At 40.0% G+C, this 56,970-nt stretch carries 67 protein-coding genes (1 of these 67 only partly in view); 51 read left to right on the plus strand and 16 right to left on the minus strand.

Translation table 11 applies throughout. The features are described 5' to 3' along the window. Positions 1-97 precede the first annotated feature (97 nt). From JGH11_RS02485 to JGH11_RS02505, 5 genes are all read left to right on the plus strand, one after another. Positions 98-2,263: an SUMF1/EgtB/PvdO family nonheme iron enzyme gene (locus tag JGH11_RS02485; RefSeq protein WP_201109987.1), complete on the plus strand. Its 2,166-nt coding sequence runs from the start codon at positions 98-100 to the stop codon at positions 2,261-2,263. A 54-nt stretch (positions 2,264-2,317) separates the two neighbouring features. Then, complete coding sequence (gene gldL, locus JGH11_RS02490; protein ID WP_201109988.1) at positions 2,318-3,232, plus strand: gliding motility protein GldL; 915 nt, start codon at positions 2,318-2,320, stop codon at positions 3,230-3,232. A gap of 46 nt (positions 3,233-3,278) precedes the next feature. Next, the gene (gldM, locus tag JGH11_RS02495; protein ID WP_201109989.1) at positions 3,279-4,850 is read left to right on the plus strand and encodes a gliding motility protein GldM; all 1,572 of its coding nucleotides are present in this window, start codon (positions 3,279-3,281) and stop codon (positions 4,848-4,850) included. Between the two features lie 20 nt (positions 4,851-4,870). Next, complete coding sequence (gene gldN, locus JGH11_RS02500; RefSeq protein ID WP_201109990.1) at positions 4,871-5,737, plus strand: gliding motility protein GldN; 867 nt, start codon at positions 4,871-4,873, stop codon at positions 5,735-5,737. Between the two features lie 172 nt (positions 5,738-5,909). Continuing rightward, the gene (locus JGH11_RS02505) at positions 5,910-6,488 is read left to right on the plus strand and encodes an outer membrane beta-barrel protein (protein WP_201109991.1); all 579 of its coding nucleotides are present in this window, start codon (positions 5,910-5,912) and stop codon (positions 6,486-6,488) included. 68 nt (positions 6,489-6,556) lie between these two features. Here JGH11_RS02505 and JGH11_RS02510 read toward each other — a convergent pair whose 3' ends face one another. The 4 genes from JGH11_RS02510 to asnB form a co-directional block, all read right to left on the minus strand. Beyond that, on the minus strand, positions 6,557-8,734 hold the full coding sequence (locus JGH11_RS02510; RefSeq protein ID WP_201109992.1) for a glutamine synthetase III: 2,178 nt from the start codon (positions 8,732-8,734) through the stop codon (positions 6,557-6,559). A gap of 32 nt (positions 8,735-8,766) precedes the next feature. After that, complete coding sequence (locus tag JGH11_RS02515) at positions 8,767-9,999, minus strand: LL-diaminopimelate aminotransferase (protein WP_201109993.1); 1,233 nt, start codon at positions 9,997-9,999, stop codon at positions 8,767-8,769. A 65-nt stretch (positions 10,000-10,064) separates the two neighbouring features. Next, on the minus strand, positions 10,065-10,907 hold the full coding sequence (dapF, locus tag JGH11_RS02520; protein ID WP_201109994.1) for a diaminopimelate epimerase: 843 nt from the start codon (positions 10,905-10,907) through the stop codon (positions 10,065-10,067). Between the two features lie 424 nt (positions 10,908-11,331). Next, entirely contained in the window at positions 11,332-13,002 is a 1,671-nt protein-coding gene (asnB, locus tag JGH11_RS02525; RefSeq protein ID WP_201109995.1) for an asparagine synthase B, read from the minus strand. 247 nt (positions 13,003-13,249) lie between these two features. Between asnB and JGH11_RS02530 the strand changes: the two genes are divergently transcribed. The 6 genes from JGH11_RS02530 to pdxH all read left to right on the plus strand — a co-directional run bounded on the left by JGH11_RS02530 (position 13,250) and on the right by pdxH (position 16,326). Beyond that, the gene (locus JGH11_RS02530) at positions 13,250-13,762 is read left to right on the plus strand and encodes a hypothetical protein (RefSeq protein ID WP_201109996.1); all 513 of its coding nucleotides are present in this window, start codon (positions 13,250-13,252) and stop codon (positions 13,760-13,762) included. Between the two features lie 127 nt (positions 13,763-13,889). Further along, positions 13,890-14,201 (plus strand): 50S ribosomal protein L21, encoded by a 312-nt coding sequence (rplU, locus tag JGH11_RS02535; RefSeq protein WP_201109997.1) that lies wholly within the window; start codon positions 13,890-13,892, stop codon positions 14,199-14,201. A gap of 19 nt (positions 14,202-14,220) precedes the next feature. Further along, positions 14,221-14,484 carry a 50S ribosomal protein L27 gene (gene rpmA, locus JGH11_RS02540; protein ID WP_201109998.1) on the plus strand — a complete coding sequence of 88 codons (264 nt, stop codon included), beginning with the start codon at positions 14,221-14,223 and terminating at the stop codon, positions 14,482-14,484. Between the two features lie 219 nt (positions 14,485-14,703). After that, positions 14,704-15,204 carry a flavodoxin gene (locus JGH11_RS02545; protein WP_201109999.1) on the plus strand — a complete coding sequence of 167 codons (501 nt, stop codon included), beginning with the start codon at positions 14,704-14,706 and terminating at the stop codon, positions 15,202-15,204. Between the two features lie 12 nt (positions 15,205-15,216). Further along, a complete protein-coding gene (locus JGH11_RS02550) occupies positions 15,217-15,558 on the plus strand; it encodes a DUF2023 family protein (protein WP_201110000.1) in 342 nt (113 codons plus the stop codon). Between the two features lie 129 nt (positions 15,559-15,687). After that, a complete protein-coding gene (pdxH, locus tag JGH11_RS02555; RefSeq protein ID WP_201110001.1) occupies positions 15,688-16,326 on the plus strand; it encodes a pyridoxamine 5'-phosphate oxidase in 639 nt (212 codons plus the stop codon). A 100-nt stretch (positions 16,327-16,426) separates the two neighbouring features. On the opposite strand, the gene JGH11_RS02560 is transcribed toward pdxH, so the two are convergent. Beyond that, positions 16,427-17,449 (minus strand): DUF4349 domain-containing protein, encoded by a 1,023-nt coding sequence (locus JGH11_RS02560; protein WP_201110002.1) that lies wholly within the window; start codon positions 17,447-17,449, stop codon positions 16,427-16,429. Positions 17,450-17,558: 109 nt separating this feature from the next. Here JGH11_RS02560 and ybaK point away from each other — a divergent pair, with 109 nt between their 5' ends. The 9 genes from ybaK to JGH11_RS02605 all read left to right on the plus strand — a co-directional run bounded on the left by ybaK (position 17,559) and on the right by JGH11_RS02605 (position 28,549). Beyond that, entirely contained in the window at positions 17,559-18,038 is a 480-nt protein-coding gene (ybaK, locus tag JGH11_RS02565) for a Cys-tRNA(Pro) deacylase (protein WP_201110003.1), read from the plus strand. 200 nt (positions 18,039-18,238) lie between these two features. Next, entirely contained in the window at positions 18,239-18,469 is a 231-nt protein-coding gene (locus JGH11_RS02570; protein WP_201110004.1) for a 4Fe-4S dicluster domain-containing protein, read from the plus strand. A gap of 73 nt (positions 18,470-18,542) precedes the next feature. Next, the gene (locus JGH11_RS02575) at positions 18,543-19,625 is read left to right on the plus strand and encodes a 3-methyl-2-oxobutanoate dehydrogenase subunit VorB (protein ID WP_201110005.1); all 1,083 of its coding nucleotides are present in this window, start codon (positions 18,543-18,545) and stop codon (positions 19,623-19,625) included. Between the two features lie 39 nt (positions 19,626-19,664). Beyond that, positions 19,665-20,423 (plus strand): thiamine pyrophosphate-dependent enzyme, encoded by a 759-nt coding sequence (locus tag JGH11_RS02580; RefSeq protein ID WP_201110006.1) that lies wholly within the window; start codon positions 19,665-19,667, stop codon positions 20,421-20,423. A gap of 11 nt (positions 20,424-20,434) precedes the next feature. Beyond that, positions 20,435-20,989, plus strand: coding sequence for a 2-oxoacid:acceptor oxidoreductase family protein (locus JGH11_RS02585; protein ID WP_201110007.1), 555 nt, complete (start codon positions 20,435-20,437; stop codon positions 20,987-20,989). A gap of 311 nt (positions 20,990-21,300) precedes the next feature. Further along, positions 21,301-25,818, plus strand: coding sequence for a glutamate synthase large subunit (gltB, locus tag JGH11_RS02590; protein ID WP_201110008.1), 4,518 nt, complete (start codon positions 21,301-21,303; stop codon positions 25,816-25,818). Between the two features lie 13 nt (positions 25,819-25,831). Beyond that, the gene (locus tag JGH11_RS02595) at positions 25,832-27,256 is read left to right on the plus strand and encodes a glutamate synthase subunit beta (protein ID WP_201110009.1); all 1,425 of its coding nucleotides are present in this window, start codon (positions 25,832-25,834) and stop codon (positions 27,254-27,256) included. A gap of 155 nt (positions 27,257-27,411) precedes the next feature. Further along, a complete protein-coding gene (locus tag JGH11_RS02600; RefSeq protein WP_201110010.1) occupies positions 27,412-27,903 on the plus strand; it encodes a calycin-like domain-containing protein in 492 nt (163 codons plus the stop codon). Positions 27,904-28,006: 103 nt separating this feature from the next. Further along, positions 28,007-28,549 (plus strand): C40 family peptidase, encoded by a 543-nt coding sequence (locus tag JGH11_RS02605; RefSeq protein ID WP_201110011.1) that lies wholly within the window; start codon positions 28,007-28,009, stop codon positions 28,547-28,549. A gap of 609 nt (positions 28,550-29,158) precedes the next feature. Here JGH11_RS02605 and JGH11_RS02610 read toward each other — a convergent pair. Continuing rightward, positions 29,159-29,827: a helix-turn-helix transcriptional regulator gene (locus JGH11_RS02610; RefSeq protein ID WP_201110012.1), complete on the minus strand. Its 669-nt coding sequence runs from the start codon at positions 29,825-29,827 to the stop codon at positions 29,159-29,161. An 83-nt stretch (positions 29,828-29,910) separates the two neighbouring features. Between JGH11_RS02610 and JGH11_RS02615 the strand changes: the two genes are divergently transcribed. From JGH11_RS02615 to JGH11_RS02685, 16 genes are all read left to right on the plus strand, one after another. Then, complete coding sequence (locus JGH11_RS02615) at positions 29,911-30,102, plus strand: hypothetical protein (protein WP_201110013.1); 192 nt, start codon at positions 29,911-29,913, stop codon at positions 30,100-30,102. A 5-nt stretch (positions 30,103-30,107) separates the two neighbouring features. Continuing rightward, positions 30,108-30,473, plus strand: coding sequence for a hypothetical protein (locus tag JGH11_RS02620; RefSeq protein ID WP_201110014.1), 366 nt, complete (start codon positions 30,108-30,110; stop codon positions 30,471-30,473). Beyond that, the gene (locus JGH11_RS02625) at positions 30,470-30,670 is read left to right on the plus strand and encodes a hypothetical protein (RefSeq protein ID WP_201110015.1); all 201 of its coding nucleotides are present in this window, start codon (positions 30,470-30,472) and stop codon (positions 30,668-30,670) included. The genes JGH11_RS02620 and JGH11_RS02625 overlap by 4 nt, the downstream gene beginning before the upstream one ends. 55 nt (positions 30,671-30,725) lie before the next feature. After that, positions 30,726-32,855 carry a kinase gene (locus JGH11_RS02630; protein WP_201110016.1) on the plus strand — a complete coding sequence of 710 codons (2,130 nt, stop codon included), beginning with the start codon at positions 30,726-30,728 and terminating at the stop codon, positions 32,853-32,855. Between the two features lie 42 nt (positions 32,856-32,897). Then, positions 32,898-33,785, plus strand: a complete 888-nt coding sequence (locus tag JGH11_RS02635; RefSeq protein WP_201110017.1) for an AAA family ATPase — start codon at positions 32,898-32,900, stop codon at positions 33,783-33,785. 29 nt (positions 33,786-33,814) lie between these two features. Continuing rightward, positions 33,815-34,459, plus strand: coding sequence for an ATP-dependent serine protease (locus JGH11_RS02640; protein WP_201110018.1), 645 nt, complete (start codon positions 33,815-33,817; stop codon positions 34,457-34,459). A gap of 15 nt (positions 34,460-34,474) precedes the next feature. Then, positions 34,475-34,933, plus strand: coding sequence for a hypothetical protein (locus tag JGH11_RS02645; RefSeq protein ID WP_201110019.1), 459 nt, complete (start codon positions 34,475-34,477; stop codon positions 34,931-34,933). 189 nt (positions 34,934-35,122) lie between these two features. Next, a complete protein-coding gene (locus tag JGH11_RS02650; RefSeq protein WP_201110020.1) occupies positions 35,123-35,641 on the plus strand; it encodes a host-nuclease inhibitor Gam family protein in 519 nt (172 codons plus the stop codon). Continuing rightward, the gene (locus JGH11_RS02655; protein ID WP_201110021.1) at positions 35,638-36,096 is read left to right on the plus strand and encodes a hypothetical protein; all 459 of its coding nucleotides are present in this window, start codon (positions 35,638-35,640) and stop codon (positions 36,094-36,096) included. Before JGH11_RS02650 ends, JGH11_RS02655 begins: the two co-directional genes overlap by 4 nt. A 329-nt stretch (positions 36,097-36,425) precedes the next feature. Continuing rightward, positions 36,426-36,584 (plus strand): hypothetical protein, encoded by a 159-nt coding sequence (locus JGH11_RS02660; protein WP_201110022.1) that lies wholly within the window; start codon positions 36,426-36,428, stop codon positions 36,582-36,584. Between the two features lie 101 nt (positions 36,585-36,685). After that, complete coding sequence (locus tag JGH11_RS02665; RefSeq protein WP_201110023.1) at positions 36,686-36,832, plus strand: hypothetical protein; 147 nt, start codon at positions 36,686-36,688, stop codon at positions 36,830-36,832. Next, positions 36,829-36,957 carry a hypothetical protein gene (locus tag JGH11_RS20440; protein ID WP_255561538.1) on the plus strand — a complete coding sequence of 43 codons (129 nt, stop codon included), beginning with the start codon at positions 36,829-36,831 and terminating at the stop codon, positions 36,955-36,957. Before JGH11_RS02665 ends, JGH11_RS20440 begins: the two co-directional genes overlap by 4 nt. After that, a complete protein-coding gene (locus JGH11_RS02670; RefSeq protein WP_201110024.1) occupies positions 36,954-37,286 on the plus strand; it encodes a hypothetical protein in 333 nt (110 codons plus the stop codon). Before JGH11_RS20440 ends, JGH11_RS02670 begins: the two co-directional genes overlap by 4 nt. Beyond that, the gene (locus JGH11_RS02675) at positions 37,273-37,494 is read left to right on the plus strand and encodes a hypothetical protein (protein ID WP_201110025.1); all 222 of its coding nucleotides are present in this window, start codon (positions 37,273-37,275) and stop codon (positions 37,492-37,494) included. Before JGH11_RS02670 ends, JGH11_RS02675 begins: the two co-directional genes overlap by 14 nt. 76 nt (positions 37,495-37,570) lie before the next feature. After that, complete coding sequence (locus JGH11_RS02680) at positions 37,571-37,825, plus strand: hypothetical protein (protein WP_201110026.1); 255 nt, start codon at positions 37,571-37,573, stop codon at positions 37,823-37,825. Between the two features lie 109 nt (positions 37,826-37,934). Further along, on the plus strand, positions 37,935-38,990 hold the full coding sequence (locus tag JGH11_RS02685; RefSeq protein WP_201110027.1) for a hypothetical protein: 1,056 nt from the start codon (positions 37,935-37,937) through the stop codon (positions 38,988-38,990). Positions 38,991-39,032: 42 nt separating this feature from the next. Here JGH11_RS02685 and JGH11_RS02690 read toward each other — a convergent pair whose 3' ends face one another. From JGH11_RS02690 to JGH11_RS02735, 10 genes are all read right to left on the minus strand, one after another. After that, complete coding sequence (locus tag JGH11_RS02690; protein ID WP_201110028.1) at positions 39,033-39,503, minus strand: hypothetical protein; 471 nt, start codon at positions 39,501-39,503, stop codon at positions 39,033-39,035. Continuing rightward, positions 39,496-39,720 carry a hypothetical protein gene (locus JGH11_RS02695; RefSeq protein ID WP_201110063.1) on the minus strand — a complete coding sequence of 75 codons (225 nt, stop codon included), beginning with the start codon at positions 39,718-39,720 and terminating at the stop codon, positions 39,496-39,498. The genes JGH11_RS02690 and JGH11_RS02695 overlap by 8 nt, the downstream gene beginning before the upstream one ends. Before the next feature lie 74 nt (positions 39,721-39,794). Further along, positions 39,795-40,130 carry a hypothetical protein gene (locus JGH11_RS02700; protein ID WP_201110029.1) on the minus strand — a complete coding sequence of 112 codons (336 nt, stop codon included), beginning with the start codon at positions 40,128-40,130 and terminating at the stop codon, positions 39,795-39,797. A gap of 118 nt (positions 40,131-40,248) precedes the next feature. Further along, entirely contained in the window at positions 40,249-40,749 is a 501-nt protein-coding gene (locus tag JGH11_RS02705) for a hypothetical protein (protein WP_201110030.1), read from the minus strand. Further along, the gene (locus JGH11_RS02710) at positions 40,749-41,237 is read right to left on the minus strand and encodes a phage virion morphogenesis protein (protein WP_201110031.1); all 489 of its coding nucleotides are present in this window, start codon (positions 41,235-41,237) and stop codon (positions 40,749-40,751) included. The genes JGH11_RS02705 and JGH11_RS02710 overlap by 1 nt, the downstream gene beginning before the upstream one ends. Continuing rightward, entirely contained in the window at positions 41,234-42,025 is a 792-nt protein-coding gene (locus JGH11_RS02715; protein ID WP_201110032.1) for a phage minor head protein, read from the minus strand. The genes JGH11_RS02710 and JGH11_RS02715 overlap by 4 nt, the downstream gene beginning before the upstream one ends. An 86-nt stretch (positions 42,026-42,111) precedes the next feature. Further along, positions 42,112-43,383, minus strand: a complete 1,272-nt coding sequence (locus tag JGH11_RS02720; protein WP_201110033.1) for a DUF935 family protein — start codon at positions 43,381-43,383, stop codon at positions 42,112-42,114. 6 nt (positions 43,384-43,389) lie between these two features. After that, on the minus strand, positions 43,390-43,881 hold the full coding sequence (locus tag JGH11_RS02725; RefSeq protein WP_255561540.1) for a phage protein Gp36 family protein: 492 nt from the start codon (positions 43,879-43,881) through the stop codon (positions 43,390-43,392). Positions 43,882-43,905: 24 nt separating this feature from the next. Continuing rightward, positions 43,906-45,438 (minus strand): hypothetical protein, encoded by a 1,533-nt coding sequence (locus JGH11_RS02730; protein ID WP_201110035.1) that lies wholly within the window; start codon positions 45,436-45,438, stop codon positions 43,906-43,908. Next, entirely contained in the window at positions 45,438-45,884 is a 447-nt protein-coding gene (locus JGH11_RS02735) for a helix-turn-helix domain-containing protein (protein ID WP_201110036.1), read from the minus strand. Before JGH11_RS02735 ends, JGH11_RS02730 begins: the two co-directional genes overlap by 1 nt. Positions 45,885-46,117: 233 nt before the next feature. On the opposite strand from JGH11_RS02735, the gene JGH11_RS02740 reads away from it, so the two are divergent. The 15 genes from JGH11_RS02740 to JGH11_RS02810 all read left to right on the plus strand — a co-directional run. Next, positions 46,118-47,062, plus strand: coding sequence for an HK97 family phage prohead protease (locus JGH11_RS02740; protein ID WP_201110037.1), 945 nt, complete (start codon positions 46,118-46,120; stop codon positions 47,060-47,062). A gap of 4 nt (positions 47,063-47,066) precedes the next feature. Next, positions 47,067-47,921: a hypothetical protein gene (locus JGH11_RS02745; protein WP_201110038.1), complete on the plus strand. Its 855-nt coding sequence runs from the start codon at positions 47,067-47,069 to the stop codon at positions 47,919-47,921. Between the two features lie 68 nt (positions 47,922-47,989). Beyond that, the gene (locus JGH11_RS02750) at positions 47,990-48,436 is read left to right on the plus strand and encodes a hypothetical protein (protein ID WP_201110039.1); all 447 of its coding nucleotides are present in this window, start codon (positions 47,990-47,992) and stop codon (positions 48,434-48,436) included. A gap of 1 nt (position 48,437) precedes the next feature. Then, positions 48,438-49,637 carry a DUF2586 family protein gene (locus JGH11_RS02755; RefSeq protein ID WP_201110040.1) on the plus strand — a complete coding sequence of 400 codons (1,200 nt, stop codon included), beginning with the start codon at positions 48,438-48,440 and terminating at the stop codon, positions 49,635-49,637. 4 nt (positions 49,638-49,641) lie between these two features. Then, positions 49,642-50,070, plus strand: a complete 429-nt coding sequence (locus JGH11_RS02760; RefSeq protein ID WP_201110041.1) for a hypothetical protein — start codon at positions 49,642-49,644, stop codon at positions 50,068-50,070. Positions 50,071-50,103: 33 nt separating this feature from the next. Next, positions 50,104-50,415, plus strand: coding sequence for a hypothetical protein (locus tag JGH11_RS02765; protein WP_108821050.1), 312 nt, complete (start codon positions 50,104-50,106; stop codon positions 50,413-50,415). A gap of 156 nt (positions 50,416-50,571) precedes the next feature. Then, positions 50,572-52,404: a tape measure protein gene (locus tag JGH11_RS02770; RefSeq protein ID WP_201110042.1), complete on the plus strand. Its 1,833-nt coding sequence runs from the start codon at positions 50,572-50,574 to the stop codon at positions 52,402-52,404. Between the two features lie 4 nt (positions 52,405-52,408). Beyond that, positions 52,409-52,918 (plus strand): DUF6046 domain-containing protein, encoded by a 510-nt coding sequence (locus JGH11_RS02775; RefSeq protein WP_201110043.1) that lies wholly within the window; start codon positions 52,409-52,411, stop codon positions 52,916-52,918. 10 nt (positions 52,919-52,928) lie between these two features. After that, on the plus strand, positions 52,929-53,906 hold the full coding sequence (locus JGH11_RS02780) for a hypothetical protein (protein ID WP_201110044.1): 978 nt from the start codon (positions 52,929-52,931) through the stop codon (positions 53,904-53,906). Next, positions 53,903-54,463: a hypothetical protein gene (locus JGH11_RS02785; protein ID WP_201110045.1), complete on the plus strand. Its 561-nt coding sequence runs from the start codon at positions 53,903-53,905 to the stop codon at positions 54,461-54,463. Before JGH11_RS02780 ends, JGH11_RS02785 begins: the two co-directional genes overlap by 4 nt. Next, a complete protein-coding gene (locus JGH11_RS02790) occupies positions 54,460-54,795 on the plus strand; it encodes a hypothetical protein (RefSeq protein WP_201110046.1) in 336 nt (111 codons plus the stop codon). Before JGH11_RS02785 ends, JGH11_RS02790 begins: the two co-directional genes overlap by 4 nt. Before the next feature lie 270 nt (positions 54,796-55,065). Next, a complete protein-coding gene (locus JGH11_RS02795; protein WP_201110047.1) occupies positions 55,066-55,599 on the plus strand; it encodes a phage holin family protein in 534 nt (177 codons plus the stop codon). Further along, positions 55,583-55,993 (plus strand): N-acetylmuramoyl-L-alanine amidase, encoded by a 411-nt coding sequence (locus JGH11_RS02800; protein ID WP_201110048.1) that lies wholly within the window; start codon positions 55,583-55,585, stop codon positions 55,991-55,993. The genes JGH11_RS02795 and JGH11_RS02800 overlap by 17 nt, the downstream gene beginning before the upstream one ends. After that, positions 55,993-56,502 carry an OST5 family protein gene (locus JGH11_RS02805; RefSeq protein WP_201110049.1) on the plus strand — a complete coding sequence of 170 codons (510 nt, stop codon included), beginning with the start codon at positions 55,993-55,995 and terminating at the stop codon, positions 56,500-56,502. The genes JGH11_RS02800 and JGH11_RS02805 overlap by 1 nt, the downstream gene beginning before the upstream one ends. After that, positions 56,499-56,970, plus strand: the 5' portion of a protein-coding gene (locus JGH11_RS02810; RefSeq protein WP_201110050.1) for a hypothetical protein. 389 nt of this gene lie beyond the right edge of the window; 472 of the gene's 861 nt are visible here — the first part of the coding sequence; it begins with the start codon at positions 56,499-56,501; its stop codon lies beyond the right edge, outside the window. The genes JGH11_RS02805 and JGH11_RS02810 overlap by 4 nt, the downstream gene beginning before the upstream one ends.

The raw sequence follows: 56,970 nt of genomic DNA on the forward strand, positions 1-56,970 counted from the left end.
CTATAGAATTGCTTTTTAATGTATAAATGAATAATAATTTCAAAAATATATCTTATCTTTGCAGCACCTAAATGGTTATATAACTGATACAAAACATATGAACAAGAAAACTTTACTAACTCCACTGCTATTGCTTTGTGTATCAATAGTGTCATTTGCACAGAATAATAGTTCTGTACAATATTCAGTTCCTTCTCGAAATGAATATCTTCTTAAAGATCCGGTTTGGTTTATATCCGTAGGTGCCGGAGCTCAGGTTTATTTTGGAGAAGATGATAATGGTGTTCCCGGTAATCGGATAGGGTTGGATAAGAGAGCGACTTTTGCTCCTACTCTTACGATAGGTCGACGAATGAGTAATTTTATTTCATTACGTTTACAATTATCTGGTGGGTCTTTGCATGGTTTTAATGATGGTTGGAATGGAACTTACACTAGATGGTGGAAGGATGGTTCTAACGGGGATGATTTTAAGAAAATGTCGAAAGATCCTCAGTGGGATTATATGGGCTGGGTAGAAGGCGTGGACTATGAATATTCCCCAGTTGATGGAACGAATGTTCCTGTCTATCATGCAACACGTTGGAAAGAGAATGGAGGATATTATATGCAGCATATGCGCTATTTCGGTGCTACAGGGGATGTTACTTTAAATTTATTAAATCTAATAAATGGGTATACTCCATTGCGAAAATGGGAAGTTAATCCTTTTGCCGGGGTAGGTCTTTATCAGCGTTTTGCTCATAATGGAACTTTGAATAATACATTTGTGGGTGGAAGCTTTGGTGCGCAAATAGCCTATAATTTTGTGAAGAATTTTCAGGTATATGCCGAAGGTAGAGGTATTCTCGTAAGTGATAGCTTCGATGGGCAAAAAGGAGATATGAGTAATAATGGTATTGCTCAGGCTACATTAGGAGTTACTTACAAATTTGGTGAGCCTAAATATATTGATCCTGCTATTGAAACTCGTTTAAATATGCCATACAATATTGCCCGTGGTTGTGATAAAATGGTATTGGTGCCGGGTGGTAATATTGAAATGGGAACAGGAGTCGATCCTCTTTGGGGTGACTCAGTACCTCGTAAGCTGGTTGCTGTAAGTCCATTTTGGATGGATGAGACAGAAGTGACAAATAAACAATATCGTGAGTTTGTATATTGGGTTCGGGATTCTATTATCAGAGAACGTTTGGCTGATCCTGCATATGGTGGTGATCCTACGTTTAAGGTTTTAGTAAGACCCGATAATGCTAGTGGTGGCGCTGTTGGACAAAGACTGAACTGGCAAAAACCGATTCCTTGGAACAACCCAACAAGTAGAGAGGCTTCAGCCATAGAGAGTGTTGTCGGAGGTAATCCATTTGGAGCAGATAAAGGAGGCTTGGTTTCTTCGGCGTTAAACTATAAATATGATTGGTTCGATTCTAAAAGTTATTATGCATTTTTAGGTAAAATGCGTTCAGGAGAAGCGTCTTCTATTGTAATAACTAAAGATACTGCATATGTAAACATGAGAGGAGATGTTATTCGTGAAACATTGTCAAGAACTTCGCATGGAGATCAGGTCGATTTTACGAATACATATATAGTAAATATATATCCCGATGTAATGACTTGGATGACAGACTTTGCTAATGCAAAAAGTGAGCAATATGTTCAAAATTATTTTACATCAAAGAATTATGATAACTTCCCAGTTGTAGGTGTTTCATGGGAATCGGCAGATGCCTATTGTGCTTGGCGCACTGATCGTTATAAGGCTGATGGTCGATGCTCTCAGACTGGATTTGAAGGTTATAGATTGCCTACTGAAGCTGAATGGGAGTTTGCAGCAAGGAATGGTCGTTCGGAATTAGAATACCCTTGGTATTCGGACCAGACCCACACAACAGATGGATTGGCTCATGCTAATTTCAGAGCTTCTAAAGATTTAAAAGATTTAGTGTCACCGGTAGCTACATTCTTACCTAACCGTTTTGGATTGTATGATATGGCAGGTAATGTGTCGGAATGGACAACAACAACTTTTACCGAGTCTGTGGATCGTATGGCCGATGAAGCTAATCCGGATTTTAGTTATAGAGCTGTACTAGCTGATCCTGCAATATTGAAACGTAAAATTGTAAAAGGTGGCTCGTGGAAAGATGCCACTGTAAGATCGGGAGAAAGATCAGTTGAGTTTCAGGATAAAGCGCGTTCTTTTATTGGATTTCGCTGTGTAAGGTCTTGGGGAGTTGATGAAAAAGGTAAACTAAGATAAAATAAAATTGTAAAATATAAGTTATATACTTATATAACATATTTAAATTGTAAGATGGTGAAGGTAGGTAGTATAAAACATTTTATATCCAGCAGAAGAGGACAAATAGTTTTCAATTATTTATATAGCTGGGGAGCTGCAGTTGTTATTATTGGAGCGATGTTTAAAATTATACATCTTCCTTTTGCCGATTATGTATTGATGGCTGGGATGATTACTGAAGCTTGCGTGTTTCTATTTTCGGCTTTCGATCATGTTTCAGCTAATTCTGAAAGTGGACCAGGTGTTGTTGCCGGAGTATTTCAGGGAACCGACGTTTCTACCTCAGGTACAACAAATATAGGGGTAAACCTAGATGCTATTACATCTAGAGGTGGTTCTGATAATAGTAAAGCCGGTAATAATCCCGGATCTGTTGTTGTGATAGCTGGTGGTGGAAACGGAAATGCCGGAGGTTCGTCTATTTCAGGAGCAGGCAGAACAAGTACTGGAAATACATCATCTTACCAAGGATCAACTCCAATTCCAGGAGGATCGCAGGATAATTCTGTTCCTCCGGGATATGCTCATAGCATGTCTGCCACAGCTCAAAATCTGGAAGAGTTTTCTGGAACAATCCAATCATTGAATGAAGCCTCTCATAAGTTATTAAGTGCTTATCAGAATATTACGGAGAATCAAGGATTTGTAGAAAATCTGACAACATTAAATCAAAATGTAAGTGGTTTGAATGAGGTATTCAACTCTCAACTTCAGACAATTACAGAGCAAATGTCAGCCATCCGATATATTAATGATAGTCTTATGCGCATGAAGAATTTGTACGATGGGGCTATTGGCGATAGTTATATGTTCCGAGAAGAGTCCGCAAAGATGACTAAGCATATCGAAGCGTTAAACAATGTTTATACGCGCTTGTTACAGGCTATGACAACAAATAACAATAATACGAACCCTACTAATTTCTAGAAGTTAATAATTTGGCTTATCTGGAAATAAAAAAGAAAAGAAACCAATGGCATTAAGTAAAGGGCAATTGACGCGACAGAAGATGATAAATCTGATGTATCTGGTTTTTATTGCTATGCTTGCTTTAAATGTATCAACAGAGGTACTTGACGGGTTTGTATTGGTAAATGATAATCTCCAAGAGAATATTCAAGTTACCTCAGATCGTAACAAGCAAATCTATACTGATATAGAAACGTCTTATGCTGGTAATCCTGAAAAGACACAGGTATGGTATAATATATCGCAAGATGTCAAACGTAAATCAGATTCTATTCATAACTATATTCAATATCTCAAATTAGAAATAGCGAAGAAGAGTGATGGAAAGGATGCTGATATAGACAATTTGAAATCGAAGGATAATATAGATGCAGCCTCTGAAGTTATGATTTCGCTGGTCGGAGGACAAGGCAATAATTTAAAGAAACTGCTGGATACCTATAGAGAAGATATATTGATCCATATTTCAGATAGTGCAAAGAAAAATATTGTCAGACAAACATTATCTACTGAGCCTTCGCCGAGAGCTAAGAAAGATAATAAAACCTGGATTCAGGCTGCCTTTGACAGGATGCCGAGTATTGCTGCTATAACATTTTTATCTGAATTGCAGGTAAATGTTAAGCAAGCTGAAGGTGAGGTCTTAAATAATCTGGCGCAGAATATCGACTTGAAGGACATTCGTGTAAATCAGTTAGAAGCATTAGTTTTACCTCAATCAAATATGGTAATGCGGGGAACTAATTATTCAGCCAGGATTATTGTTGCAGCTATAGATACAACTCAGCGTCCACGCATAGTAATCGATGGTAAAGAGTTACCAAGAGATAAAAATGGTTTATATGAGTTTGGAGTTGGAACACCTGGTTCATATAAGTTTAATGGATTTATAGAGTTGATGGATCGAAATGGATTCCCTCTGAAACGAGAGTTTACTCAGGAATATACCGTAATGGAGCCTATGGCTACTATAGCGCCATTATTGATGGATGTGCTATATTCAGGTATTGATAATGAAATCAGTATATCAGTGCCGGGGGTAGCTACCAAAGATGTTGTCGCAACATCTTTAGATGGAGGATCTTTGACTACTTCACGTAGTGGAATATGGGTTGCAAAGCCATCCAGAGATAAGATAGGACAGAAGTTTGTGATTTCCGTATCGGCTAAAGTTAATGGCATTACACAAAATATTGCTCGCAAGGAGTTTCGAATAAGGGCTTTGCCTCAGCCATTAGCTTATATTGCCTACAAAGATCAAAATGGAAGTCCTAGAGTATTTAGAAAAGGGGCTTTGGGCAGATCGGTTATACTGGGTGCTTCAGGACTAAAAGCTTCTATCGATGATGGTATTTTAGATATTCCTTTCGCTGTTCTAAGTTTTAAAACATTCTCGCAAGATGCGATGGGGAATATAACTCCGGAGATGTCTAATGGTGCGGATTTTTCTCCACGCCAATTAGATCAGATTCGCAGAATGAATAGAGGGACACGATTTTATATAACAGATATTAAAGTAAAAGGCCCCGACGGGGTAGAACAGGATGTATATCCTATGCAAGTAACGATTAATTAATTAACACAAAATAGAATATTATGAAATATCTAGTTTCATTAATGTTTGGCGGAATACTTCTTACAAGTACTTTGACTGCACAAAACACGGCAAATAATGGTCCCCGCATATTAGATGCGGCACCAGTGACTTCTACAGCAGAAGATAAGGTTACAGAAATATCTACTAGAGAACTTTTTGTAATGGAAAATTCGATGAATGACTATTCTTCTACTACATGGTCACGTGATATTTACAGACAGATAAGTGATGATGTAGAGGGAAATGAGACATTCTTCTATCCTCAACAATCTACAGATAGCCGGGTAAATCTATTCTCCACATTGATAAATTTACTAAGTACAAATACTGTTGTCGCATACAGATATGAAGCGCAACCGGATATGAGTGATGATAGTAAACTTGAGATAAAAGATGTACTAAAGGATAATTTGATTCCTTTCACTGAAAATGGAGATCATACAGTTACTGTAAAGAAAGAAGATATCCCATCCAGTAAGATACTACATTATCTAGTTAAGGAGAAATGGTATTATGATATCAAAACAGGAAAAGGTGATGTACGTGTTACCCATATCTGCCCTGTAATGTTTGACAAAGGAAAGCATTATCCAATGTTCTGGATACGTTTTGATGATGTAAGCGTTTATTTGGCAAGAGCGATTTCTCCGGTAGCTGTAGCTAATATAACTCCGGTTTTAAGTAATGCTTCTATCTTTGATATTATAAGAAACAGATATTACAGAGGATGTATTTATCAGGTTGGCCTTAGACAGTTATCAGTTTATTTTCCTGATATGAAAGATTTAATAGCCGAACGCATGCGCATTGAAAATGAATTGGATTATATCCAATCTAAGTTCTATGCGGCAGAAAGAAGAAGATAAAGGTAAAGAAAGTATGAAATTATATAAGGGGTTGTCCTTCATGGGGATAAGCCCCTTTTTGTTTTTATATTAAAAACAAAATATAAACTACAATTGTTATTTTATTAGATAGTCGCTACTAGTAGTTATAACTTTTTCTTAAATCGATTTACATAACGTAAAACAAGAAAACATGAAAAAAAGAGTTATTATTATTTTATTATCTAGCATATTAATTGCTAATATATGGGCTCAGGAGGGTAGGCATGAAATGAGAGTCGGATATGGAGTAGCAACATCAAATGGTTTTATAAATGCATTAAATGATATGCAGATTACTGATGCGACAAGAAATTTGATGAGTGGAGATAAGACATTCAAAGGTGCCTTCCAATTTGGCTACAAATACTCTGCAACAGATAAAATTAATTTAGGAATATCTTTGTCTTATGAATGGGCTAAAGCAAATTCTTTTCGAGACATGGATATGTTAGGTAAACTTAATAGTGATTATTATACAATAGCAGCGGAGGCAGATTATGTATATTTTCGAAGAGAAAAGTTTACTTTTTACAGTACATTGGGTTTAGGTGCAACTATATATGATCAGACATCTAAAATTGATGGTATGAATGACTCCAGTAGTAAAACAAATTTCAATTTTCAGATAACTCCGGCAGGGGTTAAATATGGGGATCACTTTGGATTCTTTGGCGAAATAGGTTTCGGATATAAAGGGTTATTTAATTTCGGACTTTTTTCCAGTTTCTGATCTCAAAATAAAATGCTGGGTTTCAAATTTGAAACCCAGCATTCCAGAAATTTAATCCGCTTTATAAATTATCTTATAAATAGTAATTCTCTGTATTTAGCTAATGGCCACATTTCGTTATCAACAATCAATTCGAGTTTGTCGATATGATAGCGAATTCCATCTAAATAAGGAGCTACATTATCGTGGTAAGCAATAGCTTTCTCACGTTCACTCTCAATATTGTTAGCCAGCTTTCTCGCGTCTATCATTTCATGTACTTTTGCATTTATAGCATTTACATGGGTAGATACTTTTTCGATCAATCTGATTTGTTCTGCACCCAGAGTTTTAAAATCATCGGAGATATCCTTCAATTTAGAAACGTTTGTCAACAATATCGATTGATATGAGATTGCAACGGGTATGATGTGGTTTAGTGCCAAATCTCCTAAAACACGTGATTCGATCTGGATTTTCTTTGTATATATTTCCCATTTAACTTCGTTACGGGCATGTAATTCTATTTCGGATAATATACCTGCAAAGGTTTTTATACTTTGTTTCGAAGTATAACTGTCATATATTACCGGAACACTAGTTTCGCAATCTAGTTTACGTTTCTTAGCTTCTACTTTCCACTCATCGCTATAGCCATTTCCATTGAAACGGATAGGGCGTGATTCTTTTATGTATTTTTTTAATACTTCATATAGTGCCTCTTCTTTCGATTTACCTTTTTTGATCAAAGTATCCACCTCTTCTTTGAATGTTCTTAGTTGTTCAGCGACAGAAGCATTCAATGCAGTCATAGCAGAAGCACAGTTCGCCGAAGAACCTACTGCACGGAACTCGAAACGATTCCCTGTGAAAGCAAAAGGAGAAGTACGGTTACGGTCAGTATTATCTAATAATATTTCAGGGATTTGACCTACGCCCAAACTGATTTGTTTTTTATTGTCTACAACAATTGCGTCCTTTACAGCACTTTTCTCAAACTTATCGAGAATATCACTTACTTGCGTACCTAAGAATACAGATATGATAGCAGGAGGGGCTTCATTCGCTCCAAGGCGGTGCGCATTAGTGGCAGATGATATAGATGCTTTTAATAGTCCGTTGTTTTTGTGTACAGCTGCCAAAATATTTACAACGAAGGTGATAAAACGCAAATTTTCTACTTTGTCTTTTCCCGGTGATAATAAGTTAATACCAGTGTCTGTACAAAGAGACCAATTGTTATGTTTTCCCGATCCGTTGATTCCTTTGAATGGCTTTTCGTGGAATAATATTCTGAATGAATGTTTACGGGCAACCTTATCCATAACAGACATTACAAGTAAGTTGTGGTCTACGGCAAGATTACATTCTTCATAGATGGGAGCTAATTCAAATTGGTTTGGAGCAACCTCATTATGGCGTGTTTTTACCGGAATACCTAATGCGTACGACTCATATTCCAATTCTTCCATAAAACGTTGTACACGTTCAGGGATTGCACCAAAATAATGATCTTCCAATTGTTGGTTTTTAGCACTTTCATGACTCATCAGGGTTCTTCCTGTCAAAGCTAAATCGGGGCGAGCCATAAAAAGGTCTTCATCTACAAGGAAATACTCCTGTTCCCAGCCTAGGTTTGTAATTATCTTTTTTACATCCTTGTTGAAATAGTTAGCTACTTCAGTTGCAGCCTTATCTACCGAAGCGAGGGCTTTTAGTAAAGGCGTTTTATAGTCTAACGATTCACCAGTGTATGAAATGAAGATAGTTGGTATACACAATGTATTACCTACAATGAAAGCTGGAGAAGATGGATCCCAAGCCGAATAGCCACGAGCTTCGAATGTGTTTCTCAAACCTCCCGAAGGAAAACTTGATGCGTCAGGTTCTTGCTGTGCTAGTAATTTTCCTTCAAATTCTTCGATCAGACCACCTTGTCCGTCGTGTTCAACAAAGGCATCATGTTTTTCGGCAGTACCATCAGTTAAAGGATGGAACCAGTGTGTATAATGGGTAACTCCGTTTTCCAAAGCCCACATACGCATCCCCGCAGCAACATGTTCGGCTAGATTACGGTTTACCGATTCTCCTCTGTCTATAGCATTGTTCAGTGCTTTGAAAGTCTCTTTAGAAAGGTATTTGCTCATTGCTTTCCGGTTAAATACCCTCTCTCCATAATACTCCGATGTCTTGCCCTTGGGCTTTTTAACCTCGACCGGTTTTCTTTCCGAGGCTATAGCTACTGCTTTGAAACGTAACTTTGTCATAAACTTACTTTTATTGAGTTATATAAGATTTATTAAATAGAAATTCTTTTGAGACGGCTGACGGCTTCTTCTGTATTTTCTAATGTGCCGAATGCCGTTAATCTCAAGTAGCCTTCTCCGCTAGGTCCGAAACCTACACCCGGAGTACCTACTATATTTAGATCGCTGAGGAGGTAGTCAAAAAATCCCCAAGATGTCATGCCTTTAGGTGTTTTTACCCATATATATGGAGAGTTTACACCACCATATACTTTTAGTCCTTGATTACTAAGGCCCTCCCTTATTATTTTTGCATTGTTCAGATAATAGTCGATTGTATTCTTTACTTGCTGTTTTCCTTCGATAGAATAACAAGCTTCTGCTGCACGCTGAATAATATAAGGCACGCCATTAAACTTTGTTGTATGGCGTCTGTTCCATAATTTATTCAATGAAACCTTTTCTCTGGTTTTGGTGTATCCCATTAATTCTTTCGGAACCACAGTATAAGCGCAACGCGTTCCAGTAAATCCTGCTGTTTTTGAAAAACTGCGGAATTCAATAGCTACTTCTTTTGCGCCTTCTATTTCATAAATACTATGAGGAACATCATTTTCTGTAATGAAGGCTTCATATGCACTATCGAATAATATAAGAGCGTTGTTTTTTAAAGCATAATCAACCCATATCTTCAATTGATTTTTTGTTAGAGTAGTACCGGTCGGATTATTTGGATAGCATAAGTAAATAATATCTACCTTTTCTGTTGGGAGTGCAGGTACGAAATCGTTCTCGGCTGTACATGGAAGATAAACTATTTTATTCCATTTTCCATTAGCTTGTAATTCACCCGCTCGTCCGGCCATAACGTTCGTATCTACATAAACAGGATATACGGGATCTGTTATTGCTACAATATTATCAAGACCTAGAATATCGCCAATATTCCCTGTATCACTTTTCGATCCGTCGCTAACAAAGACTTCGTCTATTGAGATGTTTAGCCCATGTTTTTTATAATCGTTCTCTACTATTGTATTTACTAAAAAGTCATATCCTTGTTCAGGTCCGTAACCTCTGAAAGTTGAACTGTTTGCCATTTCGTCTACCGCTTTGTGCATCGCTTCTATCGACGCATTGGGTAGAGGTTTAGTTACGTCTCCGATACCTAGTCGTATAACGTTAGCTTCAGGATGTGCGATCTTAAATTCATTTACTTTACGTGCAATATCTGAAAAGAGGTAACTGCCCGGAAGCTTCGTATAATTTTCGTTTATATATGCCATATATTAATTTAATTGGGGGTTAACTATTATGTAGACTCGGTCTATATAAGTTTCTTTCCCATATTTTAGTTTACTAATTCTCCTTCAAAAACTGTAACAGCTTCTCCGGTCATGTATACATGATTATTTTCCTTATTCCACTCTATATCTAAATCCCCTCCTAATAGGTGGATGGTAATTTTTCTGTCACAAAGATTATTTAGTATTGCAGCCACAGCAGCAGCACAGGCCCCTGTGCCACAGGCTAATGTTTCTCCTGCGCCACGTTCCCATACTCGCATATTTAGTGTGTGGCGATCTACGACTTCTATAAACTCAGTGTTCGTTTTACGGGGAAATATAGGGTGTTTCTCGAATTTAGGGCCTAAAACAGGTAGGTCTAAATCTTTTATATTTGTTGTAAAAACTACAGCATGGGGATTTCCCATCGACACACAAGATATCTTCCATGTTGTCTCGTCAATATTTAAAGGGAAGTTTAGGACTGGTTCTTCTGCTATTTCTACGGGAATCAAATTGGGCTCTAGTATGGGTTCTCCCATGTCTACTGTAATATTACGAGACTTTTCGTTTCCATCCAGTAGTGTAATATATTTTACGCCGGCTTTTGTTTCAAGGGTTATTTCTTTCTTTAAACTTAACCCATTGTCATATACATACTTTCCTACACATCTTGATGCATTTCCACACATTTCGGCTTCTGAACCATCCGAATTAAACATCTGCATCCTGAAATCACATGTTTCAGAAGGTAGTATTAATACCAGTCCGTCTGATCCTATTCCAAAGTTGCGATTGCTTAATTTGATTGCTAGTTGTGAGGGATTCTCTATGTGCTCGGTAAGTGCATTGATGTATATATAATCGTTTCCGGCACCTTGCATTTTAGTAAATTTCAGATTGTTCATTGGAAAAAAATCCTCTCTCTTTTATTATTTTTATTGTGGATCGTTTATCTGATGCAAATTTCGTACAAAATATTCTGTTTTGCAAGAAAAATCTAACATATTTTCATTTTTATTAAAATAAAACATCTTTTTGATCTATTTTGTTTGTGTTGTATGGGCAAAAAGATATTTACTTTGGTGGGATGGTTTACAAATGTCATGATTTAACTCTATTATGTGTCCTTAATCCTAACTTTTGGAATTGAAGTTTCATTTTAATACTTTGTTTGTTTTTTTATTGTAATTTGAGTGAATTTGGAGTTTATGAAATGGATTGAAAGTTTAAAGGGTTTGTGTGTGATTTGTTATTATGTAGGATGTGTGTTTTAAGCAAAAAAAGCAGTTGAAAGAAGAGTTCAACTGCTCTTTGAGGAAAGCGCTCTATTTATTTTTCGTATGCTTCTGTATGGACGGTTTTTATAGCTCGCCCCGACGGGTCTATCCTGTTTTTGAATGATGCATCCCATTCCAAAGCTGTAGCTGTACTGCAAGCTATAGATGGTACAGATGGCACAGTTTGGGAAGCTGATGCTGAAGGGAAGTGTTCTTCAAACATTGTGCGATACCAATATTCTTCTTTTGACATTGGCGGATTGATTGGAAATCTCTCCGAAGCATGTTCCATCTGCTTGTCTGTTATCTTTTTGTTTGCTGTTTCTCGTAGAGAGTCTATCCAATTGTAGCCTACGCCATCCGAGAATTGTTCTTTCTGACGCCATGCTACACTTTGTGGAAGATAGTCTTCGAATGCTTGTCGTAAAATATGTTTTTCTATTTTTCCATTTCCGCACATTTTATCTTGCGGGTTAAGATTCATAGCTACATCCATAAATTCTTTATCAAGAAAAGGAACGCGTCCTTCAACCCCCCAAGCGGCTAACGATTTATTTGCGCGTAGGCAATCGTACAAATGTAATCTATCTAGTTTTCTTACGGTTTCCTCGTGAAAAGCTTTTGCGTCGGGAGCTTTATGAAAATATAAATAGCCACCAAAGAGCTCGTCGGAGCCTTCTCCTGAGAGAACCATCTTTACACCCATCGATTTTATATATCTGGCGAGTAGGTACATCGGAGTAGAGGCTCGCACGGTGGTGACATCATATGTTTCGATATGATAGATTACATCGCTGAGTGTATCTAGGGCTTCTTCTACGGTGAAGTGTATTTCGTGATGTATTGTTCCTATATAGTCTGCAACCTTGCGGGCTGCGATTAAGTCGGGTGAGTCTTTTAGTCCTACTGCAAATGAGTGGAGTTGTGGCCACCAGGCTTCTGATTTGTTGTCGTCCTCTATGCGGTGTGCAGCGTATTGTTTTGCTATAGCTGATATGATAGAAGAGTCAAGTCCTCCGGACAGTAGTACTCCATAAGGCACATCGGACATCAATTGGCGGTGTACGGCATTTTCTAGGGCCGATCTCAATTCTTTAATATCCGATTTATTGTCTTTTATGTTCTGGTATTCCATCCAATCTCGTTGATACCATTTTTTTGCTTGACTGCTATTTTTGCTGAAGATATAGTGTCCCGGAAGGAATTCCTGAATATTAGGACAGATCCCCTCTAATGCTTTTAATTCGCTGGCTACATAAAATTGACCATGGTTATCATATCCGGTGTATAAGGGTATGATTCCCATATGGTCACGTCCTATAAGGATCAGATCATTTTCTATGTCATATAATGCAAAAGCAAATATTCCATTTAAATCCTCAAAAAGACTCTCGCCTTTATCTTTGTATAATGCGAGTATTACTTCGCAGTCAGAGTTGGTTTGAAATTCATATTCAGGATATTTATTTCTTATCTCTTTATGATTGTAGATTTCGCCATTAACGGCAAGTACTAAATTTTGATCCTTGCTATATAGTGGTTGCTTACCGGAGTCAATTCCGACGATAGATAGTCTTTCGTGCGCAAGAATTGCTTTTGTACCGGAATATATTCCTGACCAGTCCGGTCCACGGTGTCTTATTTTCTTAGCCATTTTTAATACCTGGCTGCGTAGTATACTTATATCTTGAGTTAAATCAAATACTCCAACAAATCCACACATATTCTTATGTTTTTTAATCTAATTGTTCGTTTATTTGGCAAATATATGATATTTATCTTTTAAATAAAATATATTTAAGTAATATTGTATTGATATTTGTTGTTTTTTGTTTCATAATGGTAATTATGTTGGCTTTATCTGTCTTTATGTTCTTTATCGATAGTATTTGGAAGCAATTCTTATTTATATAAAAATATATATGTATCTTTGTCCAGCATTACAAAACGAACCTATTTTACAGAACATTATGAATAAAAAAAACTGTTTTTTATCGGTGCTCTTCGCATTGGCTTTTTTTATCTACTCATGTGATGAAAAAAAAGAACTGATTCCGACAACTATTGATGGTGAGTGGATTGTAATAGAGCGTACGCTGGAAACAAATGATCCTTCTTTGGATATGAATGTAAATGACTTATTTAGGGAAGATTCCCGGAATTATACAATTAAACGGATCTTTAGTGAGAATCAAAATAATCCAGCTATAGGTGCGATAGAAACTCTGGCGATAGATAAAAAAACAGATGTATCGTTTCGAAAAAGAATAGGTACTTATGCTATTACATCGGATTCTATTTTTATAGAAGATGAATTATTGAAGGATTTTCGTCAGAAATATTTGCTTGGCCCTACGTTGCTGGAAACTCAAGTTAAAGTAACCAAAAAAGAATTGGATGTTTTAGTTTTCGAAATTGGTGGAGATCCTAATACTGTCCGAGAAGGTACAGTTGGTAAATTAAAAATGCGTGAGGTGAGATAATATCTTGCAAAAAGATTTGAATTTTTGGCAACATTTTTTTATCTTTGCCACCCGATTGCCAATAGGCTAACAAGAAACCTTGTAAATAGGTTCGCCTCAGGCGCATAACCTGTAAATAATAAAACAGATGTACGTAATTGTAGACATTCAGGGACAGCAGATGAAGGTTGAGAAAGACCAAAAGTTGTTTGTTCACAGAATCAACGCTGAAAATGGCTCTCAGGTAGAGTTCGAAAAAGTATTATTAGTAGATAAAGATGGTGCAGTAACCGTAGGTGCTCCTACTGTAGAAGGTGCTAAAGTTGTGGTAGAAGTTATATCTCAGGCAAAAGGAGATAAAGTTCTAGTTTTCCATAAGAAAAGAAGAAAAGGACACCGTAAATTAAACGGTCACCGTCAACAATTTTCAGAAATTGTAGTTAAAGACATTATTGCTTAATCAGTAAAAACAGAAGAAAATGGCACACAAGAAAGGTGTAGGTAGTTCGAAAAACGGCCGTGAATCGGAAAGTAAACGATTAGGCGTTAAAGCATTCGGCGGAGAAATAGTTAAAGCCGGAAATATTATAGTTCGTCAAAGAGGAACAACTCATCATCCGGGCGAAAATGTGGGTATCGGTAAAGATCATACATTGTTTGCTTTAGTAGATGGTACTGTAGTATTCCGCAAAAAGAGAAATGACAGATCTTATGTTTCTGTACTTCCACAAGCAGAAGCTTAAATAATAGTTCTAAATAGTATAAAAAAGCAGGTTGATTTTTCAACCTGCTTTTTTTTGTTTGTGTAAGCCATTGATAATTATTTGCTTGTATTTTATCTGTACTTACTAATCATTAGAAAGTATGGTGAATTTCATTATTTTTTGGTATTGCCTGTCTTTGTTTTAAGCAGTTTCTTTGCACTGTACAAATTACAATTGATAATTATAAATTTATATATAATGTCGAAAATAGGAATATATTACGGTTCAACAACAGGGAATACGCAGGAGGTAGCAGAAGAAGTAGCAAAAGGATTAGGTGTGTCTAATACAGATTTGCATGATGTGGCAAAAGCCAATGCGGATTATTCAGCTTACGATGTAATTTTGTTTGGATCGTCTACGCTCGGTTTTGGTGATTTACAAGACGATTGGGATTCGTATATAGATAAAGTGAAATCTGCCGACCTGAAAGGAAAGACAGTTGCGTTGTTTGGATGTGGAGATTCATCTTCTTACAGTGATACTTTTGGCGATGCTTTGGGTAAAATATATGATGCAATAAAAGGCAAAGGATGTACTTTAGTTGGTAAAGTGGCTACTGAAGGTTATACTTATGATAGTTCCGAAGCTGTCGTTGATGGGCAATTTATCGGATTATTGATTGATAATGACAATGAATCTGAACTTACAGATCAGCGTATCAGCCTTTGGGTCGAAGATTTGAAGAAGGTAATCTAAAGAATATATATTATGCGTGTTTTTTATCATCTTATTTATGAATATAAAAAAGGTGTCCGTGATTTAGTCCTTTATACCTTAACTGCTGATGCAGAGTCTAAAGCGATATGGAAGCTTGAAAAAAATGCAATTAATTATAAAATACAACGATTAAAAAATGGAAATATAAATGTCTTTTTCGGAAAAGAGGAATGTTTGACTGTTGTTAGCCGTATATGTGGCGAAAAAGCTTTGAATCAGCTAACTCCGGAAGAAGATTTCATACTTGGTATATTGCTCGGATATAGTATTAGTGAACAATGTAGTAGGTATTGTAGAAAGCAGAAAGATAAGAATATACTTTGTTTAGCATAACTTTTCTATTGATAGTTTTTTTAGTTGATCTAAGATCCCTGTAGACGAGATGTCAGTGGGGATTTTTATTTTATTATACTTTCTCATCATTAAATATTCATATATTTGATTTCTTAAATATAAGGTAATATGACTAATTTATTTGATATAAGAAGAGATTTCTCTTTGAAAACTTTGGATGAGAGTGATATAGTCTCTGATCCCATTCAGATGTTCGAAAAATGGTTTGGTGAAGCAATATCAGCAGAAGTATTAGAGCCTAATGCAATGAATCTAGCTACAGCCACACCCGATGGTAGACCATCATCCCGAATAGTATTACTGAAGCAGATAAAAACTGAAGGGTTTATTTTTTTTACAAATTATGAAAGCTACAAGGCAAAGCAGATGAGTGAAAATAAATTTTGTGCTTTGAATTTTGCCTGGCATGAACTGGAAAGACAAGTCAGAGTAGAAGGAACTGTAGAGAAGATATCTGAAAAGGATTCTGATTCTTATTTCGAAGTTCGTCCTGCAAAAAGTAAGCTAGGTGCATGGGCTTCCCCCCAAAGTCAAGTTATACCGAATAGAGCCTATTTGGAGAAGTTGATGGACGAATTTGAAAAGCGTTTTGCCGGGGAAGATATTCCTCGTCCCGCAAATTGGGGCGGGTATATTGTTAAGCCTTATTTAGTCGAATTCTGGCAAGGTCGCAAGAATCGTTTGCACGATAGGATACAATATACTTTTGAGAATAATGAATGGAAAATAGAGCGCTTGGCTCCATAAGCGATTGCCATCTTTTTATCTTTTGAATAAAGTAAAGAATCTAAGAATCATAAATAATTCTTAGATTCTTCATAGGATAAAAAAATGCGTGAAGAATGGGTTATGAATCTTCTTTTTTTCTTCTGATTCTGATGTAAAAAAATGCTCCAATAGTGAGGAGGATGAGCAGAGGCCAAATGTTTATAAAAAATAAAATTAAAACACAGAGAATGCTCCATCCGCTGGAGATAGCATCGATTAATTTTGTTCCAAATCCGGGAGTGTATTCTTTTATAGCTTTTTTTCGAAGAATCATTTCCGAGTATTCTATCTTGTCCTGATAGAGATCAATAGTGACGGTGCTATATGCAATTTGTTCATTAATATTGTATTCAGATATTGTTTTTCTATCAGCTTCTTCCAGTGCGGCATCTAGTGCGTCTTCAGCATCCATCACATCATTTAGTTTGCGACCTGTGGTATTTATCGCATTCGAAATTCTTTTTTGTCTTTTCCCTAGCCTAATCTGTGCCAGTTGATCAGCCATTAATTTTATTGTGATATCTTCTGCTTCTATAGTGCGGTAATCTACCAATACAGCTAAAGGTGCTATTTGGCGTAGAACCGAATCCAAGTTAGATGCAGGGATTTTCAAATCTATGTTGGCTGTGAGATTGTAATAATGATTTACAGTTGCCGAATCTTTTGATGTATTGATTGTTTCAGAATGTAAGTTTCCATTAGTTATAGCTGATTTTATAATAAAGCCTTTGTTTTTAATAGCTATGTCTTCAATGGCTTGTGTAGAGAATACAATATCTTTGACTTTAAATTTAGTTTTTGCTGTTCGAATAAATTTATGTACACCATCATCGAAGGTGCTGGATGCAGCTGACGATACTATAAAGTTGGGGAGAGTTTGTGGGGGAGTAAATTTGACTGTATTGTTTTGAGAATCTTCCTTTTTTACTATTTCTTGCGTTTGGTCTAATGCCTGATCAGCACTACTTCTTTCTTCTTCTGTTACAATTTTGGCCATGGAATAAATATCGTCAGATCCCTGATACTTACTACTATTACTGCAAGATAATGTGCCAATCAGTATTACGATACCAATTATAAATAGATTACCTATTTTTCTCATAATAAAAATATTTAATTTTACATTTCAGTAAATAGATAACAATAAATGATTAATTCCATAAACATAGAGGTGAATTGATTGTTTAAACGAATGTGAAAATACCATTTATATGAAGGTAGACAAGACTAACGCTGCAAGGCTGTTGGATAAAGAGGGTGTTCAGTATAAGTTGATACCCTATGAAGTTGACGAATCCGACCTGAGCGCAGTTCATGTAGCTCATCAGCTTGATGAACCGGTGCATCAGTTGTTTAAAACATTGGTGCTCAAAGGAGATAAATCAGGATATTTTGTTTGTATTATTCCGGGTAATGAGGAATTAGATCTAAAGATCGCTGCCAGAATTTCAGGAAATAAAAACTGTGAAATGATTCCAATGAAAGATTTGCTGAATGTTACAGGCTATATAAGAGGCGCATGTTCACCAATAGGAATGAAAAAAATATATCCTTCCTATATCGATGAATCAGCTCTGAATTTTGATTTTATATATATAAGTGCAGGCAAGAGAGGATTGCAAATCCGGATAAATCCAAATGAACTGATTCAAGTCGCTCATATTAAGGTTGAAAAGCTTATTGTAAAATAGTTGTGTAGACAATCGTTTTATTATCAATGGGTAAGCCAATTTGAAGCGATGTGTATATATGTTTAATGACATTACTTTTTTTAACATCTTTATTCATTAAAATGGAGTTTTTAAAAATAAATACACATACCTTTGCGTTAGGATCAGACGAGAATTCCTTCAAAAGGAAATAGTAATGCTAAAAAAATTATTATAAGGAAATGGCCAAAATAAAAGGAGTAGTTGTAGTAAATGAGGAGCGTTGTAAAGGGTGTGATCTTTGTGTGGTCTCGTGTCCATGCGATGTATTAGAACTCCAACCTAGGAATGTGAATCAGAAAGGCTACCACTATGTTTATATGAAGAACCCAGAAGCTTGTATCGGTTGCGCCAATTGTGGATATGTCTGCCCCGACGGATGCCTAACTGTTTACAAGAAAAAGTTTGAATAGTATAACGAATTACCCCCTCCGCAATAGTAAGACGGAGATCAAGTAATTCGTTTTTTTAATCAATCAAAAGCTTATGTCAGAAGAAATATTTTTAATGAAAGGTAACGAAGCTATTGCCCACGCTGCTATTAGATATGGTGCGGACGGCTACTTCGGATATCCTATAACTCCCCAATCGGAAATATTGGAAACTTTAATGGCTGAAGCGCCATGGCGTACAACCGGAATGGTTGTTCTTCAAGCCGAAAGCGAAACAGCATCTATCAATATGGTATATGGCGGTGCAGGTTGCGGTAAAGCTGTAATGACATCATCATCAAGTCCGGGTATGAGTTTGATGCTCGAAGGGGTGTCATATATAGCAGCTGGTGAATTACCATGTTTGCTCGTAAATGTAATGCGTGGAGGTCCCGGGTTAGGGACAATACAGCCTTCACAGGCCGATTATTTTCAGGCTGTAAAAGGAGGCGGACATGGCGATTATAAATTATTGACTTTAGCTCCTAGTTCGGTACAGGAGATGTCTGATTTTGTTGTGCTAGGGTTTGAATTGGCATTTAAATATTTAACTCCGGTCATGATTCTGACTGATGGTGTTATTGGACAGATGATGGAAAAAGTTAAGCTTCCTGCTTATAAACGCAGACGTACTGAAGCCGAAATCAGAGAACAATGTCCTTGGGCTACATTAGGAAGACCGGAAAGCCGCAAGCCTAATATTATAACCACATTGGAACTTGATTCTAATAAGATGGAGGTAAATAACCTACGTCTTCAAGCTAAATACAAGAAAATAGAAAAGGAAATATCCATGCATCAGGAAATAAATTGCGAAGATGCAGATTATATACTTGTTGCTTTCGGGTCGGCTGCCCGTATCTGTCAAAAAGCAATGGATTTGGCTCGTGCTAAAGGTATTAAAGTAGGGCTGATACGTCCTATTACTCTTTGGCCGTTTCCATCAAAAGAAATAGATAAATATTCATCTAAGATAAAAGGTATACTTACTGTAGAAATGAATGCCGGCCAGATGGTCGAAGACGTAAGACTGGCTGTGAACGGAAAAGTAAAGGTAGAACATTATGGCCGTTTGGGAGGAATAGTACCTACCCCGGGTGAAGTTCTAGATGCATTGAGAAACAAGTTTGACTGCTAAAACAGTAGTCGGTTATGTGAAATTCAAAGTTTTAAAATTATGAGTACAAATATTATAGATCCCGCAAATCTGGTATATGCAAAGCCTGTATTGATGAATGATACAGATATGCATTACTGTCCGGGTTGCTCGCATGGAGTTGTACATAAGATCATTGCCGAGATTATCGATGAAATGGGAATTACCGAAAAAACAATAGCTATCGCACCGGTTGGTTGTGCTGTATTTGCATACAATTACTTGGACGTGGATTGGCAGGAGGCTGCGCACGGACGCGCCCCGGCTGTAGCTACTGCCGTTAAGAGGCTCAATCCCGATAAAATGGTATTTACTTATCAGGGAGATGGAGACTTGGCTGCCATCGGTACTGCCGAGACAATACATGCTGCTAACAGAGGTGAAAATATAGCTATTATTTTTATTAATAATGGTATATATGGTATGACCGGAGGACAAATGGCTCCGACAACCCTTCTTGAAATGAAGACTTCTACCACACCTAATGGACGCGATGTTTATGAAAATGGTTATCCTCTCAAAATAACGGATTTATTAGCTCAATTGCCCGGAGTTTGCTTAGCCACTCGTCAGAGTGTTCATACAGCAGCGTCGGTAAAGAAGGCTAAGCGGATGATTAGAAAAGCATTTGAAAATTCGATGGAGGACAAGGGTACATCTATTGTTGAGATCGTATCAACTTGTAATGCCGGTTGGAAGATGACACCTGCCGGAGCAAATGACTGGATGGTAGAACATATGTTCCCTGTATATCCTATGGGTGATCTGAAAAATATCTAAAAGAGAGAAGCATGACACAAGAAATAGTAATAGCTGGTTTTGGAGGACAAGGTGTTTTGTCGATGGGTAAAATATTAGCTTATTCGGGATTGATGGAAAATAAAGAAGTATCTTGGTTTCCGTCTTATGGGCCTGAACAGCGTGGAGGAACAGCTAATGTAACTGTTATATTGAGCGATGACCCCATCAGTTCACCTATAGTGAATGAATATGATATTGCCATAATACTTAATCAGCCTTCCTTAGAGAAATTCGAGCCACATGTAAAACCCGGAGGAATATTGATATATGATCCGAATGGATTTCAGCATCCGCCTACAAGAAAAGATATACATATCTATAAAATAGAAGCTATAGATACTGCTACAATGATGCAAAATAATAAAGCTGTCAATATGATAGTGTTAGGCGGATTGTTGCAGGTGTCACCAATGGTAAAGTTGGATAATGTAATGCTTGGATTGAAAAAATCTTTACCGGAACGTCATCATAAGTTATTACCGATGAATGAGCAGGCTATTATGAAAGGAATGGAAATAATAGAGGAAGTACAAAAGCCAAGTTGATATAACTTTTTATATATAGGAAATAGCTCCAATCTCTTACAGATTGGAGCTATTTTATTTGGTTAGATATAGACATTTTTTATAGGTTATTATTTCCTTTAGTATATAACTGTTTCTTATGTTTTAATCCTGTAGTAGTATTAGTTATCCTTCTTTTTGTTAAATAAAATGATGTAAATCTATTTTATTTACTTAAAAAGTTATTTTTATAATCAAAAAGAGATTTTATTCGCTAAAAATATGTACTTTTGACAGTTGGGTTTTTTTAATGAGGCCCCGGTTATCATTCAATTTTATATCAACTAATAACTATGCAGGATTTAAAATCAGCAATACAGCACGGATTATATGATCCGGCTTATGAGCACGACGCATGTGGAGTGGGAATGGTTCTTCATCTGAAAGGAACAAAATCTCACTCTATAGTAGAGAATGGACTTCGTGTGTTGGAGAACATGACTCATCGTGGAGCGGAAAATGCAGACAATAAAACTGGAGATGGTGCTGGTATTATGTTACAGGTACCACACGAGTTTATATTACTTCAAGGAATTCCTGTCCCTGAAAAAGGTCATTACGGAACTGGATTGGTCTTTTTGCCAAAAGGTGAATCAGAGGCAGAGTCTTGTATGATTACACTCACTCAATATATCGATAAGGAAGGATTGAAGCTTTTGGCAGTGCGCGAAGTACCTGTTAATAGTGATATACTTGGCGAAATGGCTCTTTCTAATGAACCATCCGTTAAGCAGATTTTTGTAGTAGGAGAAGAAGGTATGTCGCAAGATGAGTTGGAACATAGGCTCTATTTACTTCGTAAGAAGATAGAAAGAGAAATATTCAACTCTAAAGTTTTCTCAATAGAGACCAAAAGAGCTTTTTATATCGTGAGCTTATCTACAAAGCGTATCATATATAAAGGAATGTTATCTTCTGAACAACTACGGCATTATTATCCGGACTTATTGAATCCGCATCTTACAAGTGCAATCGCTCTTGTACACTCACGTTTCAGCACCAATACATTCCCTACGTGGGATTTGGCTCATCCTTTCCGTATGGTGGCTCATAATGGTGAGATCAATACGATTAAGGGAAACCGTTTGTGGATGGAAGCACGCGAAAGTGTTTTGAAATCAGATCTGTTAGGAAATATAAATGATCTGTGGCCAATAGTTCAGCCACATATGAGCGATAGCGCTTCGTTCGATAATGTATTGGAATTTCTTGTTATGTCAGGTAAATCGCTACCACACGCTATGGCAATGATGGTTCCCGAGTCATGGAATGACAAAAATCCGATATCGAACGATCTGAAAGCATTTTATGAGTATCATAGCTTATTTATGGAACCATGGGATGGTCCGGCAACTTTATTATGCTCTGATGGGCGTTATGCAGGAGGATTACTCGATCGTAATGGTTTGCGTCCAGCTCGTTATTTGATGACGCATAACGATATTATGGTTGTTGCATCCGAAATGGGAGTATTACCGTTCGAGCCATCCGAGATAAAAGAGAAAGGTCGTCTTCGTCCGGGAAAAATGTTAATGGTAGATACCGAAGCAGGTACTATACAGTATGATGCGGAGTTGAAAGAAAATTTGGCAAAAGCATACCCATATCGTGAATGGTTATCTAAAAACCGTATTTCGCTAGATGATATATCTTCAGGTAGGACGCCGAAGTATAATGTGGATAACTATGCCAAAATGCTAAAAGTATTTGGCTACTATAAAGAAGATATAGAAAAAATCCTTACTCCAATGGCAGCTGAAGGTAAAGAGCCTACTGCGTCGATGGGTAATGATACACCTGTTGCCGTTTTGTCTAACAAACCGCAACGTTTGTTTACTTATTTTCGACAATTGTTTGCTCAAGTAACCAATCCCCCTATCGACCCAATCCGTGAAGAATTGGTAATGTCGTTGGCAGGATATATAGGTTCGCTGCATAAGAATATATTAGAACCAATGCCGGAGCATACAAAAATGGTAGGATTGTCTAATCCGTTTTTGTCGAACAGAGAGTTAGATTTACTCATACACCTGCAATACAAAGGATTCAAGTGTGAGGTATTACCGATGCTTTTCGATCCTAAAAAAGGAGGGGCAGGGTTGGAAAAAGCTATAGATGAATTATGTAAGAACGCAGAAAAAGCGGTAGATAACGGTAATAACTATATAATACTGAGTGATAGAGGCGTGGATGCTGATAATGCGGCAATACCATGTTTGCTTGCCGTCTCGGCAGTCCATCATTATCTGATAGAACGTCGTAAACGTATGCAGATAGATATAGTTGTAGAGTCGGCCGAGCCGCGTGAAGTAATGCACTTTGCATTATTGTTTGGCTATGGAGCAAACGCAGTGAACCCTTATTTGGCTTTGGCGGTTATTGAAGAGTTGGTTAAGAAAGGAGATATACATCTCGATTTTCATACCGCTATGAAAAACTATGTGAAGGCCATTAATAAAGGTTTATTAAAAACCATGTCAAAAATGGGTATCTCTACGCTCAAGAGTTATATAGGTGCTCAGATATTCGAAGCTGTGGGTATTGGTTCCGGTGTAATAAATAAATACTTTAAAGGAACCACATCTAAGATAGAAGGTGTAGACCTGAACGATATTGCCAGTGATACTATCGAGGCATATTATGAAGCCTTTGAGGATGATTTTGTTGATCCTTCACTTATAAGTCAGGGAATTTATGCGTGGAGACGAAATGGTGAGTATCATGCATGGAATCCCGAAACAATAATGAACCTTCAAATGGCTACACGTTTAGGTAGTTATAAGAAGTTTAGAGAGTATACCGAATCGATAGACAAGAAACCTGAAAAAATATTCTTACGGGATTTTCTGGATTTTGATCAGGCAAAGAAACCGATCGATATTTCAGAAGTAGAACCTGTATCTGCCATCACAAAACGTTTTGTTACGGGTGCGATGTCATTTGGATCTATCAGCCGTGAAGCCCATGAAGCTATGGCTGTAGCTATGAATGCTATCGGAGGCAAGAGTAATACAGGCGAAGGTGGCGAATTGCCTGAGCGTTTTGCTACAAATGCACGTTCAGCGATCAAACAGGTTGCTTCCGGCCGTTTCGGGGTAACTACCGAGTATTTAGTAAATGCAGATGAACTTCAAATTAAAATAGCTCAAGGTGCAAAACCAGGAGAAGGAGGACAGTTACCGGGCTTTAAGGTTGATAATATAATCGCAAAAACTCGTCATTCTATACCTGGTATATCGTTGATATCCCCACCTCCACATCACGATATTTATTCTATCGAAGATTTAGCACAGTTGATCTTTGATCTGAGAAATGTGAATCCAAAGGCTCAGATAAGTGTAAAACTTGTCTCCGAGAGTGGAGTAGGTACAGTTGCAGCCGGAGTGGCTAAAGCTAAAGCGGATCGCATTGTTATCAGCGGATGCGAAGGAGGTACAGGAGCAAGCCCGGCTAGCTCAATAAAGCATGCCGGATTACCGTTGGAGATTGGTTTGGCCGAAGTTCAACAAACATTGGTGCTGAATAATTTGCGTGGTCAGGTATATCTTCAGACTGATGGTCAGTTAAAAACCGGACATGATATTATTGTGGCTGCTATGCTTGGTGCTGAAGAATTCGGATTTGCGACAAGTGCCCTGATTGTATTGGGCTGTATAATGATGCGTAAGTGTCACCTTAATACCTGTCCGGTAGGAGTTGCTACTCAGAATGAAGAACTGAGAAAGAAATTTATCGGCCGCAGCGAATATTTGATCAATTATTTTAATTTCTTGGCCGAAGAGGTACGTGAGCATTTGGCAGCTTTAGGTTTCAAGTCACTGGATGAGATTGTTGGTCGTGCCGATCTTTTGAAATATGTGAAGAGCGATGTGAATAAGAAAATCAATAAGATCGATTTATCTCGTCTGATATATTTCCCTACAGAAGCCAAGGAGAATGCCATTCACCATATCAAAAATCAAGAACATAAGTTGGACGATACCTTGGATTCAAAGCTGATAACAACATCGCGTCTGGCTATCGATAAAGCTATGCCTGTCGAAATATCCCGTACAATCAAAAATACTGATCGTACAGTAGGAGCGATGCTCTCAGGTGAGATCGCTAAAAAATATGGTAATGCAGGACTTCCGGCAGATACTATTCAATGTACATTCCAAGGTTCTGCCGGACAGAGTTTCGGAGCTTTCCTTGCACATGGTGTAACATTCAGGCTTGAAGGTGATGCTAACGATTATGTAGGTAAAGGCTTGTCGGGAGGTAAGATAATTATTGTTCCGCCGGCTGTTTCGGTATTCAAGCCTCACGATAATATTATTGCAGGTAATACCTTACTTTACGGTGCTACATCTGGTGAGATTTATATTAATGGACGGGTTGGCGAACGTTTCTGTGTGCGTAACAGTGGAGCTATTGCTGTTGTAGAAGGAGCAGGCGACCACTGCTGTGAATATATGACAGGGGGGCGTACTGTGGTTCTGGGAAAAACGGGACGTAACTTTGCTGCCGGTATGAGCGGAGGGGTTGCTTACGTGTACAATGTAGACGGTGACTTCGATTATTTTTGCAATATGCAGATGGTTGAACTATCATTGATTGAAGATACTTACGATAGTAAAGAGCTTCGTCGCTTGATAACAAACCATTATAATTATACAAACAGTCCTCTGGCTAAATATATTCTCGATAATTGGCATACCGAAGTCGAAAGATTTATGAAAGTAACACCTATCGAGTATAAGAAAGTATTGCAGGATGAAAAATTAGAAGCTATAAAACAAAAAATAGCACAAGTAGAATTTGATTATTAAGGAGGAATGAATCATGGGAAATCCAAAAGCATTTTTAACAGTCAAGAGAAAAGACGCAGGATACCGTCCGATTCAGGAACGCATCCTAGATTTTGGTGAAGTAGAGCAAACTCTAAATACAGAAGACAGACGTGAACAGGCATCACGTTGTATGGATTGTGGTATTCCTTTTTGTCATTGGGGGTGTCCGCTTGGAAATAAGATGCCCGAATTTCAGGAATATATTTACAAAGGAAACTGGAAGTTGGCTGCAGAGGTTTTGATGCAGACGAACGACTTTCCTGAATTTACAGGGCGGATATGTCCTGCTCCATGCGAAAAGTCATGTGTATTATCGATACATCGAGCACCTGTAACAATTCGTGAAAATGAGGCTTCTGCATTGGAGCATGCTTTTAACGAAGGTTTTATTCAGCCTAAAGTACCGGTCTATCGTACAGGTAAGAAGGTGGCTGTTATTGGTTCAGGCCCTTCTGGTCTTGCAGTAGCAAATCAACTGAATCAGAAAGGACATGATGTAACAGTATATGAAAAGAATTCTCATATTGGAGGTTTATTACGATTTGGTATCCCCGATTTTAAACTGAATAAGAATATTATAGATCGCCGTCTGAAACTGATGGAGGCAGAGGGAGTTAAATTTATAGTGAACGCTGAAATAGGGAAAGATATAAAAGGGAAAGATATACTTAAAGAATATGATGCAGTATGTGTTGCCATTGGTTCACAAGTTCCACGTAATCTACCGGTTGAAGGGCGAGAACTTAAAGGTGTTTATTATGCGATGGAATATCTAACAGCACAAAATAAGATGATCGCTAAGGAAGAAGTGCCCACCGATCAGTTTATCGATGCAAAAGGAAAGCATGTCCTTGTAATTGGGGGAGGTGATACGGGTTCCGATTGTATCGGAACAGCAAACCGTCAGGGGGCAGCAAGTGTGATGCAAATTGAGATATTGCCAAGGCCTGCAAAGCTTGAAGATATAGAAAATCCTTGGCCTAATCCGTTTCCTGTAGTTCTGAAAACATCTTCATCCCATTTGGAAGGTTGTGAACGACGCTGGTCATTAAATACTAAGCGGTTTATTGGTGAAAATGGCAAGTTGACAGCCGTTGAGCTCGTTGAGGTTGCATGGGAGCAAGACGAGAGTGGTAAGCATATTATGAAGGAAGTAGGCAAGCCTGAGATACATAAAGTAGATCTAGTCTTCTTGGCTCTTGGTTTTGTTCATCCTATACAGGAAGGTTTACTAAAAGAACTGGCTATAAAGACTGACGAGATACGTCATAATGTGCTTACGGATATAAACCGTGCGACGAATGTAGCTAAAGTATTTGGAGCAGGAGATTGTGTGAGTGGGCAGTCTTTAGTGGTGACCAGTATTGCTTCCGGGCGGAAGACTGCACAACATATAGATAAGTATTTAATGGATTAATTTTTGTTAATATTTTGTTAGACGTAGATAAATTAAAGCGAAAAAGAAGCGTGAAATATCAGAAGAAATGTATCTTTAACAATTAGACGAATCTAAAATTACATTTTGAATATCTAAGAAAGGTAAAATATTTATTAACCTCAAAAACATTTCTTATGAGTAAAAGAATTATTTATTTTTTGACAATGGTTTTTTCATTGAGCATGCTAACCTTTACAGCTTGTGGTGATGATGACGATGATGCGGTCGCAGATGACTATGTATCTCAGATATCAGGAACATATAATGGTGATTTAATTATTCCGGATATGATATCTGGCAAGCAAGATATTTCGATAGCTAGTTCTGGAACTACAAATCGTGCAAAAATATCTTTATCCTCATTGACTATTCCGACAAGTGAGACAACGTCATTAGTTGTAACAGGAATTGAGATTAAAAGTGTTCCTGTTTCTAAAACGGGGGATACTTATAAAATAGAAAAATCGACGGAAAAGATTACAATAAAAATCAATAATTTATTAGAAATGGAAGCTAATGTTACAGTAGAAGGTTCTGTGAATAACAATAAGCTTGATCTTAAAATAGATGTAAAAGATATCGATATTCCTGATCTCGCAATAACATTTTCCGGCACGAAGAAATAATTAATCTATCTCTTTATTTATATATTGAAAAGCGGTTTTTGGAAACAAGAATCGCTTTTCTTTTTCTTATTGATTATCTTTATGCGAGATAATCCAATTGTTTATGCTTAGACTTATAATCAGAATCTTTATCTTATCACTATCTGTGATTTTCTTAACAACTTCTTGTGGAAGTAAGAAGTTGCAAAGTGGTCTGTTGTATGACCCCAAAGAGGTTGCTGAATTGTCAGAAAAATTAGGAATCGAACTAAGTAATCTTAATAAAGGGGACGATTATAATATGCCTCTTTATGCCGAGGTTTCACAATGGTTAGGTGTTCCTTATCGCCATGCGGGTTTATCACGCAAAGGGCTTGATTGTTCAGGATTTGCTTATTTGATGTATCAAAAAGTATATAACAAAAAAATACCAAGGTCGACTTCTGATTTGGCTAGAATGAAGATGAAACATGTCTCAAAAAAGCAATTGCAGACAGGAGATCTCGTGTTTTTTGCTACGTCAAAGAATAGAGGAAAAATAAGTCATGTAGGCATATATCTCAAGGATGGCTTCTTTATTCATGCATCTACCTCTCAGGGTGTTGTAGTAAATCACTTAGATGAGCCTTACTATAGCAAGTCTTGGAAAAAGGGAGGGCGTATTTGATTGATTTAAAATTTTCTGCGGAATTTTGCAGTATAGTTGTACTTATAAGGGGGTAAAAACAAAAAGTGCAAAAGGCGAATATCATAAAAAGGTGTAAAAATATTATGTATAAAGGGTTTAGGTTTACAATGCTTGATATGTGGAATAAAAACTAAACGTGCAAGATGTGAATTGTATGTTAACTGGCTGTTAAGTGCTGGGTGAATTAAGGGGCTTTATAGCCTCTTTTTTTGTATTGAGGGTATAGATAGGGGCATAAAGTGGCTAAAACGGCGTTATTTCGTCTTATATCGCCCGTTGTGCGTGTTGAACTTCGATATAAATAGCTATTAAATGAGGTTTAAATTAATGGCTTGTATTGTGGATTATTGCAGTGTCCGAAAGTCAAAATGTACATATTGTTTATGCGAATGTTTATTCAAAAGTTTATTCAATAACCGTTATTGATAGTATGCTAACACCTATAAAAGGCCTATAAAACAATATAAAACGCGTCTAATATACCCCCTAAGAACATAAAAAGTAAATATTTTTCTGTTATTAATTGTCTTGTAATGAATAAATTAACCTCTTATTAATGTAGATGGTATATATATAACAATATTTGTACTAATATCTCCTTAGCATACCTATCACTAAAGAAATACTATATACCTCTGATTTGTGTATTTTAAATTCTTTATAATATTCATTATCAGATACACAACGTATAAACTCGCCATTATCAAAGATACGTTTAACGATAATTCCCTGTGCTGTATCTAATACGTGACAACGCCCCCACTGAACAAAAGAGGTGTTTTTTATATATAAGCATGCTAACTCGTCGCCCGAATGATATTCAGGCAACATACTATCCCCATAAGCTAATATTGTGAAATCGTAGCGCGCAAAAGCCTTTATTAATGGCATTTGCTCGCATTGGTTTGCTGTTACACCATCCATAACAACCGATAGAGACCCAGCGGCGGCGCTATATGGTACACGGGGGCGAGTTTCTTCTTTGTCTACAACTTTGTTTTTTAAAGCTTCAATAACTTTTGTGTTTGGCTTTTTAATCATATCGCCGTTACCAGTCAAAAGCCATTCAGCGTTCAAATCATCATACAAGGACAATATTTTGGCTATCTTATCACCTCCCAATTCGCTCTCTATTCCTTTTCCTTTGAAATTAGATGCTGTAACCCCTGATTCTTTATAAAAAGATTCTTTTGTAATATCCTTATAATCAATATATTCTAATACCCTCCCTTTTATAGGGGCAAAAATTTTATCCATTTTATTTTGATGGTCTAAATTTTGACGTATATTTGTATTGTAATCGAAACAAAGATATACAAATAAATATAAAAGTTGAGAAAATGAAACAAAAAGAAGTATTAACAGAAACGGAGCTAAAAGACTTGCCGAAAACAGCACTTGCACGCAAGTATAAATGCTCACCTCAGTATGTAGGGCAAGTATTGAGGGGTGAAAAAGGAAATACACGAAGCTATTTAGCCGATTGCATACAGTCGGATGCAAGTAAAATATTAGAAATCTTAAAACCTTAATTAGTATGAAAAAATTATCAGCTTACACAATCGCCGCAAATTGTACAGACTTAATGGATTGTTGCGACGGATATATAGAAGTGCGCGAAGCACAAAAAAACCGTATCAGAAGCGACAAAGCTCCTTTTAAATATTTCGATACCCGCCGCCGTGCATTATGGGCTAAGCTCATAAGCTTTGTAAGAACTCAAAATACATTTGACGAATACGAAATAAAGAAACTTGAAAAAGTTGATAATCTCGGCTCACCATTCAAAGCCAAAATTTCAGAAATAGCAATAAACAAAAATCTAAAACGCGGCTTTCCTATTAATCCAAATATTGAAATTGACCGCTCGCGCATGTCAGCAATAAAAAATTATCTGCTATGAAAAGAATATCCTTTGATTTATCGGCGGTCTACAACTGCAATAACGGGGGTATAAGCCAGGCGGTTGTCTTTTATGGAATGAGTGGCGACAACTTCGTATTTATCCCCTACAACCCTACAAAGAAACATTATTGCGGCGCTCCATGTACTCTTAGCGAAAAAGAAGCAATAAAAATGATAACCCCATTTACCCGATAGGCAAGCGCCCCAGGTTCGAGCCCTGGGCGGGTGCAAAAAGAATAAAGTTTAGAATATGGAAACATATAACGGTATAGTGTGTATTAGTCGTAGCACTTTGATTATATCAGAAAGCAACCCTAACGGAATAATGCCTGAGGGTACATTAAACTCTCTGAACTATCGCAAAAAATTAAAGATTGTTCGCAATGGCGGCGGTGAGGGTAACCCCACATTAATAGCCTTTGACAGCTTGCCCCCAAAATATAAAAAGCTGGCGCAAGAACGTTTCGGCGACCCAAAGGTCGAAGCCGAAAAAGAGGGCTTACTTAAGAATATAGAAATTAAGTCTGAGGCTGTTAGCTTTTTCAAACTTCATACTATTGAATATACAGACCGTATAGAGAACTTGCCCGAAGAAACGCAAGAATTGTATGTAAATAATGCGGCGGTACTGGATGCTTTAAAGCTGGCATGGGACAAACACGTAATGGCGAGCCGTAGCAAAAGCAAACGACCGCTTACGGGTGAGTTTTGGAAAAATGCGGCTTTAGCAACTCAAAAGCTTTTGACGCTTAAAGATGACAAAATAACTCACGACCTACCTAAAAACCCGCGTCGTCTACAAGAAAAGTTACAGGAATATATAAGAGACGGCTATATCAGCCTTGTTAGTCAACGATTTGCGAATACATACTCCGTAAAAATAACCGAAAAAGCGGGAAAATGGCTCGTGTCGCGCTGGTCTACCAGGTCGATAGATATTGTAACCCTGGAGCAACTTTTCGCCGAATATAACTGCGAGGCTGAAAAGAGAGGCTGGAAGAAATTGAAAAGCACTAAAGCGGTGCGCGATTACCTATACAGACCCGAAATAGAGCCGTTGTGGCACGCTGCAAGATTTGGCGAGCTATCGGCAAAAGAAAAGTTTGGACGTCAGCACAGACGCAAGCAATTAACCCGCCGCGATACTCTGTGGTACTCGGACGGTACGAAGTTAAACTACTATTACCAGGACGAAAACGGGAAAACAAAAACATGCAATGTATATGAGGTTATGGACGCATACAGTGAAGTGTTTTTGGGTTACCATATCAGCCCGACAGAAGATTATGAGGCTCAGTATTTTGCTTACAAAATGGCTATACAGAGGGCGGGACACAAACCTTATGAGCTGAAATATGACAACCAGGGCGGGCATAAAAAGCTCGAAAGCTCCGATTTGTTGAAAAATTTAGCCCGTCATGCTGTTAATACCGCCCCATATAACGGAAAATCAAAAACAATAGAATCAGCATTTAACCGTTTTCAATCTCAATTTTTACATAAAGACTGGTATTTCACGGGGCAAAATATAACAGCGAAGAAAAAGGAAAGCCGAGGTAATGACGAATTTACACTCGAAAATATTAAGCGTGGAAATTTGCCGACACTGGACGAAGTAAAAGCCCAGTACGCAAAACGCCGTGAAGAATGGAATAACGCACCTCACCCAAAAACAGGAATAGCCCGCAACGAAATGTACCGCACCAGCGTAAACGAAGAAACGCAAGCCGTTGATTGGTTGGATATGATTTCTATTTTCGGGGTTACCACAAAAGACCCCGCCACTTACAGAGCTGGAGGCTTACAAATAGAAGTTAAGAAAGTAAAATATGCCTATGAGGTGCTAACCTCTGAAGGCATGCCCGATATGGACTTTTACCGCAAAAATATAGGTCGCAAATTTTATACAAGATATTGCCCTGACGATATGAGTATCGTATCGCTTTATGAAAAGGACGCCTCGGGTATGCGATTTGTGACTATGGCACAGCCATTTATACATATTGAGGGCGCAATGCAAAACCAAACAAGCGCCGACCTTAGTTTCATCCGCAAAATTGACTTTCAAAATAAACAAATGCGCATAGATAACGAGCGTGAGCGAAACGAGTTACTGGCTGAAAACAATATGCACCCGAACCAACACGGGCTCAGCGTTGCCCCTCTTAAGGGTGTGAATACCAGCAAAGCGAAGAAAGGCAAAATAGACATCGGCGAGTTACAAAAAGAGGTTAGCAATATGACAGCCCTCGAAGAACAAAAGAAAACCGCCCAGCGAGCTATAAAGAAAGCCAGCAAGAAAATAGAGAAAGAAAGCTCATTGGAGCAAGAAGATTTTTATAAGGCAAGACGAGAATTATTACAAACATCAATAAACTAAGATATTATGAACAAAGAAACAAAAAAAGCAATAATTGAGGCTTTGAAAGCCTACGCCGCCGACAAAGGATTGAGCCAAGACCCACTTGCTCAAACTATAAAAATAAATGTGAGCTACATAAACGCCATGCTCAGAGGCGAGTTTACAATCGGCAAAACTGAAATAAAAGACAGTTATTTCGAGAAAGTGGCTAAAGCTATCGGCTATACATTTAAACGCTCTTACTGGGAGCTAAAGGAGACCCCCGAGTATATACAGCTTACAACCGAAATGCTGGACGCTAAAGTAAGCGGTCGCGGTAAAACGCTTATAGGCGAAACGGGGTGCGGTAAAACATTCTCATTTGACGACTTTATGATGAATTACCCAGCTCACAGTTACGGCATAACCGTTAGTAGCTTGCACAAATTAAGAGATATTATAGACGAGCTTTGCGAGCTTGTAGGGGTCGCGGCTACTGGTAGCAATGTTAGTAAGCTGAAAAGAATAGCAAACCGCTTAAACGTCCTTAAAATGGGCGGGGCGAAGTTGATTTTTATAATCGACGAGGCGGAAAATTTAACAATACCAGCCCTTAAAATGCTTAAGGCTCTTTATGATGCTTTTAGAGGTATTTGTCCTATCGTGTTGATAGGAACGCCACAGCTTGAAGAAAAGCTGGATAAATTAAAAGAAGATAATGTAGAGGGCATACCGCAATTTTGCCGCCGCGTCAAAGCTGGCATACGTCGCATAAAATCAGAAGAAAAGAAAAAGAGATTTAGTCCATTTTTTGAGCAATTAGACGACGAAGACCTCAAAACATTACTTATCTCTTTGGCTGACAATTACGGCGAACTAAACGACTACCTGGAGTATGCCTTACAGGAAGCCGACAGAATGGGCGCTCCATTGACTGAGGACTTATTCCGCAAACTATTCGATTTATAATTAAACCCCATTTAAAGAGCATTTAAACTATGGCAAAAAAGGCAACAAGGCAAAGGGCTACGTCTATAACCAATTTTCTAAGTATGACGTTCGATGTAATCGAATTTACGGGCGAGTGGCTACTTGCTTTCGGGCGTCCTGAGAAAGGCGGTATATGGTATGTTGGCGGTCGTCCAACAAACGGCAAGACAAGCTTTGTAGTGCAATTAATCAAAGCACTTGCCTTGCTCGGTATGAGAGTTCGTTTTTACAATTTTGAAGAGCAACAAAGCCGCACTATGCAAGATACTATACGCAGAGTAGGGCTCGAAGAGGTTGCGAAAAATATTGTAATGATTAACTCATTGATTGGATATAAAGAGCTTAAAGAAGAAATAACCAATACCCGCAACGATGTAATAGTGATAGATACCATACAGAAAAGCGGTATTTCGGCTAAACAAGTAGAAGAACTTCGAGAACTATTTCCTAACAAGCTGATAATTTTTGTATGTCATGTATTGCCTAACGGCTTGCCTGACAAACAACCAGCGACACAAGTTTATCGCGAAGCATCGCTAAAAATATTTTGCGATAGACACAGGGCAATATCACAAGGTCGCTATTTCGGCGAGCTGGGGTACTTCAATATTTGGAAAGAGAAAGCCGACGAGTATTGGGCGGTAGTCGAATAATTAAAAAACATTGATATGAAAGCAGCAACAAAAACAGCTAACCCGCACGCCTGGTTTTTCGCGTACCTCAAAACAGTTGACGGCTGGGGGCAAGGTTACGACGAGGTGATAAAAGAGGGTATAATATTCGATTACTCAGGCGGCAAGACTGAGAGCTTAAAGGAGCTTTTCGAGAAATATCCGACCAAATACAGAAAGATGCGCGCCGAGCTATCGCCCAGGACGCAAAAACAGCAAGCCGACGACCGACTGGATAAAGCCCGCAAAAAACTGATAGCGGCGATTTTCTCAAACCTGGAGGGGCGGGGCTACAAACCGACAATGGACTATGTAAAAGCCGTTGCGTGCAAAGGGGCGAAAGTTACCAGGTTTAACGATATAGCCTTGCCGACTTTAAAAGATTTATATAACCGATTTAGAAATAAAGATTTACAGGCAAGCGTAAACGAATTATTAAAAACGATTGATATATGACTTTTAAAGAACTGGATAAGGAGCTCGACCGCTTAGAAGTGGCACTCCTGGAGGCTAAAACGATGAAAGAATGGGACACGCTGGTACATCGGTACAATGCACTAAAAATAGACCGTTGCCGAATGACTGGCGAAAGCCCCTCAGTAGATTACAGTAAACCCGAACATATAATTTAAAAATAGTATAGATATGGCAAAGAGAGTAAAAAAAACAGTTTTGACAAACATTTCAGAGTCGCAAATGAATGAAGCGTTAACAGCCTACGCAAAGGCTGACGCCAGTATCGTAAAGATTAACGCCGACCTGGACGTCAAGTTCACAAAGTTACGCGACGAGAAAGCCGACGAGCTGGCGAAGCTGGAGGCTGAGAAAAGCGAGGCTTTCGACTTGGTGCAAGCTTTCGCCCTGGAAAACAAAGAGACCCAGTTCTCAAAGAAAAAGAGCCTGGAGCTTTCGCACGGTGTTATCGGTTTTCGTATCGGCACGCCAAAACTTAAGAATAAAAAGGGCTTTACCTGGGCGGCGGTTACTAACCTATTAAAAGAGTTCCTACCTGGTTACGTCCGCACCGTTGACGAGCCCGCGAAAGATAAGCTACTCGCCGACCGTAACGACGAGGCGGTCGCTCCATTACTTGAAAAGGTCGGCGTCGAAGTGGTACAAGACGAGGCGTTTTATATTGAGCTTAAAAAAGAGACAACCGAATGACACGCGACCAGCAACTCAAAACCCTAAAAAGCCCAAAGGCGAGCAAAGAGCAACTACGCGAAGCGCTCGCAGCCTCTTTGGGCGTAGCTTATGAGCGCCAAAGCAAAGAGAAAGAAACAACACTCTTTGCCCAGTGTCGCGACACGTTCCTGGAAGCATACAAAAAACATACTAGTTTCGATTATTCTTTCGAGGCAAAAGACGGCAAAGCTTTAGCCTCAATAATAAATAAGATAGGTAAAATAGAAAATGTACAAGACGACCTCGAAAAACTGGACTCGTTTAATGTCCTTATCTATTATTTACCTGACTGGTATAAACAAAATGCTTTCTCTCTCACGGTGATAAATAACAAGTTTAACGAAATAGTAGCGAGTATAAGGAAAAATGGCGGAAAGAAAACAGGAATTACAGACGACTACAAAGCCCGTGTCCTTAACGACCTTACAACCTGACGTATTGGGGCGCGACCTGGTGCAAGTGAGAACGATTAACGACGCTTTGCTGGTAGCTGAGAGTAACCGCGATAAATACCCCAGTTTAGCCGTTTTACGACGCGACTATGGCAACGCAAAGATAGAGGCTATTATCAAACTGCATTTAATCGACTTATGCGAAAACGTGAACTTAAAACGCCCGCCAGGGACGCCCAGGTCGATAACATAGCCCGCGAGATTGTCGCCGAGTATTATAGTCTTACCGTGCCGATATACATGTAATATTCAGAAAAGCCAAAACGGGCGAGTATGGCGAGTTTTACGAATCGCTGGATATGCCTAAAGTAATGAGCTGGTTTCGTGAATATTTCGCCGACAGATGCGCGACGGGTGCAAGTATGAGCGTGAGTAGTCAGTTTCAAGACAAAGGCGGTAATATGACTCCTGAGCGAATGACTAAACATTTTGAAAAGTTAGAGAAACAATTAAAAAAAGGTAATAAATGAGCGATTTAATTTCATTGATACAAATAACGCCCGACCCGCTCAACTGGGACAACGCACCCGAGGTTATCCAGGTCGTTAAGAAGTGCCCAGCGTGTAAAGGCGTGGGCAACTTTAAAACCGCAAAAGGATATCACGGCTCGGCGGCTGGTGAGTTTATAATAAACGATTGCCAAAGGTGCAAAGGTGCGGGCGAGCTGAAAGCTGATATTATTATACGCTGGACGCCTAACGAACCGATAACAGAATGAAAGATATATCATTTTCTTATAATTCGAGCCTTAAGCGGCTCAGAGTATTTAAAGGCGGTAAGCTGGTGCAAGTGATAACAGGCGATGCCGCGAAAGTATCATATCTAAAAATAATAAAAGAATGAATATTACAGATAACGAAACGCTACGCCTCCCTATAAAGGGCAAATGGTTTGATAAATGCGTGAGCGGTGAAAAGCCCGAAGAATATAGGGAGATAAAACCTCACTATAACAGTCGGTTAAAGAATAAGGACGGGACGTTTAAAAAATTCAAGTATGTAGAGCTTATTAACGGTTACGGTAACAGATGCCCTCGCGCTGTATTTGAATGTTTGGGAATAAGCGAGGGGCTGGGAGATACAAAGCTGGGTGCTCCGTTTGTGTATTGCTATATAATAAGTTTAGGTAAAATGATAAATCATATAAAACCCTGGAAGAATGAAAAAAGGTAAACAAATAGCATTAGATATTTTGCGCTGGATAGCCTCGGCGCTTTATATGCTCACTTTTTATGTGTTGGGCTTGGTGTTATACTATTTGTCAAAATTGGTGCGCGTGGCGGGCTTTTATTTAATTCTCGCCCCGACCAGTGCAAAGAATGAGCTTTCGGGCTTTTGGCAAGTATATAAAGCGATAGGAGACGTTTTTCCAAAAAAATAAAAGCCCCTAACGTCCTGGAAACGATTAAGAGCTTTGTAGCTGGTAATTACAAAGATAAACTAAATTTTTGGGACTTATGCAAAGTATATCAAAAAAACGTGCGCAAAGCCGCAGAATGAACGTCATAAAACGAGCAAAAATAGTACAAGAAATGACAATGAAACTTTATGAACCAGGCAACCAAAGCCGCTCTAAAGCTCAGGCATACCGCCAGCAAGTCAACAATATTTATCCTATGGGAGAGCGCACGTTTTGGCGATATATGAGCATGAACATAGAGAAAGAATTACAAGACGCCCAGTGTGGGCAAATGGTATTACAATTTGATTAACTGAAAGCCTCGGCGTGCTCATTGCATCGCTGGGGCTTTTTTTCTTTTGAATAAATATTTATATCTTTGATTCTCATTAAATAGAAATGTTTTTTTAATAAAAATACCAGTGAGAAAAAATTTAATCATTTTTGTATATTTTATTTTGGTAGGGCTATTAAATTCATGCTCACACAAGAATACAGTTAGCCCATCCACAGACACCCCTTCTATAACAACAAATTTTCCATTAATATTGGAGAGTAAAACAGTTAAAGAGGGAGAAAAAGTAGAATTACCTTTAGTTATGTGCAATCACTTGTGGGATATTTCTTGTAAGTTAACATTTGAATCAAACGGACGTATTAGAATTGGAAAAGGTCGAGATATTTATCAAGGTTCTTATGTAGAAATTGATTCAATAAATATATATGTCTATACAGTAACAAATCCTACTTCTTTAGTAAAAACCATTTTACATGGAATAAAAATAGATAAAAACTTAAATATTGATATATCTCAAAAATACAATCAAACAACTATTAATTTAACTTCAAATAATGAAAGTTTCTCTCTTGTTACAGACCTATTTATAGGAAATGACGGTATATTTGTAGAGAGTCTTAATGGGACTTATACAGTTGCAAGTCTTAGTTTTGATGCTAAAACAGATTGCACTAAAGATATACTATATATAGCTGATAGTTATGGCGGTGCATCAAGTGTCGAAAGAATTGCAGGTAATTTATATATTAAAAAAGGTGTACAAAGCTTTATGACAAGTAATTTCTCGGGAGGCAATTGTTATGATTTATACGCACTTCTTAAGGAAGCTGTTAGATTCTCGAAACCCCGATATGTTATTTGGGGGTCAGGTATGAATGACAACTCGTTTGCTACATGGAAGTCAATAACAGAGCAAGCGATTACACTAATAGAAAAGAGCGGCGCTGAGCCTATACTTATAACGATACCCTCAGTACCAACACGGGATAAAACAGAGATAAACACGTATGTACGTGCGAGCGGTTACAGATATATAGATTTTTCTTTGGCTGTATCGGATGATGCGGGCAACTGGTTTGATGGTTTCTTAAATCAAACAGACAAAGTACACCCAACCGAAAAAGGAGCGGATGCTCTTGCTAAAAGATTTTTGGAGGATTTCCCAGAACTATTAAATTAAATACTGATTAAATAAAAAAGCCCCGCATTTGCGAGGCTTTCGTTATTTAAGTTTCATGTACTCAAAAAAGTAGTAAAACATTGCTTTTTGATACTTCGTGAGCTCACGCCCTCCATTGAGCAAAATATTTATACTTGCTTTGTCAATATCCAGGAGCTTAACGAGGTCTTTTTGTTGCAAGCTGTATTTTTCCATATCCGCCCGCACGTCCTCAATATTATAGCTTAATAGCTTGCTTTTTTCGTAAGGAATAGGACGAACATATAACGAGACACCGTCAGGTAAAAAGTTAAAAGCCTCTTTTATCCTGGAGATAAGCTCGCCACTGGTTAAGTATTTACCCGCCTCGCTTTCGTTTTGCCAAACTTTAACGATAACCTCCTTTTTGTCCTGGTCGTAGTCCAGCACTTCAAAATATATGCGCGAAAACCTTTTATAATTCGTTTCTGAGAGCTCAATTTTTTTAAGCTCCGTTTTAGTCAGAAAATCAAGTTTTTCAATTCCTTTAATCATAACCGTTACTCTGATTGTAATATGTGCCGTTGATTATCACCCATGAATCGCGATACCAGCCGTCACCTATTAAGTTATAAACTCCGTCCTCTTTTGGTGCGTTTTTCTTAGCTTCTGATATAGTGCTAAATTCGCCGATTTTTTGAAAACCTTTGTATAATCTATACATACTCTTTTTCTCGTTTTTATCCTGGTGAGCCCCCAGTTTTTTAAACATTGATTAAATACCGTTTAAACGCTTGAATATTGATTAACTTTTAAAGTGGCGAGGCTTGCGCCCCGCCCTTTGTTTTACAATCTTATTTCTCTTAATTCGTTAAGGTCAAAGATTGCGATTTGTAGGTTTTGCTTTCCGAACTCGACCGCCTCGCTTTCAGTTTCAAATACTTTTGAACTATCAAAGTAAAAGAGGTTGTTTTCGGTATTAAACCAGCCCCCGACTATTTGCCCGTTTTCTAAAGCATGTTTTAAAACTTTTTCGAGCCCGTCCACATTAAAGCAGTTTTGAGTTTCAGCGTATGCACAAATAAAACCGCTTGTTACATGTTCCAAAGTTGGAAGCTTAACTGTAAACCCGTCGGGGTTTTGTTCTGCAATCTCTAGGATTGCGTTAATCAAATATTTCATAGAGCGTTTGTCGACTTTATCCTGCTGACCCCGCAGTTTTTAAGCATATACAAATATAATAAAAAGTTTGCATATAACAAACTTTTATCAATCTTTTTTTAATGAAAATGCACTTTTTTTATACGGTCTGAATAACTGCTCTTATTATCGGACTGGCTGGCGTCGTTTTTCTTACTGGGACACATGAGTCGTCAATAAATGCAACCGCATAACCAATATTACGGTTATAAATTCCGTCGCGGCGTATCGGTGGGCTCATTTTCTTACGTGCCAGGGTTGCAAAGCCAGGCGGTAAAAAGTCTTGCCCGTGTAAGGTTTGATTTACTTTTTTGCAAGTATCCCAGTTTTTGCGCGCTTCATTCTTTTGCGTTTGTGGTGCACGGTTTGAAGTATTTGAAAGCCTCAAAAAATAAAGCTTTATAGTTACCATAACCAGCCCGCGTTGTCTGAGCTCGCCGTCGTCGGTATAGTCGGCGTCTTGCACTTCGATAAGCGCACACGGGTATTTTACGGGCGGGCGTTCGTAATCGTCCATTTGTCCCCAGTCCTCGTCAATATATTTTAGTTCGGGGACTTTAGCCTCCAGGCGGTCTTGTATTGCCTCTATTAGTTTATCCATTACTTATTGAATAATTTAGTTATATAATCTTTAAGCTCCCTTTTCACATGTTCGGTTGTTACTTCGTTTACAATCTTTGTAACCTCGGGTGCATCGCCTATAAACTGACGTTTCGGCATTTTTACCGTATAAGCCCCCACACTTGCTTTTTGTGCGTAAGACGCCTTTTTATTGTTCTTATTGAAACGACCCTTTTTATTAAAGTGTATCACTTGCTTACGTGCTGGCATGTTGATAGTTCCGCCCTCGTTATGTATGCCCGTGTAAGGCTTTGACGAACTATAAACCAGGCTTTCGCCTTGTATGGTTGGCTTTATAGAATTACGCATTGCCGACGTTCTCACCAAAAGAGAGCCCCGCGAAACTGGGCGTTTTGTAGGTTGCCAGGGTGCGCCACTGAAGAAAGCCTTGCGCTCAAAATTTCGGTCGAAAGCCTCCGTTAAATCGACTTTCAAATCTTTTAAAATTCTGTTTACAAAATCACTCATTCGTTTAGCATTTTAGTTACCTCTTTATCTTTTAAATACGGGTGATGTGGCGGAAAAATAACGTTTTGCTTACCAGGATTGAAGCGGAACATTTCGGAGGTATTAACCCCGCCAGCTCCGACGGTATAAGTTGCTTTATTGCCCAGGTCGTTAGCGGTTGTACTATCCGACTGAGGGTAACGGCTTTTTCTGACTTGTACCGCATTGCAACGACAGCGCCAGCCATTCGGCGGAAAGAATTTAGCCCAAAACGGGTCGCTCGGCGGCAAGGTTATATCGTGTAATACAGCATGCTCATAACGCACACGGCTATCGTTAGCGGTGCGGTACTGTAAATTATATTCGTCGCCGTCTTGCTCGAACTCGACCCACTTACTCGCCATTTGCGCCGATTGTTGAGCGAAAATATACTCACTCTCCAGGTAAGCTTTGTTATAATCATTATGCACCTGGCGCACGTCCTTAAAGAACTTAGAAAAGCTTTTTATCTCGCCTTTGTCGTCGATTAACAAGTCGCTGAGCTCGCGTAACTCCGTGTATGTTTTAGCCCCCGAAAACACATATATATTTTTATTAAAGTGCTGTAACATCGCCTCGGGTATTTCGTAAGTGATACCCGCCTGGAGCGCATCTTGCAAAACGCTGTTTATTTCATTAATCAGCCCTTTCACGGTTTTGTTATCCAGGTCGTCAAGTGTTATGCTGGTTTTCTTATTGTCGAAAGTCCAGCGAGCCACTTTATTAAAAGCCTTTAATAGCTTGCCTTTCTCGGTCGCCGATAGCGCCACGCGTTCCGTATGTCCGCCACAATCGGGGCACGTACAATTATAATACTCATGCAACGTCAGTTTATCAGGTGATGCCGTGCCCGCACCTACTGAAAATTTAATTTATCGCCTTTCTCGGTTTTGCCGTCATTATCCTTTTTCTCGGGCTGGGTGGGCTCAGTAGGTTGTACAATTTCGTAACGGTCGCCCTCTACTTCAATGCCGAATTTTTCCTTTATAAATTTGTCAGAGACTTTTTTATGTGGCATAATTTGCACCGTCATATCAAAGAGTCGGTCTATGTCCTCGGCGGCTGTAAACTTAAATTTCGAGGTTGTCGCTGGAATCCAGCCAATGCGATACAAAGCGGGTATAACAAGGCTATTCATATAGTTCTCAATCATACGCTTATCAGATTGCACAAGTCGGTCGGTTATTTCCATGCTTATTTTTTCCTTTGACTCGTTGCCGTTCTTTGTATCTTGCCCTACAACCGCCCCCGAAATTAACATACTCATTTCGTTGTTACAAAGACGTATAAGGTTGTTATATACATCGCCGTTTGTGCTGACGCCCTGGGCGAACTCGAAGTCCTCCGTTGTGTCGATAATAAACCACGCCGCCGCACCTATGTCGCGCATCATTGCCTCGGCATTATCCAGCATATCGGGGTCGCGCGTGTCTGTTTTCATTACGCGGGGCGGTATGCCGTAAATTTCGCAAAGCTCCGACCAGCAAGACTGAGCAAATTTTTTAAATAAAATATGCGGTACGGCTTTATTTAATATACCCAAATGTCCCGAGTTAAACTCCAGTAACCAGCGTTTATACTCTTTAGCCTTTCGGTATTCCAGGAAGCTATCGAACGAGGTATCAGGATAAAAGCGCCCAAAGTCGGGCACTACATTACGGCGCGGTATAAGCTCAATTTTCGGCGTGTTGTCTTCGACTGATAATTCGACTAATGAATGATTATAATATTCACTATCTAACATATAGCCGAACAAATCAGGTATAAGCTCCAGGTCGCTAATTATACCCGTCAGGCGGTCGTCGGTCTTTTTATCAGGCGTCAACATTTCATAACTCGCCGCGATTGTTTGCTCCTTTCGGTTATTCATTTGCGAAGTCAGGTGGGCGTCGTCTGATATAATGGTAAAAATATCCTGGAGCTGTATTTGCTTCGGGTTTTCCGCTTTTAGTGCCAGGGTGCGCGCCCTTGTCAAGTCCTCAATATCTCGCCGTGCCTGGCTAATGGCTTTGCGTACTGTTTTAGGCGCGTAACTCCCTTTTCGATTAGTCAGTGAGGGCGTACCATTTATTTTAGCCTGGAGCGTTGCCAGGGTACGAAGTGCAATGTTTTGTACTGTTTTATTCATTGTGTATTAATTTCTTTTATTGAAATATGTTTCATTGTCCCCCTCATGGTTGAATTTTGGACGGCTACCATAACGAAACGGTTTTTTTGACGATCCAGCCTCGCCGTTATTATCTGTATTTAATATTGGTAATCTCGGGTTTGCGTCTCCTTTTACCACACTCTTAAGCCAGGCGATAGCACGGTCGTACCGTTCTTTTACTTGCTCGTGAATTATATCTACATTCGCCAGCTCGCATATATACCAGGCGGCAATACTTAGACAGTAGCGAACTATCAGCGCGTTTCGGTCGTTGCCCGTTGCCTCGAAAATTTTATCTACATCATAAAGCGGTCGCCCGTCGTCAAACTCTTTTTTGTTGTTTGGGGCTAAATAGCTTCGTACCTCTTCTATTGCGGCGTCAATCGCTTGCAACGCGATATCGTCGTTATGCTCTGTGATTTCTATTATTTGGTAATTATACATTACCGTTTGTAATTCTTGTATCGTAATAAACATGTTTAAATACTATTTAAATGGTGATTAATAACGACGACTTGCCCGCCTTTGCGTTCGGTATGTGCCCTTACGTTGAGCCAGTTTTTTATCTAATATGCAATATCCGCCCTCTATACAGTCGGGGGCGTCCATTGCTCCAGAGTAGCTTGGTGATACGGCTTGAAATTGCCCTATTGTTTCTTGCATTTGCTCGTTTTCTTCATCTTTTTTGTTGAATATGAGCCAGCCCAAACGGTAAGGCGGGTTTAATGTTGCCTCTATACGTGTATATTTATTAACCTTTGCCCGCTTGTCTTTTTGCACATGTAAAGGGATGCCTTTTTCTCGGCTTCGTCGTCTGAACTCAGGGTCGAAATAATCATCGAAAAAGCCGTCTTGCAGTCCGTTACATTCCATGTAATATTGAGCGGTTGCACCAGCCGCCGCGACAATTCGTTGCATGTCGTAATAAGCTTCTATAAATTCATTTTGCCCACATTGTTTACAAAACACTTTTATTACATACGTCTTTTCCATTTTACGCCCTAAAAGCGCAACAACTTTAAAAGAACTGTTTTTTGATTCTCGGCTGGAGGTTGACGGGTCGCCGTAAACGATAAGTTGCTCCAGTGTTTTAAGCGGTGGTATATTGTCAAAATATAAATCGTTGAATATTCGCCCCTCAGTGATAGGGTTATTATAATATTCTTGCTGAATGATTGAGTAAGGTAAAACGGCTAACGTTTCGTCGATGTCTTGCTCGCTGTTTTTAGACCATGAGCTCACCCCGTTTGTGCGTATGTTAACTATATCTACCTTATTCGCTTTTTTCATCATTTCAGTCATACAGCAATATTCTGCTATGATGTTGCCGCACGCTATAATTAACAGTTTGATATACACCTCACGCGTACCAATAACCGCCCCGAATATCCACTTAACCCGCTTTCTTATTATTTCGGGGTTTTGGCAGTCTTTGTCCGTATCTATATCATCAAAAAGGATAACATCGGGGCGAATAGCGTTACTATTTGTACCGCGCGGGTTTTGGTCAGCTCCGACCGCTCGAAACGCAACGCCTTTTCTTGTTACAAACTCAGTACCTCGCCATTTAAAGCCCCTTTGTTTTCCGTAATCGTTAATTATACGCTGGTTGTCCTCTAATTCCATTTTATAAGGCTCTAACAAACGCTCGGCGTTGTCCTCGGAATTAGATACCATTAAGATATTTTTCTTTTTGCCAGTCAAAGCAAGCTTTAAAACCTCCATGCGTGTACGCGTCGATTTTGCTAACGACCGAGACCAGCAACGACACTCAAACCAGTTGCGGTCTTGCATTACTCTTTTTGTAGCCTTAATATGAAAATCGGCGGGCGGGATGGGCATTTTTGTTATCTGATTTTCTGATATATGCGGAAAATAATATCTGAACCACGCCTCGTCGTCCGCCTCCAGTTGTTTAATACGGGCTTGTTTTTGGGCGTAAGTTTCGGTTATATCTACAACCGTACAACGTTTTAATGATTCATAATACGCCGACCAGTCGCTATGAGCTTGTTTGTCTGCTACTTTTGCCATTATAACTTAGTTTTGATATATCCGTCGAAAAGGTCGCTTAACTCTTTGGCTTTTTCCACATCAAAACCGCGTACCCATTCAAGCAAACCGATAGACACGTCGACAATATCGCGTACCCCCGTTTCACTTTCCAGTTTTTGCGCGGCGGCTGATAGTTTGTTAAGGATGTCCGCTTCTTTACTGTTTGCGTAACGTTGCCCCTTATCTCGCTCAGAGATAGCCTCGTTAATCTCGTTTATTTGTGCATAGTAGCGGGCGAGCTGTTTTTCCTTAGTTATTGTTAGGCTTGCGAGCTCAACGTCCCATTTTTCGGAGTTAACCCAGCGACTTATCGTTTGCACGGTAACACCTACCAGCTCGGCAATCTCTTTTTGTTGATATTGCCCAGTGATAAAGAGCGCTTTTGCGTTCTTTTTTTTCGTGTCCTGTTTTGGAGTTCTACCCATTTCGACAATTTGAAAATTTGAAAATGTGCCGAGTTGGTAATCAAAAAATTATACCATGATAGCAGTATTATTTTGCAGTCTCGACGAAATTATTATAAGGCAAAATTGAGGCTTTAAACTCTGATAATAAAAAAGTTATGCCATTACAGCAGCGTTAATTTGTAAGCTCTTTTCGACGCGGTAAGTTTGTGTTGAATTTCTGTTAAACCAAATTAAAACAGTCATGTAAACAAATGGACGAAAAAGAGCAAATATTTATTTTATCAGATAGTAGCCAAACCAATACAAAGGGCTTTCGTGTCGCCTTGTCAGGTGGGCGCTTTGAGCGTTTCGACAGTAACCCCGTAATGCTTTACGACCACGATACAAAACTGGTGATAGGGCGCTGGGAAAAACGCAGTATTGAGAATGGCAAAATGACAGCAACCGCCGTGTTTGATGCTGGCGACCCCATTGCGGCGGAAAAAGCCCGCAAGGTAAAAGAGGGCTTTTTGCGGGGGGCGTCAATCGGTATTATACCGCTAAAAATGGAAGAAATCGGCGACGAGTATGTATTGACAGACTGGGAACTGATAGAAGCAAGTATAACTCCCATACCCTCCGACGCTGGAGCGGTACGACTATACAACGAAAAACGCGAGGTTATCTCTTTCGAGCAACTCAAATTAAGCTTTTCTAATAATAACAAAATCAGTAAAAAAATGGACGAAAAGGACACTATCGTACTGACGGGAACAACCCGTCAAAGCCTCGGTTTGTCTGCAAATCCTACGGCTAAGCAAATAGAGCTTGCCGTCCAGGAAAAAGACGACAAAATCGACGAACTAAACAAAAAAGTTGACAAGCTGGAAAAGGCACATGTCGAAACTTATCTCTCTCAGGCTGTAAAAGACGGCAAAATAACAGAGAAAGAAAAAGCCGATTATGTGAAGCTTTCACAGGGCGACAACTTCGACAATGTGAAGTCAATAATTGACGCTAAACAGACCGAGGGCTCTTTATCCCTTAAAGAACTGGCGGATAAAGGAAAAACAGACCTGACGGCTGGAGACCGTTCGAGCTGGTCTTGGATGGACTGGGCGAAAAAAGACAACAAAGGATTACAACGCCTGAGCCACGAAAACCCGACCGAGTTTGAGAGACTGAAAACTGAGTACAAACAATCTAAAAACAAGTAATAACATGCCTGGAGTATATAAAGAATTTTGGACGGATATAATCTTAGAAGATTTTTATCCTGACGGCTCATTCCTTAAGGAATTACAAGACTTTGACGCTTTGAACGATAACAATATCATTCACTTGTCAGAGGTCGGAGCTGAGCCGAACGTTTTGGAAAATAACACAACTTACCCTATTGCCAGCGCCGAAAGAACGGACAACGGTATCGACGTGCCTTTGTCTACATTCGACACTGAAAACACTATCGTAAGACGTATTGACGAGCTGGAGACAAACTACGACAAAACAAAATCGGTTTTAGCCCAGCATAAAAACGTATTAGCCGAAAAGGCGGCGGTCTCGGCGGCTTACAACTTAACCCCATTGCAAGACACAGTAGGAACGCCAGTAATTAAAACGACTGGAGCGGACAGAGGCGACGAAAAAAAGAAACTAAAGTTTGACGACGTGCTACGTTTGAGCATGAGGTTTAACAAAGGTAATTTTCCGAAAAACGAACGTGTCCTGGTTTTGTGCCCTGAGCATGAGGCTGACTTGTTATCTGAGGACTCCGACCGCTATAACGCTGTAATGACTACGGGCAAACTTGCCACTTTCAAAGTGTACACTTTCAGCGATAACGCACTATACGACCCCGCAACTGGCAAAAAACAGCCTAAAGGTGCATTAACGGGCAACGAGTCGTCATTCGCTTTTGTGAAGTCCAGAACTTTGCGCTGTATGGGTGATATTGAGGGCGAGCCCGAAAAACACTGGGCTAAAGAGCGCGGCTATCTCATTGGTTTACAAATGCGCTTTATCGCTTTGCCTTTGCAGTCTAAAGGCTTTGGCGCAATTTACAGCGATAACGTATAAAATTAACATTTCATTCATTCAGCTAATAGTCATTAGCCATTGGCTATTAGCTTCTAAAAATCAAAATTATGTCAGATGTTAAAAACAATCAGGAAGATAATACAACAACAACGGGAGATATACAACCCGTTGAACCGACAACAAAGGCGGGCGATACAAAAGTCGAAAAAGTAACTAAGCCCAAAGCTAAAGCAAAACCCGCGAACAATAAGAAGCCAGCCCAGGTCAAAGCGCCCAGCTCGGGTACTCAGGCGAAAGCGTCGACAACCGATACGCAAGCCGCAAGCTCCGAAACTGAGAGCAAAGAGGTAAAAAACGAGTTGCAAGCCGAAAAGCCAAATGCTAACACAGAGAAACGCAAGCGTATAGCTAAAAACTTATTCGCAAAGAATGATGGCTTGACAGAGATATTTTTCACCTCCGATTTTATGCCTTTTGCAAAAGAGCAAGACGCAAAAAAACACGGGTCGGGCTTGAATGACAAAACAGTAACCCCAATCACAAAAGAGGACTAATATGGGACAATTACCAAATGTTAAAATAGATTACGGTAACGGGGCGCTGGGGCAAGCTATCGCCAGCGCTGACGGTTTAATTTGTCTTATCGTGGTGGGTGCGGTTGCCATTGCCGACAAATTCGACCTGGCTAAAACTTATCCATTGCGCAAAACTGGCGACCTGGAAAACCTGGGTATTACCTCAGACAATAACCCCGAAATGTACAACCTTGTAAAAGGATATTACACGGAGGCAACCGAGGGTACTAAGGTTTATATCATCGGTTACCCCGATACGCTGAAAATGTCGGACGTGCTGGACTACGACAACCCCTATGCCCGCAATATTATTGAGTCATTAAATGGCGAAGTGCGCGGTCTATTCATCACGGCAAAAGCTGGAGCAAACCCGACTATTACGAAAGGGTTTGACGACGACCTGGAAGCCGCAAAGCTCAACGCTGAAACGCTGGGCGACTGGGCAACCGAGGTGCGCTTTGCTCCTATTTTCGTGATTATCGACGGGCTAAACTTTAGCGGCGACCCCGAGGCGGTCGAAGATTTGCGCAAACAAAATTATAACCGTGTGGGCGTCGTTGTCGGGGCTGGAGCTCCAGGCTTAGCAAACCAGGCTATCGGCTTAATTGCTGGGCGAGTGGCGATATCGCCAGTACAAAGAAATATAGCTCGCACGGCTGACGGTGCGCTTAATGTGCTGGCTATGTATGCGGGCGATAAGTCGGTCGAGGTTGCCGACGTTGAGACCTTGCACGATAAGGGTTATATCACTTTTCGCACGTTTACGGGCATGTCGGGTTACTACATAACAGACGACCCCCTGGCAACAAAAGCGACTGACGACTATAACCAGTTGGCACGCCGTCGCGTGATTGATAAAGCCTATCGTATTGCTTACGCGGTACTGATTGAAAAGCTTAACGACGAAATACCCGTAAACAGCGACGGTACAATGATAGAGACAACCGCCCGTTCTTTCGAGCTGGCAGTCGAAAACGCTATCGTTACCAACATGACAAATAACGGCGAACTATCTACCAATCCGAAAGATACGACCGACAGAGGCGTAACATGTAAGATAGACCGCACCGTTAACGTGCTGGCTACAAATAAGGTAAACGCTGAGCTTCGCGTCCGTCCGCATGGCTACTCTAAGTATATAACCGTATTACTCGGTTTTGAAGTAACACAACAAAGTTAAATATATGGCACTAAGTGATTTATTTCTAATCAACGGGCGCGAGTACGAATGGGCTGATATTAGCCTTAACGTCGGCGGTATTGATATAAAAGGCTTTCGTAATGTAAACTACAAAGAGAGCCAGGAAAAAGAGCCTTTGCACGCCAAAGGAAACAAGCCGCGAAGTATTCAGCGAGGTAACAAGACTTACACAGGCTCGCTCACTTTCACGCAAAGCGAAATTATAGCGCTTAAGACGGCGGCGGGCTCTTTGTCCCTACTGGATATTAAAGTCGATATAATCGTGGCATACACGCCCGAAAATTCGGCAAAGATACGCGTCGTTACAATCCTGGGCGCTGAGTTCACGGATATTGAAGAAAAGATGGCGCAAGGCGATAAGTTCATGGAAATAGAGCTCCCATTTGTGGCGCTGGATATTATCGCGGCTTAATCAGTATTAAACAGCATTTAAACAGTTTTTAAAATGGCAAAAGAGAATATAACAAACCCGACGCCCGAACAAATAGAGGGCTGGAAAGAAAAGTACAAAACGGTGCATAAGCTCACTATTGAGGACAAAACGGCTTACCTGAGAAAACCCGACCGCCGCACGCTTTCGCTGGCAATGACAAAAATATCGAAAGGCGATATTATGGGCGGCTCAGAAGCAATCCTCGAAAATTGCTGGCTCGGCGGCGACACTGAGATAAAGACCGACGACGACCTCTTTATGGCGGCGGTGGGCAAAGTAGGCGATTTAATCCAGGTTAAAGAAGCCGAGCTGGAAAAGCTTTAAGGTTAGCGGAGGTCGACGAAAAGCGCGAAGCTATCCGCATCCTGGACGGACAACTCCGCTACTATCTGCATATAGACCCCGACACGCTAACCGATGACGAGTGGGCAATGCACATTAAAACCCTGGAATATATAAGAAAACAAGAGGCTGGAAAGAATGAGTAACTTTTTTACATACGTCATAAATTTACGCGACCAAATGTCGGGCACGCTTCGCCGCGTTGGTGGGTCTATCGTGGACGCATCAAACAAAGTTCAGAGGTTGCGTAATGACGTGCGTAAATTAGACAGGACGCCGCTAACGGGTTTAAAAAACTCATTCACTAACCTCTTTAAAAGTATTCCTTTTGCTCAGTACATATTTAACCCGCTCACTATTGCGGGGGTTGTCGGCGGTCGGGCTCTTAAGCTGGGTATCGACCAGGAAATGCGAAACGCATCTTTTGAGGTCTTATTCGGCGGCGAAGAAAACGCCCGCAAGATAATTGACAATATCGACACTTACGCCAAAAAGACGACTTACGGCAAAGATAACCTGAGCGAGGCGGTGCAAATGATGGCGGGCTTTGGTATTGCTCAGGAACGCATAATGCCAAACCTTAAGGCTATCGGCGAAATAGCGATGGGCGACAAAAACAAGCTTAACAGTTTGGCGCTCGCCTTTTCGCAAATGTCGGCTACTGGGCAACTGATGGGGCAAGACCTTAACCAAATGATAAACGCGGGTTTTAATCCGCTTTTACAAATGAGTAAGGACACGGGTAAGAGCGTCGGCGTACTGAAAGATGAAATGGGCAAGGGCAAAATATCGGCGGATATGGTCGCCCAGGCTTTCCAAAAAGCGACCCAGGAGGGCGGGCAATTTTACGGTATGTCTGAGAAAATGAGCCAAACGCTCGGCGGGCAAGCCTCCCTTGCAATGGCTAATATCAACGATAAGCTAATACAGTTTTATAACTGGATGCAACCTTACATATTGCCAGCTATGAGAGCCTTTAATCTATTGCTTACTGATACGGGCACTTTCATTGATAAGGTTGTCGCGAAGCTGGAGGGCTGGTATAACAATAATATGCTACTGGGTACAAGTATAGCCATTCTTACCGCCGCGTGGCTTGCGTATAAAGCTACATTCTTAGGTTTAATCGGGTTGCACGCTCTTATCGCCGTATGGCGTAAGGCTGTTATCGCTTACGAAATAGTTGTTTTTGCAATTCAAAACGCGACGAGCCTATGGACGGCGGCGCAATGGTTGTTAAACGTGGCGCTTACGGCTAACCCCGTCGGGTTGATTATTGCGGGCGTTGTGGCTCTTATTGCCTTAATCGCTTTTCTCGTTATCAAAATTGACGGCTGGGGCGAGACCTGGGACAATGTGTTGACTATGTGCAAACTTGGTTTTGAACTCTTTAAAACCGCCGTTACTCTTATTTGGCTAAAAGTACAAGACGCTTTTTTAACTGGCTTTGAAGTTATAGAGAAAGGCTGGTATAAAGTGCAAAGCCTTTGGAACTCGGACGCTGCAAACGCTGGGCTCGCAAAGCTGGAGGGCGAGCGCAACGCCAGGGCTAAAGAGATAGCCGAGACACAAGGAAAACTTACCGACCTGGCGACGCAAATGTCGGATATGGAGGTTTTTAAACTTCGTGTAAATGAAACCTCTTTTAGTGATATAGCAAATAGTTTAAAATCAAAGCTCGGCATTTCGTCGGCTGGTATTCCTGGAATGTCGGGCGATGGTGACGGCACGGGCGGCGGTACTGGAGCTGGAGGCGCGGGCGGAACTGGTGGGGGCGGTGCAAGTGGCAAAGCCGCAAATAATATAACAACGGGCGGCTCTAAAACGACACATATAACGCTGACTATCGGCGAGCTGGGTAATAATATGACGGTGAACGCTAACGGTGTACGTGAGGGGGCGCAAAAAATCAAAGAAATAGTACAAGACGAGATTACGCGGGCTCTATTAATGGTACAGGCAAATATTTAAAAACATGGCAAAACAACCTTTAAACCCTTTATTCAGACGTGGCGACGTGATACTTCGCGAAGTTGCCGACCTGGTCGAAAGCGGGCAAACGGTCGCTATGGTAATGCCTTTTACTTTCTATTTACCCGACGACTCAAAGTGGTTATTGCCTTATGAGCCTTTAATCTCGTTGCAAGGCGAAAATATCATCGTAAAGCGCAATGTCGCAAAGTCTGAGGGGCGCGGCTCTATTAAGGAACGCTGGGCGGAGGGCGATATAAAAATAACTATTGACGGCACATTTGTAAACGCCGACCTCACCAAATACCCAGCAACTGAGGTGCAAAAGCTCAGGCAAGTAATTACGCAACGGCGGGCTATCAAAATAGAAAACGAGCTCTTACAATTATTGAATGTCAATTATTTAGTTATCGAAGATTACAGCCTCCCTTTCAGCAAGGGCGAAAACGTGCAAAATTATAGTCTTACGGCGCTGAGCGATGACAGTTATAACCTTTTTATAGAAGTGAAATAAAATGTTTGATATGAATTACTACATACAAATAGGCTCTTACAAGCTGGGCTTGCTCCAGTCGGTCGAGATTGAAAAGTCCGTCGACCTACTGACGCAAACGGCTGTTATTGTCTTGCCTGGTGTGGTATATAATCAATCGTTAGACCACGAAAAATATATTAAGGCGGGCGATAGCGTCCTGGTTAAACTCGGGTACGACGGCGAGCTGGTAACAGAGTTCGAGGGTTACGTCCAACGCATCGACACGGATGACGACAGCCTGACAATAAATTGCGAAGATAGCATGTATTTAACTCGCAAAGCGATAAGCCCGAAAGTGTTTACTAAATGCAAGGTTAAGGACGTCGCCTCTTATTGTGCCCAGGCGTTGAGCTTTGAGCTGGATTGTACGATAGACTCTGAAAAGCATTATTTCGATAAGTTCACCATAAGCCCGAATGATACAGTTTATAACGTTCTCAGTAAGCTAAAGGACGCAACAAAGGGACAAATCTATATAACCGATAACAAAAAGCTGAATATACACCCGCCATATACCCAAAAAGGGGGCGACGTGGTCTATGACTTTGCCGTAAATATTGAAGAATCAGACCTCAAATATAGGAACGAAAGCGACCGTTTGCTTATGGTCGTGGCTAACGGGGTCGGCATAGACGGCAAAAAGATAAAGGCAACGGCGGGCAAAGCTGGCGGCGATGTTGACACGATAGAGGTTAAGTTCCCAGTCTCAAAAGAGGCTTTGCAGAAAATGGCGGACAACCAGCTCAAATATAAATCATACACGGGCTATGAGGGTAATATAAAAACTTGGCTTATTCCATTTGTCGAGCCGACCTGGAGCGCGAAGATTATCGACAAAGATTATGAGTATAAAGAGGGTACATATTACGTTACTGGTGTAAAAACGACTTTCGACGATTCGGGCGGCGTGCGTGCCGTCGATTTAGGCAAACGGCTTGTAATAAGCGATAAAACGGCAAACGAATGAACAAACGGGCACAAATAGCGCAATTACTGGGCGATATAGTCGGAAAAAATCGCGGCGGGCTGGTCTTTTTCTCGGCTCAGGTTGTAAGCGTACAGGGCGATACTTGCACGGTAAAAATTGACGAGCTGGACTTACCCGACGTAAGGCTCACCCCGACAACAACCGAACGCGACGAAACGCTTTTATTAACGCCAGCGATAGACAGCTTTGTACTGGTGGGCTCACTTTCGGGCGACCTCAATAATTTATGTGTGTTAGCTTCAGATACACTCGCCAGCGTAGAGCTCACAATCGGAGATATAAGCGTATTTATTGACAAAGAGGGCGTTGTCCTTAATGGCGGCGAACTGGGCGGGCTGGTAAAGCTGGACAACGTAACAAAAAAAATTAACGCCCTGGAAAATCAGTTAAACCAGCTCAAAAATATACTTAAAGCATGGACGCCCGCGCCTATGGACGGCGGGGCGGCTCTTAAGGGTTTGATAAGTACCTGGGCTGGGCAACCGATAGCAATAACGAAAAGTTCAGACCTGGAAAACAAAAAAGTAAAGCAATGAAACAAACAGGCATAACCATAAACGAAGAAACGGGCGACCTTAACGTAAAGGTGAGCCGTGACAGCCTGGGGCTGATAACTGGCGGGCTGGTTGTCGGTGATGTGCAAAAGCAAAACCAGGCTATAATAGTTTATATGCAACCTGGCGAAATGAAAGAAGCCCCGCAAGTGGGCGTGGGTATTACCTCGATGCTTTTATCCAGTGATGCGCTACTTTATAAGCATAAGATACGCGAGCAACTGGAGGCGGACGGCTTTCGGGTTAATCACCTGGAAATAGCAAACGAGCAAGATAACAAATTAAATATACAACTCAATGCAGTCTATCAATAGCACACAGGGGCAATGGCTGGGCGATGTGGCGATAAAGCACGCGGGCACGATTGAGGCGCTTTTCAGCCTTGCCGTACTAAATAACACCTCGCCGACTGAAAGCTTAAAGGCTGGCACTGAGCTAACCCCCTCAGAGATACAAAACAAGCGGGTTATAAATTATTATGAGCGCAACGGTATAAACCCCGCCAGCTCCGACGCTGGGTCGGCTCAGGTTGTCGGGCGTGGTATCGGTAACATGACGGTAAATATTGATTTTATAGTGTACTAATGGAACGAATTAACAAAATAATTGAGTACGTGGGCTCTAAACTTTGCCAGTACATCACCAGTATAGCTGGAGGCTTGCTGGTCGCGTTTGAAACGTCAATACCTTTTTTTATTCCGTGTCTTATTGCGACCGTTATCGACGTTTGGGCGGCTTATTGCCTGGCGCGTCGGGTACATATCAAACACCCCGACCGTGCCGACGGAAAATTTAAAAGCGAGTATAAGTACCGCGTCATGTACACAATGATAATAGCCTTAACAGCTATAATACTGGCTAATCACGTCGATGTGCATGTACTCAAAGATACCGATATAGCCGTGCGCTCGGTTGTGGGTGCGTTCCTATTCTATCAAATTTGGTCTATCCTGGAAAACTGGAGCTCAGAGAATGACAACAAAATAGCCCGCGCCTTGCAACGTGTGATGGTGAACAAAGCCGAACGTCATTTAAACGTACCGTTAAGCGATATTTTATTAAACGAAAAACCAACTAATAACGAAGATAAGGAGGTCGATAATGAGAAAGATAAATAAAATTATACTCCATTGCTCAGCTACAAAAGAGGGGCAAAAGTTCACGGTTAAAGATATTGACGCCTGGCACAAACAAAGAGGCTTTAAAGGCGTAGGTTATCACTATGTAATATTATTGGATGGAACGGTCGAGCCTGGTCGCCCTGAGTCGGAAATCGGAGCTCACACGCTCGGGCAAAATGCAAACTCTATCGGTAATTGCTATATCGGTGGGCTGGACGCGAACGCAAAGCCTAAAGATACCCGCACCGATGCACAAAGAGAGGCGCTTATCAAACTGGTTAAGGAACTCAAAGTTAAATATCCAGGGGCGACCGTTCACGGGCATAATGAGTTTGCAAATAAAGCGTGCCCGTCATTCAATGTAAAAGACGAACTAAAAACATTTGACTAATGAAAAGAGCTATTTATATACTGGTCTTGTTTTCCGTTATCCTGGTGGGTTGCCGAGCTCCGAAAGAACTAACGACCGACACAAAGCAAAAGGAGCAAAAAAATATAGAGAATAATATCTCTTTGGTCGATACCTCGACACTCGACGAAGTTGTCAGCCAGGCAATGCAAAAGTATTTCAATGAAAAGCTAAATATCAACATCAATAACAAAGTGTACGACACTGAAAAGCCCGCCGACCCTGAGACGGGCAAGCCTCCGTTAAAGGAAGAAACTAACATAAGCCTGAGCAAAGAAACTAACGAGCTGGAGACAGACTCGACGACAATAAAAACGAATGAGTCCACGCGATCTGAACTGGTCGATAAAAGCAAAGATAAATCGAAGTTCGAGGGCTCAGAGAAAACAACAGAGAAAAAGGGCTTTACTTTTTGGGAGGCTTTGGGGCTTAGTGTCGCCGCTTCTTTATTCATAGGTTTTGTAATATTCTTAATAGGTAAATTCAAATGACTATCGCCGAAATAAAAGCACAAATGACGGACGCCTTTATCGCAAACGAAACGGTTAAAAAGGCTTACAACCTCCAGGCGGGCAAAAGCTTTGAGGAGCAATTCTCGACCGTGTCACTCGAAAATATATTGTTTTTCATCGTGGCGACGGCTATGTGGCTAAATGCCCAGCTTTTCGACCAGCACAAAACCGATGTTCTCAACATATTGCGAGAAAATAAAGCGCATACGCCGAACTGGTACGCGACCCGTGCAAAAGAGTTTCAATTTGGGCACGAACTGGTAGCGGGCACAGACCAGTACGATAACTCAAAACTGACAGCCGAGCAAATACAAGCCGCTCAGGTTGTAAAGTTTGCGGCGTCGGTCGAAGCTGACGACCAGAGCGTCTTATTTGTGAAAGTGGCGACCTATAACAATAACGTTAAGCAACCTTTAAACAGTGCCCAGCTCGTCGCTTTTACGGCAT

The organism is Dysgonomonas sp. Marseille-P4677 (assembly GCF_016652235.1).
Taxonomy (GTDB): domain Bacteria; phylum Bacteroidota; class Bacteroidia; order Bacteroidales; family Dysgonomonadaceae; genus Dysgonomonas.

Coding starts and splice junctions, on each gene's coding strand:
- JGH11_RS02485 (WP_201109987.1), top strand. CDS start 98: ATGAACAAGAAAACTTTACTAACTCCACTGCTATTGCTTTGTGTATCA.
- gldL (WP_201109988.1), top strand. CDS start 2,318: ATGGTGAAGGTAGGTAGTATAAAACATTTTATATCCAGCAGAAGAGGA.
- gldM (WP_201109989.1), top strand. CDS start 3,279: ATGGCATTAAGTAAAGGGCAATTGACGCGACAGAAGATGATAAATCTG.
- gldN (WP_201109990.1), top strand. CDS start 4,871: ATGAAATATCTAGTTTCATTAATGTTTGGCGGAATACTTCTTACAAGT.
- JGH11_RS02505 (WP_201109991.1), top strand. CDS start 5,910: ATGAAAAAAAGAGTTATTATTATTTTATTATCTAGCATATTAATTGCT.
- JGH11_RS02510 (WP_201109992.1), bottom strand. CDS start 8,734: ATGACAAAGTTACGTTTCAAAGCAGTAGCTATAGCCTCGGAAAGAAAA.
- JGH11_RS02515 (WP_201109993.1), bottom strand. CDS start 9,999: ATGGCATATATAAACGAAAATTATACGAAGCTTCCGGGCAGTTACCTC.
- dapF (WP_201109994.1), bottom strand. CDS start 10,907: ATGAACAATCTGAAATTTACTAAAATGCAAGGTGCCGGAAACGATTAT.
- asnB (WP_201109995.1), bottom strand. CDS start 13,002: ATGTGTGGATTTGTTGGAGTATTTGATTTAACTCAAGATATAAGTATA.
- JGH11_RS02530 (WP_201109996.1), top strand. CDS start 13,250: ATGAATAAAAAAAACTGTTTTTTATCGGTGCTCTTCGCATTGGCTTTT.
- rplU (WP_201109997.1), top strand. CDS start 13,890: ATGTACGTAATTGTAGACATTCAGGGACAGCAGATGAAGGTTGAGAAA.
- rpmA (WP_201109998.1), top strand. CDS start 14,221: ATGGCACACAAGAAAGGTGTAGGTAGTTCGAAAAACGGCCGTGAATCG.
- JGH11_RS02545 (WP_201109999.1), top strand. CDS start 14,704: ATGTCGAAAATAGGAATATATTACGGTTCAACAACAGGGAATACGCAG.
- JGH11_RS02550 (WP_201110000.1), top strand. CDS start 15,217: ATGCGTGTTTTTTATCATCTTATTTATGAATATAAAAAAGGTGTCCGT.
- pdxH (WP_201110001.1), top strand. CDS start 15,688: ATGACTAATTTATTTGATATAAGAAGAGATTTCTCTTTGAAAACTTTG.
- JGH11_RS02560 (WP_201110002.1), bottom strand. CDS start 17,449: ATGAGAAAAATAGGTAATCTATTTATAATTGGTATCGTAATACTGATT.
- ybaK (WP_201110003.1), top strand. CDS start 17,559: ATGAAGGTAGACAAGACTAACGCTGCAAGGCTGTTGGATAAAGAGGGT.
- JGH11_RS02570 (WP_201110004.1), top strand. CDS start 18,239: ATGGCCAAAATAAAAGGAGTAGTTGTAGTAAATGAGGAGCGTTGTAAA.
- JGH11_RS02575 (WP_201110005.1), top strand. CDS start 18,543: ATGTCAGAAGAAATATTTTTAATGAAAGGTAACGAAGCTATTGCCCAC.
- JGH11_RS02580 (WP_201110006.1), top strand. CDS start 19,665: ATGAGTACAAATATTATAGATCCCGCAAATCTGGTATATGCAAAGCCT.
- JGH11_RS02585 (WP_201110007.1), top strand. CDS start 20,435: ATGACACAAGAAATAGTAATAGCTGGTTTTGGAGGACAAGGTGTTTTG.
- gltB (WP_201110008.1), top strand. CDS start 21,301: ATGCAGGATTTAAAATCAGCAATACAGCACGGATTATATGATCCGGCT.
- JGH11_RS02595 (WP_201110009.1), top strand. CDS start 25,832: ATGGGAAATCCAAAAGCATTTTTAACAGTCAAGAGAAAAGACGCAGGA.
- JGH11_RS02600 (WP_201110010.1), top strand. CDS start 27,412: ATGAGTAAAAGAATTATTTATTTTTTGACAATGGTTTTTTCATTGAGC.
- JGH11_RS02605 (WP_201110011.1), top strand. CDS start 28,007: ATGCTTAGACTTATAATCAGAATCTTTATCTTATCACTATCTGTGATT.
- JGH11_RS02610 (WP_201110012.1), bottom strand. CDS start 29,827: ATGGATAAAATTTTTGCCCCTATAAAAGGGAGGGTATTAGAATATATT.
- JGH11_RS02615 (WP_201110013.1), top strand. CDS start 29,911: ATGAAACAAAAAGAAGTATTAACAGAAACGGAGCTAAAAGACTTGCCG.
- JGH11_RS02620 (WP_201110014.1), top strand. CDS start 30,108: ATGAAAAAATTATCAGCTTACACAATCGCCGCAAATTGTACAGACTTA.
- JGH11_RS02625 (WP_201110015.1), top strand. CDS start 30,470: ATGAAAAGAATATCCTTTGATTTATCGGCGGTCTACAACTGCAATAAC.
- JGH11_RS02630 (WP_201110016.1), top strand. CDS start 30,726: ATGGAAACATATAACGGTATAGTGTGTATTAGTCGTAGCACTTTGATT.
- JGH11_RS02640 (WP_201110018.1), top strand. CDS start 33,815: ATGGCAAAAAAGGCAACAAGGCAAAGGGCTACGTCTATAACCAATTTT.
- JGH11_RS02645 (WP_201110019.1), top strand. CDS start 34,475: ATGAAAGCAGCAACAAAAACAGCTAACCCGCACGCCTGGTTTTTCGCG.
- JGH11_RS02650 (WP_201110020.1), top strand. CDS start 35,123: ATGGCAAAGAGAGTAAAAAAAACAGTTTTGACAAACATTTCAGAGTCG.
- JGH11_RS02655 (WP_201110021.1), top strand. CDS start 35,638: ATGACACGCGACCAGCAACTCAAAACCCTAAAAAGCCCAAAGGCGAGC.
- JGH11_RS02660 (WP_201110022.1), top strand. CDS start 36,426: ATGAGCTGGTTTCGTGAATATTTCGCCGACAGATGCGCGACGGGTGCA.
- JGH11_RS20440 (WP_255561538.1), top strand. CDS start 36,829: ATGAAAGATATATCATTTTCTTATAATTCGAGCCTTAAGCGGCTCAGA.
- JGH11_RS02670 (WP_201110024.1), top strand. CDS start 36,954: ATGAATATTACAGATAACGAAACGCTACGCCTCCCTATAAAGGGCAAA.
- JGH11_RS02675 (WP_201110025.1), top strand. CDS start 37,273: ATGAAAAAAGGTAAACAAATAGCATTAGATATTTTGCGCTGGATAGCC.
- JGH11_RS02680 (WP_201110026.1), top strand. CDS start 37,571: ATGCAAAGTATATCAAAAAAACGTGCGCAAAGCCGCAGAATGAACGTC.
- JGH11_RS02690 (WP_201110028.1), bottom strand. CDS start 39,503: ATGATTAAAGGAATTGAAAAACTTGATTTTCTGACTAAAACGGAGCTT.
- JGH11_RS02695 (WP_201110063.1), bottom strand. CDS start 39,720: ATGTTTAAAAAACTGGGGGCTCACCAGGATAAAAACGAGAAAAAGAGT.
- JGH11_RS02700 (WP_201110029.1), bottom strand. CDS start 40,130: ATGAAATATTTGATTAACGCAATCCTAGAGATTGCAGAACAAAACCCC.
- JGH11_RS02705 (WP_201110030.1), bottom strand. CDS start 40,749: ATGGATAAACTAATAGAGGCAATACAAGACCGCCTGGAGGCTAAAGTC.
- JGH11_RS02710 (WP_201110031.1), bottom strand. CDS start 41,237: ATGAGTGATTTTGTAAACAGAATTTTAAAAGATTTGAAAGTCGATTTA.
- JGH11_RS02720 (WP_201110033.1), bottom strand. CDS start 43,383: ATGAATAAAACAGTACAAAACATTGCACTTCGTACCCTGGCAACGCTC.
- JGH11_RS02725 (WP_255561540.1), bottom strand. CDS start 43,881: ATGTTTATTACGATACAAGAATTACAAACGGTAATGTATAATTACCAA.
- JGH11_RS02730 (WP_201110035.1), bottom strand. CDS start 45,438: ATGGCAAAAGTAGCAGACAAACAAGCTCATAGCGACTGGTCGGCGTAT.
- JGH11_RS02735 (WP_201110036.1), bottom strand. CDS start 45,884: ATGGGTAGAACTCCAAAACAGGACACGAAAAAAAAGAACGCAAAAGCG.
- JGH11_RS02740 (WP_201110037.1), top strand. CDS start 46,118: ATGGACGAAAAAGAGCAAATATTTATTTTATCAGATAGTAGCCAAACC.
- JGH11_RS02745 (WP_201110038.1), top strand. CDS start 47,067: ATGCCTGGAGTATATAAAGAATTTTGGACGGATATAATCTTAGAAGAT.
- JGH11_RS02750 (WP_201110039.1), top strand. CDS start 47,990: ATGTCAGATGTTAAAAACAATCAGGAAGATAATACAACAACAACGGGA.
- JGH11_RS02755 (WP_201110040.1), top strand. CDS start 48,438: ATGGGACAATTACCAAATGTTAAAATAGATTACGGTAACGGGGCGCTG.
- JGH11_RS02760 (WP_201110041.1), top strand. CDS start 49,642: ATGGCACTAAGTGATTTATTTCTAATCAACGGGCGCGAGTACGAATGG.
- JGH11_RS02765 (WP_108821050.1), top strand. CDS start 50,104: ATGGCAAAAGAGAATATAACAAACCCGACGCCCGAACAAATAGAGGGC.
- JGH11_RS02770 (WP_201110042.1), top strand. CDS start 50,572: ATGAGTAACTTTTTTACATACGTCATAAATTTACGCGACCAAATGTCG.
- JGH11_RS02775 (WP_201110043.1), top strand. CDS start 52,409: ATGGCAAAACAACCTTTAAACCCTTTATTCAGACGTGGCGACGTGATA.
- JGH11_RS02780 (WP_201110044.1), top strand. CDS start 52,929: ATGAATTACTACATACAAATAGGCTCTTACAAGCTGGGCTTGCTCCAG.
- JGH11_RS02785 (WP_201110045.1), top strand. CDS start 53,903: ATGAACAAACGGGCACAAATAGCGCAATTACTGGGCGATATAGTCGGA.
- JGH11_RS02790 (WP_201110046.1), top strand. CDS start 54,460: ATGAAACAAACAGGCATAACCATAAACGAAGAAACGGGCGACCTTAAC.
- JGH11_RS02795 (WP_201110047.1), top strand. CDS start 55,066: ATGGAACGAATTAACAAAATAATTGAGTACGTGGGCTCTAAACTTTGC.
- JGH11_RS02800 (WP_201110048.1), top strand. CDS start 55,583: ATGAGAAAGATAAATAAAATTATACTCCATTGCTCAGCTACAAAAGAG.
- JGH11_RS02805 (WP_201110049.1), top strand. CDS start 55,993: ATGAAAAGAGCTATTTATATACTGGTCTTGTTTTCCGTTATCCTGGTG.